Source organism: Maricaulis alexandrii (assembly GCF_005871165.1).
Lineage (GTDB): Bacteria > Pseudomonadota > Alphaproteobacteria > Caulobacterales > Maricaulaceae > Maricaulis > Maricaulis alexandrii.
Genome location: NZ_SWKP01000003.1, coordinates 222,537 through 280,207, shown reverse-complemented (window position 1 = coordinate 280,207; position 57,671 = coordinate 222,537). Strand labels below are relative to the sequence as shown.

The 57,671-nt window shown below is 62.7% G+C and carries 44 protein-coding genes and 1 tRNA gene (2 of these 45 cut by a window edge); 12 read left to right on the top strand and 33 right to left on the bottom strand.

Going from position 1 to position 57,671, the window contains the following annotated elements; translation table 11 throughout:
- The 3 genes in view from FCS99_RS01470 to FCS99_RS01460 are tightly spaced (at most 11 nt apart) and all read left to right on the top strand, a layout consistent with a single transcriptional unit that may run on beyond the window.
- Window positions 1-1,006 carry the 3' portion of a bifunctional GNAT family N-acetyltransferase/carbon-nitrogen hydrolase family protein gene (locus tag FCS99_RS01470; protein ID WP_138509824.1) on the top strand. Its footprint begins 539 nt before the window's first position, so 1,006 of the gene's 1,545 nt are visible here — the last part of the coding sequence; its start codon lies off the left edge, out of view; it ends in the stop codon at window positions 1,004-1,006.
- Window positions 1,007-1,017: 11 nt separating this feature from the next.
- Window positions 1,018-1,494 (top strand): GNAT family N-acetyltransferase, encoded by a 477-nt coding sequence (locus tag FCS99_RS01465; protein WP_171036199.1) that lies wholly within the window; start codon window positions 1,018-1,020, stop codon window positions 1,492-1,494.
- Window positions 1,491-2,981: a RimK family protein gene (locus tag FCS99_RS01460; protein WP_138509820.1), complete on the top strand. Its 1,491-nt coding sequence runs from the start codon at window positions 1,491-1,493 to the stop codon at window positions 2,979-2,981. The genes FCS99_RS01465 and FCS99_RS01460 overlap by 4 nt, the downstream gene beginning before the upstream one ends.
- A gap of 39 nt (window positions 2,982-3,020) precedes the next feature.
- On the opposite strand, the gene FCS99_RS01455 is transcribed toward FCS99_RS01460, so the two are convergent.
- The 3 genes from FCS99_RS01455 to FCS99_RS01445 all read right to left on the bottom strand — a co-directional run bounded on the left by FCS99_RS01455 (window position 3,021) and on the right by FCS99_RS01445 (window position 6,731).
- Window positions 3,021-3,149 carry an entericidin A/B family lipoprotein gene (locus tag FCS99_RS01455; RefSeq protein WP_233352613.1) on the bottom strand — a complete coding sequence of 43 codons (129 nt, stop codon included), beginning with the start codon at window positions 3,147-3,149 and terminating at the stop codon, window positions 3,021-3,023.
- An 82-nt stretch (window positions 3,150-3,231) separates the two neighbouring features.
- A tRNA-Ser gene (locus tag FCS99_RS01450) sits at window positions 3,232-3,319 on the bottom strand.
- Window positions 3,320-3,440: 121 nt separating this feature from the next.
- On the bottom strand, window positions 3,441-6,731 hold the full coding sequence (locus FCS99_RS01445) for a TonB-dependent receptor domain-containing protein (protein WP_138509815.1): 3,291 nt from the start codon (window positions 6,729-6,731) through the stop codon (window positions 3,441-3,443).
- 440 nt (window positions 6,732-7,171) lie between these two features.
- On the opposite strand from FCS99_RS01445, the gene FCS99_RS01440 reads away from it, so the two are divergent.
- From FCS99_RS01440 to FCS99_RS01415, 6 genes are all read left to right on the top strand, one after another.
- On the top strand, window positions 7,172-7,945 hold the full coding sequence (locus FCS99_RS01440) for a septal ring lytic transglycosylase RlpA family protein (protein ID WP_171036198.1): 774 nt from the start codon (window positions 7,172-7,174) through the stop codon (window positions 7,943-7,945).
- A gap of 99 nt (window positions 7,946-8,044) precedes the next feature.
- Entirely contained in the window at window positions 8,045-9,190 is a 1,146-nt protein-coding gene (locus FCS99_RS01435) for a D-alanyl-D-alanine carboxypeptidase family protein (protein WP_138509811.1), read from the top strand.
- A gap of 7 nt (window positions 9,191-9,197) precedes the next feature.
- Window positions 9,198-9,830, top strand: coding sequence for a dTMP kinase (gene tmk / locus FCS99_RS01430; protein ID WP_138509809.1), 633 nt, complete (start codon window positions 9,198-9,200; stop codon window positions 9,828-9,830).
- Window positions 9,827-10,870: a DNA polymerase III subunit delta' gene (locus tag FCS99_RS01425; protein ID WP_138509807.1), complete on the top strand. Its 1,044-nt coding sequence runs from the start codon at window positions 9,827-9,829 to the stop codon at window positions 10,868-10,870. The genes tmk and FCS99_RS01425 overlap by 4 nt, the downstream gene beginning before the upstream one ends.
- A 3-nt stretch (window positions 10,871-10,873) precedes the next feature.
- The gene (locus FCS99_RS01420) at window positions 10,874-11,659 is read left to right on the top strand and encodes a TatD family hydrolase (RefSeq protein ID WP_138509805.1); all 786 of its coding nucleotides are present in this window, start codon (window positions 10,874-10,876) and stop codon (window positions 11,657-11,659) included.
- Entirely contained in the window at window positions 11,656-12,507 is an 852-nt protein-coding gene (locus FCS99_RS01415; RefSeq protein WP_138509803.1) for an MBL fold metallo-hydrolase, read from the top strand. The genes FCS99_RS01420 and FCS99_RS01415 overlap by 4 nt, the downstream gene beginning before the upstream one ends.
- 103 nt (window positions 12,508-12,610) lie before the next feature.
- Here FCS99_RS01415 and FCS99_RS01410 read toward each other — a convergent pair whose 3' ends face one another.
- From FCS99_RS01410 to FCS99_RS01400, 3 genes are read right to left on the bottom strand one after another with little or no spacing between them, the layout of a single operon-like run.
- Window positions 12,611-13,507, bottom strand: a complete 897-nt coding sequence (locus FCS99_RS01410; RefSeq protein ID WP_138509801.1) for a GNAT family protein — start codon at window positions 13,505-13,507, stop codon at window positions 12,611-12,613.
- Between the two features lie 17 nt (window positions 13,508-13,524).
- A complete protein-coding gene (locus FCS99_RS01405; RefSeq protein ID WP_138509799.1) occupies window positions 13,525-14,220 on the bottom strand; it encodes a class I SAM-dependent methyltransferase in 696 nt (231 codons plus the stop codon).
- A 51-nt stretch (window positions 14,221-14,271) separates the two neighbouring features.
- Entirely contained in the window at window positions 14,272-15,447 is a 1,176-nt protein-coding gene (locus FCS99_RS01400; protein WP_171036197.1) for a DegT/DnrJ/EryC1/StrS family aminotransferase, read from the bottom strand.
- Between the two features lie 95 nt (window positions 15,448-15,542).
- Here FCS99_RS01400 and FCS99_RS01395 point away from each other — a divergent pair, with 95 nt between their 5' ends.
- Entirely contained in the window at window positions 15,543-16,472 is a 930-nt protein-coding gene (locus FCS99_RS01395; protein WP_138509795.1) for a hypothetical protein, read from the top strand.
- 70 nt (window positions 16,473-16,542) lie between these two features.
- On the opposite strand, the gene FCS99_RS01390 is transcribed toward FCS99_RS01395, so the two are convergent.
- From FCS99_RS01390 to FCS99_RS01310, 17 genes are all read right to left on the bottom strand, one after another.
- Window positions 16,543-17,718, bottom strand: coding sequence for a hypothetical protein (locus FCS99_RS01390; protein ID WP_138509793.1), 1,176 nt, complete (start codon window positions 17,716-17,718; stop codon window positions 16,543-16,545).
- Between the two features lie 25 nt (window positions 17,719-17,743).
- Window positions 17,744-18,217, bottom strand: a complete 474-nt coding sequence (locus FCS99_RS01385; protein WP_138509791.1) for a hypothetical protein — start codon at window positions 18,215-18,217, stop codon at window positions 17,744-17,746.
- 130 nt (window positions 18,218-18,347) lie between these two features.
- The gene (locus FCS99_RS01380; RefSeq protein WP_138509789.1) at window positions 18,348-19,604 is read right to left on the bottom strand and encodes a tetratricopeptide repeat protein; all 1,257 of its coding nucleotides are present in this window, start codon (window positions 19,602-19,604) and stop codon (window positions 18,348-18,350) included.
- Window positions 19,597-20,820, bottom strand: coding sequence for an SEL1-like repeat protein (locus FCS99_RS01375; protein ID WP_138509787.1), 1,224 nt, complete (start codon window positions 20,818-20,820; stop codon window positions 19,597-19,599). Before FCS99_RS01375 ends, FCS99_RS01380 begins: the two co-directional genes overlap by 8 nt.
- 3 nt (window positions 20,821-20,823) lie before the next feature.
- Window positions 20,824-23,964 carry an FG-GAP-like repeat-containing protein gene (locus tag FCS99_RS01370; RefSeq protein WP_138509785.1) on the bottom strand — a complete coding sequence of 1,047 codons (3,141 nt, stop codon included), beginning with the start codon at window positions 23,962-23,964 and terminating at the stop codon, window positions 20,824-20,826.
- A 47-nt stretch (window positions 23,965-24,011) separates the two neighbouring features.
- Window positions 24,012-24,830 carry a type II secretion system protein GspK gene (locus FCS99_RS01365; RefSeq protein WP_138509783.1) on the bottom strand — a complete coding sequence of 273 codons (819 nt, stop codon included), beginning with the start codon at window positions 24,828-24,830 and terminating at the stop codon, window positions 24,012-24,014.
- Window positions 24,831-26,885 (bottom strand): type II secretion system secretin GspD, encoded by a 2,055-nt coding sequence (gspD, locus tag FCS99_RS01360; RefSeq protein WP_171036196.1) that lies wholly within the window; start codon window positions 26,883-26,885, stop codon window positions 24,831-24,833. It abuts the gene before it with no gap.
- Window positions 26,886-26,910: 25 nt separating this feature from the next.
- A complete protein-coding gene (locus FCS99_RS01355) occupies window positions 26,911-27,327 on the bottom strand; it encodes a hypothetical protein (protein ID WP_138509779.1) in 417 nt (138 codons plus the stop codon).
- Window positions 27,311-27,883, bottom strand: a complete 573-nt coding sequence (locus FCS99_RS01350) for a hypothetical protein (RefSeq protein ID WP_138509777.1) — start codon at window positions 27,881-27,883, stop codon at window positions 27,311-27,313. The genes FCS99_RS01355 and FCS99_RS01350 overlap by 17 nt, the downstream gene beginning before the upstream one ends.
- Window positions 27,880-28,809, bottom strand: a complete 930-nt coding sequence (locus FCS99_RS01345) for a hypothetical protein (protein WP_138509775.1) — start codon at window positions 28,807-28,809, stop codon at window positions 27,880-27,882. Before FCS99_RS01345 ends, FCS99_RS01350 begins: the two co-directional genes overlap by 4 nt.
- Before the next feature lie 14 nt (window positions 28,810-28,823).
- On the bottom strand, window positions 28,824-29,438 hold the full coding sequence (locus FCS99_RS01340; protein WP_138509773.1) for a prepilin-type N-terminal cleavage/methylation domain-containing protein: 615 nt from the start codon (window positions 29,436-29,438) through the stop codon (window positions 28,824-28,826).
- On the bottom strand, window positions 29,435-29,824 hold the full coding sequence (locus tag FCS99_RS01335; protein WP_138509771.1) for a hypothetical protein: 390 nt from the start codon (window positions 29,822-29,824) through the stop codon (window positions 29,435-29,437). Before FCS99_RS01335 ends, FCS99_RS01340 begins: the two co-directional genes overlap by 4 nt.
- Complete coding sequence (locus FCS99_RS01330) at window positions 29,817-30,308, bottom strand: prepilin-type N-terminal cleavage/methylation domain-containing protein (protein ID WP_138509769.1); 492 nt, start codon at window positions 30,306-30,308, stop codon at window positions 29,817-29,819. Before FCS99_RS01330 ends, FCS99_RS01335 begins: the two co-directional genes overlap by 8 nt.
- Complete coding sequence (gene gspG / locus FCS99_RS01325) at window positions 30,277-30,708, bottom strand: type II secretion system major pseudopilin GspG (RefSeq protein ID WP_233352612.1); 432 nt, start codon at window positions 30,706-30,708, stop codon at window positions 30,277-30,279. The genes FCS99_RS01330 and gspG overlap by 32 nt, the downstream gene beginning before the upstream one ends.
- A 1-nt stretch (window position 30,709) precedes the next feature.
- Window positions 30,710-31,939: a type II secretion system F family protein gene (locus FCS99_RS01320; RefSeq protein WP_138509765.1), complete on the bottom strand. Its 1,230-nt coding sequence runs from the start codon at window positions 31,937-31,939 to the stop codon at window positions 30,710-30,712.
- A complete protein-coding gene (locus FCS99_RS01315; protein WP_138509763.1) occupies window positions 31,936-33,537 on the bottom strand; it encodes a GspE/PulE family protein in 1,602 nt (533 codons plus the stop codon). The genes FCS99_RS01320 and FCS99_RS01315 overlap by 4 nt, the downstream gene beginning before the upstream one ends.
- Before the next feature lie 95 nt (window positions 33,538-33,632).
- Window positions 33,633-43,229: an Ig-like domain-containing protein gene (locus FCS99_RS01310; RefSeq protein WP_138509761.1), complete on the bottom strand. Its 9,597-nt coding sequence runs from the start codon at window positions 43,227-43,229 to the stop codon at window positions 33,633-33,635.
- A gap of 433 nt (window positions 43,230-43,662) precedes the next feature.
- On the opposite strand from FCS99_RS01310, the gene mazG reads away from it, so the two are divergent.
- Complete coding sequence (mazG, locus tag FCS99_RS01305) at window positions 43,663-44,478, top strand: nucleoside triphosphate pyrophosphohydrolase (protein ID WP_138509759.1); 816 nt, start codon at window positions 43,663-43,665, stop codon at window positions 44,476-44,478.
- Here the strand turns inward: mazG and hflX are convergent.
- The 10 genes from hflX to dusB form a co-directional block, all read right to left on the bottom strand.
- Window positions 44,472-45,824: a GTPase HflX gene (gene hflX, locus FCS99_RS01300; RefSeq protein ID WP_138509757.1), complete on the bottom strand. Its 1,353-nt coding sequence runs from the start codon at window positions 45,822-45,824 to the stop codon at window positions 44,472-44,474. The two genes, mazG and hflX, sit on opposite strands and share 7 nt — an antisense overlap.
- Window positions 45,821-46,096, bottom strand: coding sequence for an RNA chaperone Hfq (gene hfq, locus FCS99_RS01295; RefSeq protein WP_138509755.1), 276 nt, complete (start codon window positions 46,094-46,096; stop codon window positions 45,821-45,823). The genes hflX and hfq overlap by 4 nt, the downstream gene beginning before the upstream one ends.
- A gap of 105 nt (window positions 46,097-46,201) precedes the next feature.
- Window positions 46,202-47,050: a D-amino-acid transaminase gene (locus FCS99_RS01290; RefSeq protein ID WP_138509753.1), complete on the bottom strand. Its 849-nt coding sequence runs from the start codon at window positions 47,048-47,050 to the stop codon at window positions 46,202-46,204.
- Window positions 47,051-47,060: 10 nt separating this feature from the next.
- A complete protein-coding gene (locus FCS99_RS01285; protein WP_171036195.1) occupies window positions 47,061-48,416 on the bottom strand; it encodes a potassium transporter TrkG in 1,356 nt (451 codons plus the stop codon).
- Window positions 48,417-48,467: 51 nt separating this feature from the next.
- Complete coding sequence (gene trkA, locus FCS99_RS01280; RefSeq protein WP_138509749.1) at window positions 48,468-49,841, bottom strand: Trk system potassium transporter TrkA; 1,374 nt, start codon at window positions 49,839-49,841, stop codon at window positions 48,468-48,470.
- A 21-nt stretch (window positions 49,842-49,862) separates the two neighbouring features.
- Window positions 49,863-51,251 carry a nitrogen assimilation response regulator NtrX gene (ntrX, locus tag FCS99_RS01275; protein ID WP_138509747.1) on the bottom strand — a complete coding sequence of 463 codons (1,389 nt, stop codon included), beginning with the start codon at window positions 51,249-51,251 and terminating at the stop codon, window positions 49,863-49,865.
- A 3-nt stretch (window positions 51,252-51,254) separates the two neighbouring features.
- Window positions 51,255-53,480 carry a sensor histidine kinase NtrY-like gene (locus tag FCS99_RS01270; protein WP_138509745.1) on the bottom strand — a complete coding sequence of 742 codons (2,226 nt, stop codon included), beginning with the start codon at window positions 53,478-53,480 and terminating at the stop codon, window positions 51,255-51,257.
- Between the two features lie 86 nt (window positions 53,481-53,566).
- Window positions 53,567-54,829, bottom strand: coding sequence for a sigma-54-dependent transcriptional regulator (locus tag FCS99_RS01265; protein ID WP_138509743.1), 1,263 nt, complete (start codon window positions 54,827-54,829; stop codon window positions 53,567-53,569).
- Window positions 54,826-55,875, bottom strand: a complete 1,050-nt coding sequence (locus FCS99_RS01260; protein ID WP_138509741.1) for a two-component system sensor histidine kinase NtrB — start codon at window positions 55,873-55,875, stop codon at window positions 54,826-54,828. Before FCS99_RS01260 ends, FCS99_RS01265 begins: the two co-directional genes overlap by 4 nt.
- Window positions 55,872-56,813, bottom strand: a complete 942-nt coding sequence (dusB, locus tag FCS99_RS01255) for a tRNA dihydrouridine synthase DusB (protein WP_407658266.1) — start codon at window positions 56,811-56,813, stop codon at window positions 55,872-55,874. Before dusB ends, FCS99_RS01260 begins: the two co-directional genes overlap by 4 nt.
- 137 nt (window positions 56,814-56,950) lie before the next feature.
- Here dusB and FCS99_RS01250 point away from each other — a divergent pair, with 137 nt between their 5' ends.
- A protein-coding gene (locus FCS99_RS01250; protein ID WP_138509737.1) for a bifunctional 2-C-methyl-D-erythritol 4-phosphate cytidylyltransferase/2-C-methyl-D-erythritol 2,4-cyclodiphosphate synthase crosses the window boundary here: on the top strand, window positions 56,951-57,671 show its 5' portion. 431 nt of this gene lie beyond the right edge of the window; 721 of the gene's 1,152 nt are visible here — the first part of the coding sequence; it begins with the start codon at window positions 56,951-56,953; the stop codon falls past the right edge of the window.

Below are 57,671 nucleotides of genomic sequence, written 5' to 3'. Positions count from 1 at the left end.
ATACGAACCACTGGGTGTCCTGAAGGGCTATATGCCGGATGACCGGGAATCCGGCGGCTATGCCACCCACATGGTGTGGCGAAACCCCTACGCAGTGGAACGCAACCGCGATGACCACCCCACGAAAGGTTCCAAGGAAGTCGTGCGGGTCGCGACGGTGCAGTTCCAGCAGCGCCGTGTCTCGAGTTTCGAGGAGTTCATGTCAAACATCGAATACTTCGTCGATGTGACCTCGGACTATCGATCCGACTTCGTGGTGTTCCCGGAACTCTTCACCCTGGCCCTGCTGTCCCTGGAAGAAACGCCGCTCACCCCGGCGCAGTCGATCGAACGCCTGACCGAATACACGCCGCGCTTTGTCGATGCCATGCGTCAGCTGGCGATCAGCTACAATATCAACATCATTGGGGGCTCACACCCGACCCGCACCGATGATGGCGAGATCCAGAATGTCGCCTATGTCTTCCTGCGCGACGGTTCGGTCCATGCCCAGGAGAAGATCCATCCGACCCCCTCGGAACGCCATTGGTGGAACATCCGGGGCGGCGACGAGATCATCACCATTCCGACCGATTGCGGCCCGATCGGCGTGCTGATCTGCTATGACAGCGAATTCCCCGAACTGGCCCGCAAGCTGGTGGATGCCGGGGCCAAACTGCTCTTTGTGCCCTTCTGCACGGATAACCGGCAGGGCTATATGCGGGTGCGCTATTGCTCCCAGGCCCGGGCGATTGAAAACCAGTGCTATGTCGTGATGGCCGGGAATGTGGGAAATCTGCCGGGTGTGGAAAACATGGATATCCAGTATGCCAAGTCCTGCATCCTGACCCCGTGTGACTTCCCCTTTGCCCGTGACGGGATTGCCGAGGAGTGCACCGAGAATGTCGAGACCGTGTCCATTGCCGACCTCGATCTGACGGATCTGGATTGGGCGCGTCTGGAGGGCACGGTGCGCAATCTGCGCGATCGCCGTTTTGATCTCTATGCCGTCAAATGGGCCAACTGAGCACACCGGTCATGATCCGTCTGGCCGGCCGGGATGATCTGGACAGCATTGACGTGATCGAACGCGAGAGCTTTCCGCTGGACCGGTTCGCGCGCCGCAATCTGCGCCGCATGCTGGCCGGTGGTCGAACCCGTTTCTGGCTGGCCAGCCGCGACGGACAGGCCGCCGGCTACGCGGCGCTGTGCTTCCGCAAAGGGGCGCGCATCGCCCGGCTCTATTCGCTGGCGGTCCGTGACGGATTCCAGGGGTCGGGGCTTGGATCAGCCCTGATCGATACCGTTCTGGGCGCAGCAGGCAAAGCCGGATGCCGGGCCGTGAGACTGGAAGTGCGCGAGTCAAACCTGCCCGCGCGAAAGCTTTATGAGCGGTCGGGATTTCGCTTGCTTTCCCGCCATTGCTCCTATTACGAGGACGGGGAAACGGCCCTGCGATACGAACGATCGGTCACGGCGCAGGACGCGTATAGACAGGAGACCGACCCATTGTGAGCGACTGGCTCATTCTCGTTGAAAATTCGTCCGATCTGGCCCAACACGAAACGCCGCACAAAGTGCTGCGCGTACGGGATTATCTGGCCAATCCGCGCCTGTTTACCGGCCGCCGACCCAATATCATCAATCTGGCGCGATCCTACGCCTACCAGTCGGAAGGCTATTACGCCTCGCTCCTCGCTGAGGCGCGGGGACACCGGATCATTCCCAGCGCCCAGACCATGGTCGAACTGTCGGGCAAGACGCTCTACGCCCAGGCCCTGCCGGAGCTGAATGCCGTTCTGGCCCGGGAGGCTCACGCAGCACTGGAGCCGGGAGCCCGTTTTCTCGTGGCTTTGGGACAAAGTGACATTCCGGCCCTCAAGAAATTCGCCCGTCTGGTTTTTGACTGGTTCCGGGTGCCTGTTTTGGAGATCCGGCTGGAGCCCGACAGCCTGCGGATCAGCCGCATCCGACCGCTGGCACCGAACGCGTTGAAGGGCGAAGCCCGACGCCTGTTTGTCGCTGCGCTGGACAGGCATACCCGGCGCGCCTGGTCCGAAGCCCGCGCAAAGACACCGGCCCGCTGGTCGCTGGCGGTACTGACCGATCCGTCCGAAACCCTGCCGCCGTCTAGCCCGGCCAGTCTGAAACGTCTCGCCCAGGTGGCGGCCCGCATGGGTGTGGAAGTTGCACCCCTGGGGCCGGGCGACCTGGCCAGCGTTGCGGAATACGACGCGCTCTTCATCCGGGCGACCACGGCGATCGACAATTACACTTACCGCTTCGCCCGCCGGGCCGAGCAGGAGGGCATGCCCGTCATTGACGACACCGCCTCCATGATCCGCTGCACCAACAAGGTTTTCCTGAAGGAATTGCTGGAGCAAGGCGGTGTGCCCATGCCGCAATCCGAAGTACTCGATGAATCCCAGCCTCTGGACGGGCTGATGGAGCGTCTGGGGACGCCCGTCGTGCTGAAGGCCCCCGATGGCTCCTTCTCACGCTCGGTCCACAAGGTCGCAACCGAACTGGAGCTGCGGGATCGCGCTCGGGCCTTGTTCAAGGATACGGCGCTGATCATTGCCCAGGAATACATGCCGACCGCCTATGACTGGCGCGTGGGCGTTCTGGATGGTGAGCCGCTGTTCGCCTGTCAGTACAAAATGGCTCGTGGACACTGGCAGATCATCAAGCACGGTGCGGATGGCAAGGTGAAGGAAGGGGGATCGGCCACGTTGGCGGTTGCAGACGCGCCCGCCGAGGTCATCGAAACCGCCGTGCGCGCAGCCCGGCTCATCGGTAGCGGGCTCTACGGAATCGATCTCAAGCAGAATGACCGGGGCGTGTTTGTCATCGAGATCAATGACAACCCCAATCTCGATCAGGATGTTGAAGGCGCCGTGCTGAAGGACGGGCTGTGGGAGGCCTTGATCCGGAGCTTCGAACGCCGGCTGGGGGGTCGGATTGGTGGACTTGGGCAGCAAACGGCCGCGCGGTCCGGTTAGGACGTGCCGCGCGGCCTGTCACGCTTTCGGCAGCAGCGCCTAGTCCGTGCTGTCCTGGACCGTCTCGCCGGCCCGTTCGAGATCCTGGCCGACACCACGGATCGTGTTGCAGGCAGTCAGGGAGAGGGCGGTCAGGGCCACCAGAATTCCTGTAGCGACTCGTTTCACGTTGGCACTCCTCATTGCTAGCGAGCGCCAAGCTTAGCAGGTTGCGTTGTACTGCCAACTGCAATCGGTGATTTGCCGGATGTGGCGGAGGGGGAGGGATTCGAACCCCCGGAACCTCGCGGTTCAACGGTTTTCAAGACCGCCGCAATCGACCACTCTGCCACCCCTCCGGATGACTAGCCAATAGCGGGCAAAGCCCCTGTCGCGCAAGCGGGTGACTGCGCTTGCAGACAGTAAAAGGCCGGACCCGTGCGGGCCCGGCCTTCGCCATTCTTCTGTCGGGGACCTGGCCTAGAAACGGCCGGCAATCGATCCCGTCGAGACATTGATGCCGAAGAAGAAGGTCCGGCCGACAGCGCCAACAGGGTAGGAGATGGAACCGGTGATCGGCTCTTCCTCGAACACATTGTTGATGCCGCCATAGAACATCACCCGGTCATTGACCTGGTAGGAGCCGGAGATGTCGTGACGCCACAGGTCACTCGTCCACGCATTGGTGAATTGGTCGGCTGTCTCGATCTCGATCCGCGGCGTGAAGGACAGGAATTCACCCCAATAGGAGGCCTGCCAGTTCAGGGTCAGGCGATCCGTCATCCAGCGCGCATTCAGCACATAGCTGTCTGCCGGCTGGCCCCCTTCATAGAGAAGATCGTTGACGATGCTCGGATCGGTCGGGTCTTCATAGCGCTCCAGGCGCTCGACATGGTTGCCCAGCACGGAGAGTTCCATGGAACCCCAATCCTGCATGCTCTCCATCAGGTCACCGAAGTCGAACGTGTAGGAGACCTGGTAGTCATAACCTTCGGTCTCGATACCGGCGAAGTTCAGCTGGCCTGTGGTGAAGCTCGACAGACCCAGGAAGGTCGGCGAACCCGTCGTGCGGTCACGTTCGAACTGGCCACAGAACTGGTTCGGGAAACCGGAGCTGTCATAGCAGGCTTCCAGGATTTCCTGCAGGCCCACAGCCGCGATCCCATCCTGGATCTCGATCGTGTAGTAGTCCGCCGTGATCGACAGGCCCGGCAGGAAGCTCGGCTCGAATACGAAGCCCAGCGTCACCGTATCGGCCGTTTCGACATCGAGGTCCGGATTACCCCCGGTAAACCCGCCGACGCGGGCGGTGAGGGGGTCTGTCCAGCCGACCGGAATACCGTCCGCGGCACAATTGGCGACCCGGTTGGCGGTGCCGTTATTGATATTGCCGGCATCACAGGGATCCAGAGGACGGGCGGTGGTCGAGGTGAGCGGTGAGAACAGCTCGTTCACATTCGGGGCCCGCACGGTCTGGGACACGGTCCCGCGCAGGCGCAGATCCGAATACGGCGCCCAGCCACCGCGCAGGTTCCAGCTTTCCGCGCCACCCAGCGTGGAATAGTCGGAATAGCGGTAGGCGCCTTCCAGGGTCAGTTCCTCGAAGAAGGGCACACCGATCAGCAGCGGCGCCGAGAACTCGGCGAAGACGTCGGTGACGTCGAAGCCACCGACAACCGGGTTCACCGGCGCGTTGACCGGGAAGATCAGCGAGCTGGTCGATGCGGCCCCGTTCGGGCTTTCCAGCGGGTCCGGATTGAACTCACTGTCTTCCTCACGGTATTCCGCGCCGAAGGCCAGACCGATCGGGCCATAGGGCAGTTCGAAGAAGTCGGACGTGTCACCGAAGATGACACCGGACAGCATGGTCTGTTCCAGCGTCCGGCTACGGTTCGTGGTCGTGGTGAACCAGTCGATCGCCTCCTGCGTCGGAGCGCCGACACCGAAGATGTTCACCGGAACACAATTCCCCTGACCCGGCGTGAAGGTGTTGTAGCCGGACCAGTAGCCCGCACTGGACAGGAAGGAACCGATCGGCGGCGTCGAGGGATCGATTTCGGACCGGCAAACAATGTCACCACTGCCCGGATCCACCACGGCGTCGGCGGCCGCATACAGGCGGTCGATCAGCAGCTGACCTTCCTGGGTGGAGTCGATGTCGGTGCGACCATAGTTGAGATAGACGTCATAGCTGAACGCGCTATCGCCCAGATCGCCTTCGAAGCCGGTCACGAGCCGCATGGTCTGGCGCTCGGTGATGCTGAGGGCGCGGCCCAGATCGGTCATGTCCCGACCCACGAGAATGTTGACGTCCTCAAGCGTGGTATAGCCCGGATTGTCATTCACGAAGGTCGTGATCGCATTGCGCAGATTGGTCGGGATGTACGGGTTGTCCCACTCGATCACCCAGGAGTCGAAGAAGCCGCCGACAGCCTGCGAGTTGTTCGTGGTGGTTTCCGAGTGCGAGAACTTGGCTTCCAGGTAGAAGCGATGATCCGGCGTGACGTCATAGCGTGTGGTGAAGTTGACGGTGAAGCGCTCATCATTCGGCGTGATCGAGCGCAGGTCTCGGCCGGAGCCGGTTCCGTCACCGCCAAAGGCGTTTTGCGTACCCGCAATCAAGCCATCCTGGAAGACGTCGGCATCGGCACCGGGAGAGCGCACGACGTGACAGCCGGCATATCCGCCGAAGCGCTGCAGCTGGGTACCGTTGATCGTCTCCAGACAGTCATCGATGCCGTTATTGTTGAAGTCGAAAATCGTGCCGTCCGCCCCAAAATTCAGGCCGGAGTTCGGATCGTTCGGATAATCTGCGAGGAAGGTCCAGCCGAACCAGTCAACCCCGATCAGGGCGCCATAGTTGGACAGGTTGAATCGCGGATACTCCATGATGGCGCGCGGCGCAGCGCCGGCGATCCGGTCACAAAGGGCGGTTTCAGCGCCGGCGGGCAGGGAGCCTACGCCGCAATGATCGGAAATCTGGTCTCCCAGCAGAATCTGGTCGATTCCATACTGATCGATGTCGGCCTGCTGAATGAAGAGGACCGGGTTCGGCCAGTCCGATGCTGCTCTGTCACCCCGGGTATGATCCCGGTCACCGGCATAAATGCCTTCAGAGCGTTCGGCGGCGAAGCTGAGAGTGAAATTACCCCGACCTTCGTCGAAATTCTCGCCCCAGGTCGTCTGCAGGGTGAAGTTCTGGGCATCGCCATCATCGGAAATGCCGAACTGGGCGCGCGTGTCGGTGCCTTCGAAATCATCCTTGAGGATGAAGTTGACCACACCCGTCACAGCGTCAGCGCCATAGACCGCCGACGCACCGCCGGAGAGCACTTCCACGCGCTCGACGAGGGCGGACGGAATGGTGTTGACGTCAACGGCGGCTGTCCCGGCCTGACCGGACACATGGCGGCGGCCATCCACCAGGACCAGGGTCCGGTTGGTGCCGAGATTTCTCAGATTGAGCGTGGCCGCGCCCTGGACACCCACACCGGCATTGGCGTTGTCGGCGGTCGTGTTCGAGCCGAGCAGGGCCGGCAAATCGTTGACCACGTCGGCAATCGAAATGTCACCCGACAGGACGACGTCATCGCCCGATACGGACTGGACCGGTTGCGGAGCGACCAGATTGGGGTCCCTGACAATGCGCGAACCGGTGATGACAATCGTGTCTTCGGTGTCGTCATCCTGGGCGAACGCCGGTGCGCCAAAACTGGTGACACCGACGAGAAGGGCCAGCGCACTCGTGCTGGCCGTCAGAATGGTTTTCATATTGTCCCCTCCAAGGTTGACCCGCCGGATTCCCAAAAACCTGACGGCAAGGTTTCAAAACTCTAATGATCCCGAAATGATGTTCGCTCGATCCGAGATGAAATGAGACGGATTTGCGACGAGCGACGGATGCCATCCGCGTGTTGCATCAGTCGCGGGCAGTCTTGCTCGCAGCTGCAGCACGATTTTCGGGTACGCTGGACCACAACATGGTTACGCACCTTTCACCAATCCGGGCTAAGGAAAGGGAGTGACAGGTTAGCATATGCGGACATCACGTGACCGGAATTCGATTCATTTCCCTTATCCCGCTCGCCTTGCTGGTGGTTTCTTGTGCGTCCTCACCGGAGCGGCGCTTCACGACACCGACTTCGAATCACGGGGCCGTCGTTTATGAAACGGGGGCAACGCCCGTATCGGCCTCGGCCCCCGGCGCGCGTGTGGATGCGACGGCCCTCATCGCCCGCTCCAGCGCCCACCAGAAGGTTGGCAATCCCTATTCCGTGGCGGGGCGGACTTACTATCCTGTCCGCGAGGACAGTTATGACCGGGTCGGTATCGGGTCCTGGTACGGACCGAATTTCCATGGCCGCGCCACGGCTAACGGCGAAGTCTTCGACCAGAATCTGATGACGGCGGCGCATACGACCCTGCCCATTCCCTCGATCGCGGAAGTGACCAATCTGGAAAACGGCCGCAGCGTGATCGTGCGCATCAATGATCGCGGGCCATTCGTGGACGACCGCATCATCGACCTCAGCCGGGCTGCTGCCACCGAGCTGGACTATATCGGCCGCGGTCTCGCGCGCGTGCGCGTTCGTTATCTGGGTCCGGCCCTGCCGGGTGACGCACCGCCGCCGCGAACCTGGTATCCGGCCTCGGACGCGGAAACGCCGCCTGCCGCACCGGAACCGGTCACTGAAATGGCCGCCCGCACTGCCGAACCCGCCCCGCAAAGCGCGGCTTGGATTCCCACGGCGACAGAGCGCTTCACCCTTCAGATCGGCGCCTTCAGCGATGCCGACAATGCCCAGCGTTTCGCCAGTCGCGTGGAGGAGGCGGGCCAGGTCTGGATTGAACCGGGGCAAGCCGCCGGCAACACAGTGTACCGTGTCTATTTCGGTCGCTGGCCGGATGAGGGCGGTGCCCATGCGGCACGGGCCAGTTTGGCTGATTGGGGTGTTTATGACGCCCGGGTGATCGACCTCCACTGATTTTCGGATACGCGCTGCGCTGGACGCCATGCTCTTGCCGCGCTTCTATGCTCCTCTCATCGAACCTGACCCACTCGATTCCGGCGGAGGAGCCAAACCGTGCGCAAGCTTTTCGGGACACTCGCCCTGATTTCCACCCTGGTGGTGGCACCGGCCCTGGCACAGGACGGCTACCAGACCGATGCCAGTCATGCCGTGATCATGGACTATGAAACCGGCGAGGTCCTGTTCAGCCAAGATGGCGATGTCGCCATGCCGCCGGCCTCCATGTCGAAAATGATGACCGTGCTGATGGTTCTTGAAGCCATTGAGTCCGGGTCGCTTTCCCTCGATGACGAACTTCCGGTGTCTGAGTATGCCTGGCGCACGGGCGGGGCAGCCTCCGGCTCATCCACCATGTTCCTGGAGGTGAACAGCCGGGCCCGCGTCGAGGACCTTCTGCGCGGGGTGATCATCCAGTCCGGCAATGATGCCTGCATCGTGCTGGCCGAGGCCATTGGCGGCAGTGAGAGCGCCTTTGCCGACATGATGACGGACCGGGCTCATGAGTTGGGCCTGACCAGTGCGAGTTTTGCCAATGCCACCGGCTGGCCGGATCCGGGCCAGATGATCAGTGCCCGCGACTTGGCCGAACTCGCCCGCATCCTGATCCGCGATCACCCCGACTTCTACGGCATCTGGGCGGAGCGCGAATTCACCTATAACGGCATCCGCCAGTACAACCGGAACCCGCTGCTCGGCGTTTTTTCGGGCGCCGATGGCCTGAAGACCGGCCACACGGAAGACAGCGGCTATGGCCTGGTCGGGTCCGCCGAACGGGATGGTGAGCGCCGGATCATCGTTTTCAATGGCATGGACTCCAATGCGGACCGGGCCAATGAAGCCGAACGCATGATGCGCGCCGCCCTCAGCGATTACAGCGTTTATGACCTCTTCGACGCCGGTGACCACGTGGACCACAACGCCCCGGTCTTCATGGGCGAAGCGGACAGTGTGGCACTGCAGGTTGATGCAGATGTGTCCGCCGGCCTGCATCGTCGGGCCCGGCGCGACTTGGTGGTCAGCGTCAATTATGATGGTCCGCTCGTCGCCCCGATCTCGGCGGGCGATGTGGTGGGAACACTGCGCGTCGAGGCCCCTGGCTATGAAACGCAGGAATACCCGCTGGTCGCGGCCGAGGATGTGGCTCGCAAGGGGCTCATGGGCCGGATCGGCGCCGCACTCGCCCACATGATCCGGGGCTGAGCTCACCATGCGCGGACGATTTCTGACTCTTGAAGGCGGCGAGGGCGCCGGCAAGACCACCCTGATCAAGACCCTGAAGGACTGGCTGTCCGGGCAGGGGATTGATGTGGTGGTGACGCGGGAACCGGGCGGCACGCCAGGTGCCGAGGTCCTGCGCGACATCCTCCTCAACGGATCCACCGACCGCTGGTCGCCCGTAACCGAGGCGCTGCTGATGTACGCGGCGCGTGTCGATCATGTGGAGCGCCTGATCGAACCGGCGCTGGCGCGCGGCGCCTGGGTGATCTCAGACCGGTTTTCCGATTCCACACGCGCCTATCAGGGCGTGGCCGGCGGCGTGTCGGCGGACCGTATCCAGAAGATCCACGCGGCGGCCCTGGGCGGCTTCTATCCCGACCTGACCCTGATCCTCGACCTCGACCCCAAGGTCGGGCTCGCCCGCACCGTTGCGCGCGGCGAGGATGCCACACGGTTTGAACGCTTCGACACGAGCTTCCATGACCGGCTGCGCCAGGCCTTTCTCGACATAGCGGCAGAAGACCCTGACCGTTGTCAGGTCCTCGATGCGTTGGACGCTCCGGACCTGGTGGCAGAAAAGGCGATTGCGGCCATTGAAACCCGGCTGGGCGCGCCCGCATGAGTCAGGATCCGGACATCGGTTCGGATGTTCAGCCCGGCTGTTTGCCGCCGCGGGAACGCTATGACCTGTTCGGCCATGAAAACGCCGAAGCCAGTTTTGCGCGAGCCTGGCAGAGTGGCCGCCTCCATCACGCCTGGATGATCACCGGGCCGCGCGGGGTCGGCAAGGCCAGTCTCGCCTGGCGGGCGGCCCGCCGGATCCTCGGCGCCGCTCCGATGGAGGATCATGGCCCGCTGGGCAGTTCCCCCCAGGACCCGGTCTGCAAACTGCTGGAGGCCCAGTCGAATCCGGATCTCCTGCTGCTGCGGCCGCCCTGGGACGACAAGCGCAAGCGCTGGCGGGCCGAAATCACCGTTGAGGAAGCCCGCAAAGCTCCGCATTTCTTCGAGAAAAGCTCCGGCGCCAAGGGTGGCTGGCGGGTCTGTATCGTCGACAGTGCCGACGACATGAACACGAATGCCGCCAATGCCATTCTCAAGACGCTGGAAGAACCGCCACAGCGCGGTGTCTTGTTCCTGGTGACCCATACGCCCGGGCGCTTGCCCGCGACCATACGGTCGCGTTGCCGCCGGCTGGATTTGCGGGCCCCTTCGATCGAGCAGACGGCTGACTGGCTGTCGCGCACCCAGAGCGTCGACGCCGCTGATGCCAAGGCCGCATCCCGTCTGGCTCATGGAGCGCCCGGTCGCGCCCTGGCCCTGAACACGTCCGGCGGGGTTGGCCTGGCCCGTGATGTCACGGCGGCGCTCAACAAGGGAAGCGCCCTCGCGGAACCGGAAATGCGCAGCCTGGCCGACCGGATTAGCGGGAAGGGTGGAGAGGCCCTGCGTGGCCTCTTCTATGAAGCGCTGGCCCAGGGGTTGCGCGATCAGGCCAAGCAGCGCGCAGCCCAAGGCGAGGATGTCACGACCTGGCTCAAGGCCTGGCGTGACCTGGCTGCGCTTGTACGCGATGCCGACGCGCTCTATCTCGACCCGAAGCAGACGGCCCTGTCAGCTCTGGGACTGGCCCGGGGCGCCGCCCGCAAGGAAACCGCCTGACCCATGTTTGTCGACAGTCATGTCAATTTGCACGGCGAGCAGTTCGCCGAGGATCTGGACGCCGTCATCCAGCGCGCCCGGGATGCCGGCGTGAAGCGGATGATCACGATCTGCTGCCAGCTGACGGATTTTCCTGCCGTTTCAGCGATCGCCGAAGCGCATGACGACATCTACTGCACGATCGGGGCGCACCCGCATCATGCCAAGGACAGGCCGGATATTCCGGTCGAGGAATTGGTGGAAATCGCCCAGCATCCCAAAGTCGTCGGCATTGGCGAGACCGGACTCGACTTCCACTACGGATATTCCCCGCGCGAAGACCAGTTTCAGAGCCTGAAAACCCATATCGAGGCGGCGCGGCGTACCGATTTGCCGCTGATCCTGCATACACGGGACGCGGATACAGAGATGGCGGATCTGCTGGAAGAGGAAATGGGGAAGGGGGCCTTCCGCCCGCTTCTGCACTGCTATACGGGCGGGACCGAACTGGCGCGCCGCGGCGCCAAGCTCGGAGCCTATTTTGCTGCGTCTGGCATCATCACTTTCAAAAAAGCCAATGAAGTTCGGGACGTGTTTGAAAACGAAGTCCCGGACGACAAGGTAATCGTCGAAACGGACTGCCCGTACCTCGCGCCGGTCCCGCACCGTGGTCGCCGCTGCGAGCCGGCCTTCCTGCCGGATGTCGCCCAGGGCCTTGCGAGCGTGAAGAACTGGACCCTGGAGGAGTGCGCCCAGCGCACCACGGACAATTTCTTCAAGCTCTTTGATCGCGTGTCCCGTCCGGCATGAGTCGGATCATCCGCATAACCCTGTTGGGAACCGGCTCTTCGGGTGGTGTCCCGCGGGCTAATGGCGATTGGGGCGATTGCGATCCCTCCAATGCGAAGAACCGCCGTCGGCGCTGTTCCATCCTGATTGAAGCGGCCGCATCCCGGGAAGCGCTGAATGACGGCCAGGCCGTGACGCGGATCGTCATCGATACATCCCCGGATTTCCGTGAACAGATGCTCTCAGCGGGCGTTCCGCGACTGGATGGCGTCCTGTTCACGCACGATCATGCCGATCAGACCCATGGTATTGATGACCTTCGAGCCTTTGCCTACCTGCAGCGCGAACGCATCCCGGTCTGGCTGGACGCCGCCACCGAGCGGACGCTGTCACAACGCTTCGGATACACGTTCGAGTCGCCGCCGGGCTCGGGCTATCCGCCCATCCTCGATAAACGGCCCATGCCGGCCAGCGGTGAGCGGCTTCGCTTGACCGGGCCTGGCGGTGCGTTCGACATCATTCCCATTGCGCAACGCCACGGCCGCATCAATTCCCTCGGCTTCCGGATCGGTGATCTGGCTTACTCGCCGGACATCAATGAGTTGCCCGAGACATCTCGGCCGCTGCTGCAAGGCGTGAAGTGCTGGATCGTGGACGCGCTGCGCGAAGAACCGCATCCGACCCATTTCTGTTTGCCGGAAACCCTGGCCGAGATTGACCGGAACGATGTCGCCCTGGGTGTTCTGACGAATATGCACATCACCTTGGACCATGAGCGCGTGTCGCAATCTCTGCCGGACCATGTCCGAGCTGGCTTTGATGGCATGCAGATCGAGCAATGTGAGGGACGCATCCGTCTTTCATCCTGATGCCGCACGTTCCGGTCCGTGCATAATTTCTCATAATATTCATTATGCGCAATCTTGATATCGAACGACCAAGGCTGCATCAGGATCCTGTCAGCCAGCCCCTTCAAACCCGATAAGGCGGAAAATAGCCGGCCTCATCGGACCGGACCCCGGCTTGTGTATTGAGTGCCTGGTAGAGCTTTTGATCTCCGACGACTCCGCACAGTCGCACCATCTTCGAACTATTGGTGAAACCCGATTTGAAGCGACGCAGCCCGTCGCCCGCTTCGCCATCCGGCACACCGCCGAAGCTGACGAAACGGTACGCGTCAAAGATGTCCAGGGCCGTGGCATTCACACCAAAGGCTGCGCCGGTCCTGTAACCTTCCGCAGATGACGCTGCGAGATGGCTGTAAACGCGGTCGCTCGCGCAAACCCAAATATGCCCTGATACGAGCTCCCCATCCCGAAACGCACCCAGTGTCCGAACGCCTTTGATCTTGGCCAGCCCGCGAAAATAGTCCGGGTCGAAGGCATGTGTGCCGCCCAGAGAATGCCGCGCTATGAGATTCTCATAGAGCCGACTCCACGGATCCAGATGGTCCAGCAGGTCAATTTCGCGAACCTCGCACAGTTTGAGCGCGCGCTTGATGTTGCGTTGATGAAGACCGGGATAGTCCACCGGGCCCATCTCGCGATCGACGATAAAGTGCGTTTTGTAAGCGATGTTCAGGTCGAGCTCATCCGCTGTTTCAGGCAAGTCTTCGAACGGGTCCTGGACCCAGGTCAGCGTTACCAGTCCAAGATCGCGCAATTCCTTGCGGAGCTCCGAAATCCGAAACGCGCCTTGAGGACTGGCCAGCGGATAGGCCCCCGCCGCATCGCACGCCTCCCCCACCGGGGTTGGGCGTACGCAGACCGTCATTCGGGCGGTTTCAAGCGCGGCCACCCTGAGCCCGCGGGCCGCAAGTTCGACGTACTTCTTTGTACAATATGGGTTTTTTTCGACACCTTCGGTCATTCCGGGCCTGTTTTCCCTTACCGTTGCATGATGGCATGAAACCGATAGCGGGCAGCGTGATGACCGGGCGGAACCTCGGCAAACGTGCACGTCAGGCCAGCCTCCTCGGCGCACTGTTTGACCGTGTCGCGTTTCCACCATTCACCGATCGGATCAGTCCCCTCCTCGATCCGGCGTTGCCGTTCGGCGCGGCGCTCGGGCGTGTCGTAGAATTGATGTGCAAGATCCGCGTCGGGAATGAAGCCGAACAGGAAAACCGTTCCAGTCTCAGTGACCGGCCATAACGACTGCAACAGCCCCCTCAGGTCATTCCTACCGAAGTGCTGAAGCGCGGCGTACATGAGCACTTTGCTGAATTTTGGCTCGGCCGGGAGTGGCAGCGTGTCGATATGACGGGCATCGCACGCATAATAGGTCAGATTGGGCGCCGCGTGATCTGTTTGGGCGATGTTGATCAGGTCTTCGGACAAGTCGGCACCGACTGCCGTCTGGCACCGCTTCGCCAGCTTCTGCGTGAACACTCCATTGCCGCAACACAGGTCCAGGAGTGTATCGCCCGGTGCAAGGGTCAGCAGGTCGGTGATCTGATTGAAAAGCTCAATGAACTGTTCGTTCGAAATCGGCCGGCCCTGTTCCGTGTGTCCGACTTGGGACAGGTAGTCCCCGCCCCCGCTTTTCCGGATTCGGTCCCGATACTGCGTGTTCCAATCCATTGCAGACCAATACTCCAAACGGGGGTTAACTAACTGGGCACGTGGCGCGCTTTATGGCGCATTGTGTGACTGCATGCGCTCCAGCAACTCACACAGGCGCGAGACATCCGGAACCGTCAGGCTGGCACCACCGGGAAAGACCACAATCCGGCTGCTGACCTGGTCGGTCGCCGGCAAGCGGTGCTCGTGTCCCTCGCCCGTCTTGTAGGGGGCCAATTGATGCGTGCCGGGATAGAAATACCGCCTGACCAGAACATTCTGTTCGTGCAGACGGGCGACCAGCTCATCGCGTGTCATGCCGAACTTGGCCTCATCGACCAGAACCGGAATGTAGTAGTGGTTGGTCTCGGCCTTGGCTCTGGGCCCGACCAGCTCCAGTCCCTTGATGGACCGCAACCCGTCATCATAGGCGTCATAGACATTTTTGGTCTGCGCCAGAATTTCGTCGATCGTTTCAAGATTGGCCAAGCCCATGGCGGCATGCACTTCGGACATTTTGGCATTGGTGCCGATGCAATCGACCTGGTCGTATTCGGTGAATCCGAAATTCCTGAACTTCCTCAACCGGTCCGCCAAGGAATCGTCCGGCGTTGTGACGGCCCCGCCCTCGAAGGTGTGGAAGAGTTTTGTCGCGTGAAAGCTGAATACTTCGGCGCGACCAAAACGTCCCAGCATTTGCCCACCGGAACGGGCGCCAAATGCGTGTGCGGCATCAAAGATCAATGGAATGCCGGCCTTGTCACAAAGGGCTTGCAGGTCCTGGATTTGGGCTGGCCGCCCCCAGATATGGGTGGCGATAATCGCCGACGTCCGATCGGTGATCAACGCACGGCAATGCTCGACTGACAGATCATGTCCGTTCGGGCAGATATCGGCGAAAACCGGCATCACTTTCCGCAGGGTCAGCAAGTGCGCCGTCGAGACAAAGGTGAAGGCTGGCAGGATGACCTCACCGCCCAGCTCCAGCGCATCAATCAACAACCCCATGGCTGCCGTGCCATTACTGGCCAGCACGCAATGCTTCACGCCAAGATAGTCGGCGAGCGCCTGCTCCAATTCCTGGACCATCGGTCCATCATTGGTGAACCAGTGCGCGTCCCATATCTTGTCGAACCGGGACAGGAAGCCCGGCTTGTTGACCGCGACAGGCCGGTTGACATAGAGAGGCTCATCAAACGCTGGCGCGACTTGCGACTTTTCAGCTTCATCCTTGTTTGAATCATGCATGGACATGCACCGCTTTTTCGCCACCAGTCAGCACGCTGGTTGAATATTCAATTTTTGATCAGATTCAGCCAAGTATCTGAGCAGACGAGACCAAAATGAAGCTCGAATTTCTTACCTGCGGCAGTCTCAACGAGTCTTTTCTGTCACAGATCGCGTTCTTTAGAAAATGCCTCGACTTTCTGGGAGGCGATTACGAGCGCGCGCGCTTGGTCGCCTCGTTCGGAGATCATGATCGGAATGAGCTTCCGAGTGAATGGGCCCCCTATTTCGACCGGATTGATGTCAATTTCGCCCATGAGCCCGGCGCGGTGAATCCGTATCACGAGGCCCAGCATGAGCGCCGGTTCGAGCTGCTTGATGACAGCGCCGATGTCAGCGTGCTCATCGATGCCGATGTGGCCCTGCTCGCTCCGATGGATGCACTGTGCGAACAGATCATCGGCTCACAGGCACTGGCCGGCGTGGTCGCGCATTTCCACTTTCCCTGGCCCGATGGCACTGGTGATCCGGTAAGCGACTGGGAAGACCTCTATCAAAGACTGATCGGAAAACCCTTCTCCCCGGAATACCGTTACACACTCAAACCATTGGATACGCCCGCCCAGGCGCCCTTTTACATCAATTACGGGGTCTTCGCCGGTCCGCCGCGCGTACTTCGCCAGTTCGATGCGCGAGAACGCGAATTGCGGGATCGGGTCAGGGCTGAAGTGGGGGACGTCTGGTGCTACCAGGTCGATCTGGCCTTGACGTGTGCCGACCTGAATCTACCCACGCTGTCTTTGCCCATGCGCTACAATTATCCGAACGACCCGGTCGCGGATCGGCTCTATCCTGACGAGCTCAAGCGGGTGGTATTCATGCATTATCTGAGAACGAAGCTGTTCTCCCGCAGCGAAATATTCGCCACTCCGAGCGCATTTGACGCGTTTCTCGATCTGGAACTTGAGGGCTCGAACAAGCTGTTTCAGTCGCACGTCCAAGCGGTCACGAATGGCCGGTATCCCTTCCCGCGCGCCTCGCTTTAGAGCGGAGCCAGCTTCCGAAGTAGGAAAGCCGGGCCCGGATCGAGGCGCGCGGAAGGATAGTTGTCCGGACTTATTCGCTTTCAGCCTGAGCCGAAATCGCCGCTTCAAGGTCGGCCACCCGGGCGTTCAGCTGTGCGATATAGATATGGGCGTGTTCGAGCTCATTGAGCATGCCACCCATTTTCTGGGACACATTGAAGGGACCGTCTTCGGCCGTCGGGCCGACACCCGGCAGGTAGCCATTGCTCCACATGGCGGCCTCGTGCTCGTCGATGGACGCCAGCTCATACTCGTCGGAGAAGACCCGGTCACAACCGATCGAGCAGGACCCGGCGGTGGTCAGTTCACCCCGGATGGTCAGATCGCCGTTGTCGGAAAGCAGGAATTCAGCGCCCGTCGTGTCATCCGTGTCGATGATGAAGCGGGCATTCGCGCCATCTTCGTGAACCAGATACCACTTCCGGGACGTGGTCGAGTTCTCCATCGTGATCCAGGATCCGCCCGTATTGCTCAGGTTCATCATTTCCCGATAGCCCGCCGCGCCGGCTTCCTGAACCAACAAGGTCGTATCGCCATCGGTTCCGCGCACATGAAGTGCCTCTGACGGAGCGTCCGTCCCGATCCCGACATTATTGTTGGCCGCGATGAACAGCGAGTCCGTATCAGCGCCCGGCTTTATCCGGAACGGCAGCTGAGAGCCGTTGGTCACGTCGCGAATGAAGAAGTTGGCTTCGTTCGAGACCAGGTCGAAGGTCTGGGCGGTAAAGCCCGAAGACCCGTCCTGTTCGAGGCGCAAGGTCGGGCTGTCGCCGTCGCGGACATGAAGTTCGACGACCGGATTGGAGAGACCAATGCCGACATCCCCCTGGGCGTCGACGCGCAGGGCATTGTTCGGTGCCCCGGCATCCACACGGAAGACCGTGTTACCGGACGTCGCATCATCGATCGCGAAATAGCTGTCATCGCCATTATTCCGGCCGTTGGCGGTCAGGCGCCAATCATTCGCCGGGAAGCTGGCCGAGTTACTGGTATCATTGAAATAGATACGCAGATTATTCTCTTTCAGAATGATCGTGTCAGCGCCGAAACTTTCGCCATTCACACAATCCACCCCGACACAGAGGCTGCCTTGCACAATCACATCGGTCACGAAGACCTGGTCGGCGTTCAATGATGCTGGCGCTGCGACCATCGCCGATACTGCCAGCGCACCTGTCATCGCTGTGCGGGAAAGAAACTTCTTCATTGTGGCCCCCTTAGTCAGCCCCGATCTAGCCTTCTTGCTCGGCTTGGTCGAATTCCATGATGCGACCGTTCACGACCCGGAACGCACCGCTATATGTGTAACCCAGATAGGCCGTGGTCCCTGCACTCGGGTCACGGCCATTGTATGCCGCCTGCTGCGGCGAGGCATCGCGGCGCCTTTCGGGCGTCGCGGCAGTCATTTCGAAATTGTAGATACCGTCCAAGACGTCACCATGATCAGCCAAGCGGAAACTCGGCGGCACGCGCGCGGACGTCACTGAGCCATGATAGCCATCAGGGCCAGTGACACTCAGCGTGAAATTGGACAGGGCCGGGTCCGCATCGAAGCGAAGCCGGCTACCGGCCGCCTGTTCCTGGATCCGGTATTCCCGCTCTGTTCGCTCAGACTGAGCGTGAGCCGGTGCAGCGGCAACGCCCAGTGCCAAGCCCAGAATGGCCAGACCCGCGACACGCGAAGCAATGCTACTTGTGGCTTTCATTCCGAATCCTGTTGCACTTTGCAGCGAAGATAACGCCGTCTTCCGGGAATTGCACTCGAAATGTGAAGAATTTCCTTGGAAAACGAATGCCTTCAAGGCCGAACAGTATTTGAGGCCGCGCACGCCCGCCTCACTCGGTCGTCAAATAGGCCTGAACGCGCGCTTGCGATTCCGCAACTACAACGGGCGGAAGCTGCAGGGCGAGTTCGTCCCGGATACCCGGCGCAAGCGGCGAGCCGGCATGGGCGGCTAGGCTCAGCCAGACATAGGCTTCTGCGAAATCCTGCGGGACTCCCAAGCCATTGGCGTGAATCAGGCCCAACAGGAGCCGCGCACTCGAGAGCCCCTGCCCGGCCAGGGTTTCCAGCTTAGCGATGCCTGACGGAATGTCCTGTCGAACGCCATACCCATGCAATTCCCGCCAGGCCATACGGTAGAGGGACACCGGGTCCCCATTATTCGCCGCGATGCGCTCAGACGGTTGCGGCGCGCGGGTCCAGTCATCCGGCACGATCCGCTGGTCGAAGGGAATACCGATTTCCTGAAGCCGGGACTGGAGCGACAAGCCGCCGACCCGGCGGCCCTCCGCCAGCAACTCGCGGGAGCGGGCTTCATCCACAGCAACACCGAAACCGTTTTCATACATGACAGACAGATTGTTCAGACCTGCTTGCAGCCCCTGATCAGCCGCCGACTGGAAGAGAACGAAGGCCCGGTCATAATCCCGCTCAACGTCCTCCCCCCGGACGAACATGAGGCCCAGATTGTTCTGCGCCCGGGGGTCCCCCTCCGCGGCCGCCTGTTCAAACAGGGCCATCGCCATTGCAGGGTCACGGTCCACGCCACTGCCTTCCAAGTAGAGCACACCCAGACTGGTCACGGCCGGAACATAACCCTGCTCCGCCGCACGCTCGTACCAGGTCACGGCCTGCGCCGGATCCCCCTCACCTCCGAGACCGGTTTCCAGCGCGACGGCAAAGTCGGATTGATAGCGGGGTTCCCCGGATTGAGCGGCCTGCGCGAACAGAAGCATGGCCCGTTCCCGATCCTGCTCCACTCCCAGTCCCTCGGCATGGGCCCGGGCCAGGGCATTCAAGGCCATCGGATTACCGGTGGAAGCCGCCGCTCGGTTGAGTCTTGCCGCCTGCGTAAAGTCCTGCGGCACGCCCCAGCCCCGTTCATACAAGCGCGCCAGCAAGGCCTGAGCCAGGGCATTGTTGTTTCTCGCCGGTTCGATCAGAAGGTCGCGCGCCTCGCTGTAGCGCTCTGCCTCGATCAGGGTTTCAGCCCGTTCCGCAACGGCGTCATTGCGGTTTTGCGCCTGCGCGAGCGGTGCGGTCAGGATCAGCAGGACCAGGACCGGCCAAACGTGCCAGACTTTAGTCATTTTGCGCCTGCTCCTCGCGCCAGCGGGTTGCCCGGGATTGCGCCTCGGCCAACTCTTCCGGGCTGAGGAATTGCGCGATCACATTCCGTTCGGCCGCTGCGCCTTCCTGACCGGCGGCCGCGGCGAGATTCGCCCAGACATGAGCCTGGACATAATCCTGCTCGACGCCTTGTCCCGCCGCATACCGGCCCGCCATTTCCAATTGGGCGAACGGAACGCCCGCCTCGGCCGCCTGCTGGTAATAGTCCAGCGCCCGCGCAGCATTCTGCGGTACGACTTCGCCTTCATCATAGAATCGGCCCAGAGCAGCCAGAGCCTGAGCCTGTCCCGACCGGGCCTCGGTTTCCAGCCAGGTCAAGGCCTGGGGATTGCCGGCGACGGCGCTGGCCGACACCCAGCTGGCCGCCTCGGCAGCGTCACGGGCGGACACATCGCCTGAAATGACGAGATTGCCGAGCAGCGCGCCGGCCCCCGGAGCTCCGGCATCATAGGCATTGAGATACCAACGGATGGCCTCGTTCAGATCGGCCTCGGTCCCCTGCCCGGTCTGGTACATCATGCCCAGAACCGGTTGTGCCCGGACCAGACCGGCATCGGCAGCCTGATGGTACCAGGCAAAGGCCTGCGCAGGGTCGCGCGCAACTCCCAGCCCTTGCATGTAGGCATATCCCAGATTGGTCTGCGCCCGTGGATCCCCCGCCTCGGCAGCCTCTTCCAGCAGCGCAATACCCCGACGTGTATCGCGCTCAACGGCGGTGCCGGTGAGATAGTAGGAGCCCAGTACGGCCTGGGCATCGGTACTGCCGCGCTGCGCCGCCCGGTCGAACCATTCCACGCCGTCTTCCAGCGTCTCCGCCTCGCCCGCCTTTTCCAGATAGATTTCAATCAGTGGCTCAATGGCGTCTTCGTGGGCGTTGCCCGCGGCCATCTCCAGCCAAGCCAGCGCCTCATCGCGGTCGACGGCCACGCCGAACCCTTGCCGGTACATCATGCCAAGCCGGAATTGAGCCAGCGGATTGCCCGCCTCGGCCGGCTCTTCCAACAGGCCCGCGACGCGTCCGTACTCGCCCCGCGCATAGGCGGCTTCCGCCTCCTGCATTTGCGCGGCGACCTGATCGGAACTGGGTGCGCCAGACGTCCGGAAAACCGCAACACCACCGATGACCAGAACAATCAGGCCGATCCCGGCTGCAGCTCCGAGAAGTTCTCGTTTCAACGCTTATTCCCCTGTTTCAATATCTGCATGCCCGGCATCGCGCGAGGATCGAACCACGTGGTAGGTCGCACCGGCCGTCAGGTCTTCTGTAATGACGGATTCACCGCCATCAGCCCAACGGATGGTCAAGCTGGCGGCACCGGTCGCCTCGCCCAGCCCGAAATGGGCAATCGGCGCGTCAAACGACATGAAACCACCGCCGATCTGCAATTCCCGGACTTGCAGAGTGTCACCCTGTCGAAGCTCGATCCGGGCCCCGATGCCATCGCGGTTGCCAACATGATCTTCCAGACTCACCGAGAGTGCGTTCTGGCCGGATTGATTGTTGATGAAGGCCATGGCCGGTCCGTTCACCGGAACCGTGAAAACATCGAGATCGCCATCATGATCAATGTCCACGATCGTGGATGCGGCCGTGATCAGATAATCATCCAGGCCCCATTGCGCAGTTTCTTCCTCGAAATCGCCGCCGCCCTGATTGCGCAGGAAGATATTGGACGGCGTGACTTCATTGGGAACCCAGGTGCCATTGACGATATAGATATCCTGCCAGCCATCATTGTCGAAATCGCCGGTCGAGACGTCCCAGCTCCAGCCGCCGACTTCCAGGCCATGCGCTCCGGCGGTTTCCTGGAAACGACCGCCTCCGAGTGGTTCCAACAGGACATTGCGCGCCAGGACCTGCGGAATGGCGGCATCCTGCTCGTCCCGGGTCATCGGGCGGCTCGGCATGAAGTGGATGTCGCAATAGGCCCGGGCCCGCTCCTGACCAACCGGGATAAGCTCGCAAAGGGCCGGATTGTGGTTCTGGATCGCCAGATCCTTCAGCAACATGCCCCGGCATTCAGAGCGATAGGGTTCATCCAGTGACGCGCACCGGCTGGCATTGGACGGGTCCAGACTGTTGCCAGACCGGTACCAGCGCTTGATATCCATGTTGATCTGGCAGGTTTCGCGCGCCGCATCCTGCTGGATGCCGTCGCAATACTGCTCGATGGGCTGCATGTGCAGCCGGCTGGAAATGCCGGATGCGCGACCGGCGATCTGGGCGGCATAGATGGAATACTCACCGGAATTGGTCAGGTCGGCCGTCGTTAGCGACATGGTCGTGGTCGTGGTCTCCGGGATCAGACCGGATTGCCGGGTGATGGCCTCAAAACCGCCCTGCCCGTCACCGATGTAGAAATAATCCGGCACCTCGAAATCATTCCCGACCAGAAGATCGACAGCTCCGTCCGTGTTGAAGTCACTGAACAGGATGGACAGTGTCTCACCCGGAATGCCGGTCAGGTCGATGAAACTGTCCCCCGTCAAACCGGATTCCGTGTTGAACACGATGCGGTTCCGGGACTCCTCGCCCGGCACGCGTCGATACCAGCCCGCTGCCCAGTTCCCGAGAGCGAGATCCAGATCGCCATCCCGGTCGACATCGCCGAAACTGGCCGACAGGGCGAGAATGGCATCCTCGCGGTTACTCACGCGCTGCAAGCCAGCGGGATCGAAACGGCCGCCGCGATTGGGCAGGATGTAGAGGCCCTGACGATAGGTGGTCAGGAAGAGATCCCGCCAGCCATCATTGTCGATATCCACGAGGGCCGCATTGAACACCGGCAAGTCGGCGACAGGACCGAGGTCCAGGGCCACTTCCGAGAACCGGCCGTTACCGTCATTGGCGTAAACGTACAGGCCCCGCTCGGAGGACGCATAGATCAGGTCCAGATCCCCATCCCCATCGATGTCGCCCGACGAAATGCTCCGGCCTTCCCAGAAGGGCGGCCACATGTCGTCGAAGGAAAACTCGATCGGGTGCGTGATACCCAGCTCGACCGCCTCGACCCGCGTGAACGCGCTTTCACCCAACCCGAGTGACGCTTGGTAGGGAATCCGTTCGACTGACAGGCCGGGACCGTCCTCCGCCATCCTGCCCGGGGCCTGCGGCTGGCCGCCCTGGCTATCCGGCAGGATGTCGGCACGGCTTTCAGCGGTTTCGGCCAGGGCCACATCCTCCGTCAGGATGCGCAGAGCCCGTTCGGTCTGGAAGCGATGCCAGCCATCGGCCATCAAACCCGCGGTGAAGCCGAGGACCATGACCGTTCCGCCCAGCAGGAAACCGGCGCGCCACCCGATCGAGGTCGACACCACGAAGAAGGAATAGATCGAGAAACTGCCCAGGCAGAAGACGAGGGTCATGATCATGCCATGGCTCGCCCCGCCATTGAGCAAGGCGCCAGACAGGACGACATCAAACCCGATCGGGACTGGAAAGAAGGTGCCGACGATCGCCGCAATGGCGGCCTGGACCGGTCCGAAATCCCAGGATGCAATGGCACCGGCCGGCAGGAAGCTGGCCGCCAGCGCGCCCAGGAAACCGGCGAGCAGCATCAGGGGCAGTGTGGTACGGACGATAAACCAGAGATTCCGGCCGAAATCACGCAGGAATTCTACAAAGGATTGCGGCAAGCCGGCATCCGCCACCTCTTCGTCGCCATCGGCCGCCAGCATGGGCGGGATCGGCGTGAGACTGGTCTTCTTCACCGAATGAAGCAACTTCTCCTGCGGGATGAAACGGCAGATCAGCGGTACCGCGATCAGGATCACGAGCAGACTCAGCGCGACCTTGGTCACGGCGATGTAGAAGGGCAATAGGGAGAAGGCCATCGTCATCACGACGATATTCAAGGTGGGAGATGCCACCATGGCCGAGAGCGTCGTCTCGGCTCTGGATCCACCCTGATAGAGGCCCTTCGCGATCGGGGCCGCACAATTCACGCAAACGCCCAAGGGCGCGCCCAGGAACATGCCATAGAGCGAATTGGCGAAAGGTCCCGCAAAGTGCCGTCGCCTCAGATACCCCAGCAAGGTCAGGAAGGCAGCGCCGAACAGGACCCCGAACGTCATCCCTTTCTTGTTCGTATCAATCCAGTTCACCGTGGACACCGAGACACGCTCGACAGGCCCCATGTCCGGCGAGAGGGGAATCAGGGCTTCGAAGCTCAGCGGGTCTTCCAGCTGGATTGCGCCACCCATCATCGCTTTTTCATCCAGGGAGGGGTAGCGCGACTGGGTCCAGAAGAAAGTCGCCAGCACGGCGACAAGAATGGCCGAAAACAGGAGACGTCTCGACGTTCCCCGTTTGATGATCATATCGGCTTGCAAAACTCTCTCCCCCATTCCGGAACCCGGACTGATTGTTAATGCCACGCGTCTGGTTGTGTATCCAGAGCGGTTGTGGGTGCTTGTCCACACGCGTCTGAATATGGCCGGTCCACACCAAAGCTGACCCATTCAAAGGGTCGGTCCTGTTCAGCCGCGAAAAGAGCCAGCCCCGTCATGCTTTCCGTGCGACCGCCGGGCCCGGCCATGCGTGCCCGAAACGCGGTCCGCATCCCGTCGATGGTCAGGGCCTGTGCCCCTTGCAAATCATCGAATTCCGGCAATCGCGTGCCACCGAGCGCGGTCACGAAGGGACGCACACACGCCAGACGCCGCGGCGTGACGCCGGTGACCCGGCTCAGCTCTTCAACGCTGGAAAAGGCCCGGTTCATGGTCCGGCGCTCACCGTCACCGCCTTCAAATCCAAAGGCCCGCGGCTGATCGTCGGGATCGCGCCAATCCAGAATGAGATCGGCCAGTCGCCGCGCTTCCGCCTCCGGTTCTCCCAGCCGAACCCACAGCGCGATCCAGTCTACATCATTGGCCAGATTGATATCCAGCATGTCCTGTGACGGGGACAGGTCGACGGTCACGCGCTGCCCTGCGACCGAAATCGTTCGGGGAAACTCCGACAGCGCAGTGCGTCCGATCAGGGCCGTGTCGAACGCCGCCACATCGAGCGCCGAGCGCAGGATTTCACGGGTTCGGGTATCATCCACCTCCGAACGCGCGGCCCGGACCTGGGCCTGAACGAGAACCGCAACAGCCAGGAGAATGGTCGCCAATAGCAGGCTCAGCCAGAGAACGAGGAGCAGCGCTGAACCCCGTGAGCGGGATATCCGGGCCACCCCGGACATTTACTCGAACAGGTCCTGCTGGCGGGCTTCCAGGGCTTCCAGTTCCCGGCGCAGATGCGTCAGCGCGGCCGCGGCGTCGTCATCATTGTTGATGATGCGCGGCGTCAGGAAGATCACCAATTCGCTGCGCTCACTGGACATCTGGCGATTGCGGAAGGCATTGCCCAGACCCGGAACCCGGCTGATCAGCGGAATGGCGGTTTCATTGTCGGTCCGCGTTTCCCGGATCAGGCCGCCCAGAGCGATTGTATTCGCGCTCCGCACCGCCACGGTGCTCGTGAATTCCAGCTTCTGGATGGTCGGAGAATCGATGCCGGACGTCGTCGTCGGACGCACGGACGAGACTTCCTGGTTCACATCCAGCACCACCAGGCCGCTGGCATTGATCCGCGGGGTCACTTCCAGGATGACGCCGGTTTCGCGCAGCTCGATGGACGAGACCAGCGGCGCATTCGCCTCGACCACGGATGTGGCGGTCTGGGTCACGATCGGTACTTCATCCCCGACCTGAAGATGCGCCGTCTGATTGTTCTGGACCATGATCGACGGAGCCGACAGAACCGTGACATCGGTGATTGAATTCAGCGCGCTGAGCGTCGCCTGAAAATCGGTACCGGTGAAGGCGTAGTTGAAGCCCGGATAGACCGGCGTGTTCGTGCCATTCTCATTGTCGACAAAGCTGGTCAGGGAATCACCCTCTCCGCCTTGGCTCTCGAAGAACCAGCGCACACCGAAGTCCAGACCGTCGACAAGACGCACTTCCGCAATCGTGGCCTCGATCAGGACCTGGGGCGGCATGACATCCATGCGCTCCACCAGCTCGATGATCTCGCGATACTCCTGATCGGTTGCGCGGATGATGAGGGCGTTGTTGAGCAGGTCCGGGATGATCGCCAGACGGCTCTCTTCCTCGCCCGTATCTCCGCCGGCCTCGTCATCCCCTGCAAAGCGCGGATCGGCGCCCGCACCGCTGCCCGTCGCACTGCCGGCGAAGGCCGCCGATATCTGTGAGGCCAGCGTCGCGGCGGGCGCATTGCGGGCCACATAATAGCGCAAGCGCCGCGTATCCCCGCCGGCCGGCCGGTCAAAGCGTTCCACGAAGTCGCGAACCTGGTTGAAATGTCCGCGGTCCCGGGTTGTGACGAAGAGAAGATTGAGACGCGACAGCGCAATCGTCTGGGCCGCATTGCGCGAGACGCCGAGCCCCTGGAGGACGGTATCAACCTCCGTCTTGGCCGTCTGCGCGTTGACGTAACGCAGTTCGAACATGCCGAAGACGCGATTGGTCAGGAAGGGGCGGTCGAAGGTCCGCACGGCGCTTTCAGCCGCCTGAACCTCACTGCCCGGCCCGGCCAGAACGATCACGCCGGCTTCATCCAGAGGAATGGCTTCCAACTGGTCGCTGAGGAAAGGATCGATCAAGAGCAGGATCGAGGACGGGTCGGTGTTCACGACCGGCACGATCCGGCCACCATAGCCCAACTGGCCGGACTGGTTGGGCATGTTGGGCCGGGCCGTCTCCGCCCGCGTCAGCAGATAGCCGGTTTCCCGCTCGATCAGGGCGAGGCCGGATTCCGACAGCACGGCCTCCAACGCCGACAGCGCCACAGGAACCGGAGCCGGCTCCTGAGAGGTCAGCGTGATGCGCCCACCGACCCCGTCAGACACCATGACGGTCTCTCCCAGGGCTTCCTCGATAATGGTCCGGACGGCTTCGACCACGGGGGCATCAACGAAATTGAGGCGCAGGGTCCGGCTGCCATCCGCCTGGCGGCCGCTCGTCTGGCCCAGCCGCGGCGCCGTCGATTGTTCGAAATAGACGAGCCGATCGCCCTCTTCCGCCTCTTCCATACCGGACGCGCCGTTTACATTGTCCGACGCCTGACCAACGGCGGGGCCGGTCACCTGATCCGGAGCGGGTTGCCGGGCGCTGCCCGTAGCCGGATAGCGATCGGCGTGGATCCGGCTGGCGTCCGGCAGAAGGGTCTCACATCCGGTCAGCGCCAAAGCGCCGGCCGTCATGACCAGTGAAACCATGAAACTGCGAATGGCCATTTGCGGAATCCCCGTCATTCCCTGTTCAGCGCCGCAATTCGAGCACGACCTGATCCCCGTCCTGAGCGAATACTACTCTGTCTGCAAGGATTTGCACCAATTCAAACCCGTTCAGTTCATCCCCCAGCTCCAGTGTATGGCTTTCGTCCTGGCCGGCGATGAGCGCCCATTGGGCCTCACCGGTTTCCACAAGGCCGATCAGTTCGTAATCCGCGAAGGGATCCTGTTCCGGTTCGACGACACGTTCGGGCCGGTCCCGGCGCTCCAACCGGCCAGCCAGATCTGGCACCCAGTCTCCGGCCGCGGGCGAGATGATCGCGGCTCCGGTTATCTCGACGGACGGCCCCCACCCCTGCGAGCCGCGCGGCCAGACAGCCGCCAGGACCAGGCCGCTCATTGCCAGGACAAGCGTCAGGAACAGGAGATTAAAGCGCCGGATCATCAAGACCTCCTGCACTGACCAACCGGAACTCGATGTCCAGCAAAACATGGCCGGCTGGGTTCCGTGCAATCACGTCGAACCGGGAGACTGCGAGGTCTGCATATTCCGGCGCTGACAGCAGCGTCAGCAGCGTATCCGCTGCACCTTCAAGACGCAGGAGATAGCGCGCTTCCACCCAGACCTCATCGAGCTCAACCTCTTCCAATGGGCCGGCCCGTACCAGATTTATCTCTGCAGTTTCGATCGCTTGCGTGAACGCCTCCATGCGGGCTTCGAATTCCGTTCTCGAGCGCTGTGCGTTCCGGATCGTCGCGAGCTCTTCCGCGCTGGGCTGAACCTCGTCCACCCGGTCGCGCAAGACCGCTTCTTGCGCCGCGATGCGCCCCACCAATCCGTCTTGCCGACCCTGCGCGGCGGACAGGAGTGATTGGGTCGTGACAAGTTTCGAGGCGAGCAAGACCAGGGGGAGGAGCACCAGAGCGAGCATCCCTCCGATCACAGACCAGGCCAAAGCCCGGGACGGGAGTCCAACCAAGCCGGCGAGGCGAAGTCTCATGGCTGCGCCCCCTCGATCGGGACACGGCGACTGCCCGTTTCCAGACGATCACCCTCGCCCCGGCTTATCACCAGATCGAGCTGCCCTGTCCCATCCAGTCTGATGCGCTGCAATCGATCACTTCCGGCGAGCTCCTCGGGAAGTCCGGACAGGGTCTGCAGGATTTCGCCGAGATAGACGGGCCGCCCATCGATTGCTCGCCGGGCTTCCACCGCATCCAGCTCTGCAGCCCGGTCGCGCAGGTTGCGCACCGCCAGAACCTGTTGCGCCTGGACTTCCGCTTCCGAATCCGCATGGTCCTGCCAGCGATCTTGCCAGGCCAACAAGGCGATTATGGTCAGGACATAAATCGCCAGGGGTTTGAGCCAGTTGGCCAGCCCGCTCATGCCGTGCCGCGCCAGGACAAAACGACTACGCCCCTCCAGCGAAAGGGCACCGGCGATCTCCAAGCCCGTCCGATCCGGTTGCTGCGCCGCCAATTCTCCGAGCTGCGCGGCCCGCACGACGGCAATGTCCACGGACAGGCGGCCATCCTGTACTTCGCTGTCGGCCTCGTAGGCGAAACACCCCTGCGCTTCGGCCAGCGGCATGAAACGGTCCTGACGCAGCTCCAGCGCTGTGCGCCCCCGGCGGGCGACCATTGGTGACAGCAAGACGCGGGTGCGGAATTGCTGGGTGTCGGGCAGAACCAGGACATGACGGGGCTGTGCCCGGCAGGCGTCATTGTTGGCAGGCACGAGACGGGTCTCGCCAAGCCAGGACGTCTGGCGAATGCCGACAGGCTCAAGCGAGGCGTCGTCCGTCACGCGGAACACACCGGCCTGGTCATGCCAGCCCAGCACGCGGAGCGGCTGAGGCAAGGTCGGTCGGATGCGGCCCAGCGACCAGCGCCAGACGTCGCCTGCCGCCTCAAACAGTCCGGACAAATCGCTCTGCCAGCTCAATAATCCGCCCCCAAACATATCCCCTGACCGGAATCATACTCACAGTCGATAGGGGCCTGGCCCCCGACCAGTGTTTCAATCCTGCGTACCTGCCCGTCCTCATCCGTCATGTCCAGAACGAGCAGGCGCGGCATCCAGCTTTTATCCCAGCGCTCCGACCAGACCGGCGCGGCGCCATCCTCCGGATCGCCATAATAGTGAAAACGCCATTGCGAACTGGAAAGCGGAAAGGTCGAGCTGTGAGCGGGACCGCCGGGCAAGGGCGACAATGAGACCCGGACGCCCTCTGCCTCCAGGCTCAGGGAAACCTGGAACAGACGTTCATTGCCATCAGGCCGGGCGAGAAAGCTTACTGACCCCGCATCGCCGGAAAAACGACTGCCCTCGAGCCCTTCCGGCGCAGACTGCGCCTGCCAGAGGAGTTCACGCATGACCCGTTCAAGACCTGCATGGTCAGCGCGGCGCTCGGCCATCTCCTGGCTGCGGTTTTCGACCTGGCTTGCGATCCGGACCACGGGCAGCATCAGGGCCACGACCGTCGCGAGAATGGCGCTGGCCATCAGGACTTCCAGCAGGGTGAAACCAGCTTCCTTGTCCGCGGGCGGGGTCATGGCTGGCCTCCGCTTTCCTGCAGGTGCGATCCGGCTTCCAGATAGACGAAGTCGAGCTGGTAATGGACGCCCAAAGCATGACGCCGGATCAGGCGCGCCTGTGTCAGAACAGCGCCGGTTTCCGGGTCAACGGGGCGGTCATAGGGCGACAGGTCGATCTGCCAGTCCGGATAGGCGTCCGATATCTGGCTTACGCGCATTCCGGCCCGCAGCCGCGCGGCAATATTGCGGGCTTCAAAAGCATCCTGGCGCGCCAGATCGGCTCGGTTGCCGCCGCGGGTCGAGAGGCCCAACCCGCCCATCGCCGCCACGATGACGGCGGCGGCAATCGCCCCGGCCACCAGGACTTCAGTCAGGGCATATCCGCCCTCGCCGCGCCTATTCATGCCGGATTTCGCCACTGACCGGGTCCAGGGCCAGCAGCGCCTCTTCATCGCCCCGCACCAGGCGGAGCCGGAATTGCGAGAGCGGGATGGCCTGGTGCGGAATCCGGGCCGATGAGCGGGCCACCCAGGCGGTCCCGGACCCAATAACCAATTCGGCGCGCAGACCGCTTGGCCAACGCCCATCCTCGACCGTCCGGCCGGCCCCCACAATCCGATACCCGCCGTCCACCAGATCAAGACGGAAGTCCGTGCCGCCACGCACGGCGGAGGCTCGCGCCTGGCGCAGATCGCCGACCAGTTCGGCCGAGACGCGATCAAGGACATCGCCCTGCACGGACCGGATCACGGCCATGCCGGTAAAGCTCGCCAGCACGCCCATGATGGTCAGCACGACCAGGAGTTCGAACAGGGAAAAACCGCTGGATGCAGGATCGGGTACGTCCCCGCCCCGACTAGCTGCGGGAGAGATCACGGTCTTCGCCATCACCCCCCTCTTCCCCGTCACGGCCAAGCGTTGTCAGCGTGAATCGCTCGGTTTCCGCATCAAGCGCATAGCCATAGGGGCGGTCCCAGGGATCCATCAGGCCGGATGCATTGCTGAAATACGGACCCTGCCAGGCCGGGCTGTCGGCGGGCGGCTCGACCAGCGCCTGCAATCCTTCTTCCTGGGCATCCGGATAGCGGCCCATATCAAGATAATAAAGTTCCAGCGAGGTCGCGATCGAAGCCATCTGGGCCTCTGCGACATCCACCTTGGAGCGGCCGACATAGCTGATCACCCGCGGCGCAACGAAGGCAGCCAACAGCGCGATCAGGACCATTACGACCAGGATTTCAAACAGGGTGATCCCGGCGTCCCGCGCCTGTGTGTCATCGGTTTTCATGTCAGTAAATCGCTTCATTGAGACTGAGCACCCCGAGAATGACGGAGACCAGGACCCCGCCAATACACAGGGCCAGTATGATGATCATTGCCGGGCCGATCAATTCCACCAGCGCTTTCAGCCGGTTCCGAACTTCCCGGTCATACAGAGCCGCAGCCCGCAGCAGCATCGTATCCAGATGACCACTCTTTTCGCCCAGCGCGACCAAGCGCAGGGCGTCTTCGGGCAAAGCCTGGCAGGTCTCCAGTGCCCGCGAAAACACCGATCCAGCCCTCACCTGTTCCGCGGCGCGGGCATGACGACGGCGCAAACCCGGCGAGGAAATGGCTTCCCTCGCCACAGCCTCAGCCCGGGCCAGCGGCCGGCCGGAGGACAAAAGCAGCCCAAGGGCTTGGCAATAACGGACAGTATCGACCCGCAGGCGAATCCAGCCCAGCACCGGCAGCTGCGCCATCAATCGGTCAGCCTGGTCCGGCATGGCGCGCGCGGCCGTCTGGACCAGAACCGCCAGCCCGACGATGGCGACGGGCAGCCAGATACCCCAGATGCGCAGGAAGGCACCGGCCTCGATGACAAACTGCGTCAGCGCTGGTGGTGGAGTGGCCGCATTGTCGAAGACGTTCTCGAAGGTCGGCAGGATGAAATGGGCCATGAAGAGGAGCGTGCCCATGAAGACCACGACCAGAATGCCCGGATAGACCATTTGCGCGGTCATCTCATTGCGCAATTCAAGGTCCCGCTCCAATTGATCAGCGAGGTCCGTGTAGTTTCGCGCCAGCAGGCCTGATTCCTCGCCCGCTTCGGCGAGTGCATAGAGGGCTCTGGGCAGGCCAGCTGGATCCTCCCGGACGGCGGAGCTGAGACTGTCGCCTCGACGCACGCGGGCTTCCAACCGCGCAATCACACCTTTCAGGGCCGGTCGCTTTTCGCGCTCTCCCAGACTGGCCAGGACATCCTTGAGCGGGAGTTCCGCAGCGGCCAGATCGGCAATGCCCCGGACCAGATCGACAGTTTCCCTCAAGGACAGGCTTTGACGGCGCGACCGAAGCTGGAACAGTCTGGACGATTTGACGATCTGGAGGTCGACCGGCGTCGCGCCGAGCGCGTGCACTTGCCGGATCGCATCTGCGCGATCCAGGGCTGCCAGTTCACCGCGCACGATCCGTCCATCGTCCTCCTCAGCGGTGTAGCGCCAAATCCGGCTCTGGGTGGCGTCGCTTGCGCCGTTCATGACGCGGTCCAACCCACCGTGCGCCGGACTTCGGCCTCGGTCGTGTCACCGGACGTGATCCGGTCCTGCCCTTCCAGCAGCATGGGACGATATCCCTGCCCGATCAGGCTCTCCCGGAAATCGGCTTCGTTCAAACCGGTCTGGATGGATTTGCGGACGGCATCCTCCACCGCAAAGCCTTCGGCAATGGCCAGGCGCCCCTGATAACCTTCGCCGCCACAGCTTTCGCAACCCTGTCCGCCGCAATTCCGGCAAAGCCGACGCACCAGGCGCTGGGCAAAAACCGCCGAAAGGGTCGAGGCGACCAGATAGTCCTCAATGCCCATATCCATCAGGCGAACCACGGCGGACGGCGCGTCATTGGTGTGGATGGTCGACAGGACCAAATGCCCGGTCATCGCAGCCTGGATGGCCGTTCGCGCGGTCTCGGCATCCCGGATTTCGCCAACCATCACCACATCCGGGTCATGGCGCAGGAAAGACCGCAAGGCGCTGGCAAACGTCACACCAATGGCGGGATTGGTCTGGGATTGGGCAATGCCGGGCAGCCGGTATTCGATCGGGTCCTCGATGGTCAGGATTTTCCGGTGCCCGTCCGCCAGTTGGCGCAGGAAGGCGTAAAGGGTCGTGGTCTTGCCGCTCCCGGTCGGCCCCGTGACCAGGACAAGTCCATGCGGTTTGGCAATCGCGGTTCGGGCCACGCCCAGGACCTGCTCGGGAAAGCCCAGATGATCGAGGTCGCGCAAGCTGGCATCCGGGTCCAGCAGGCGCACGACCAGACTTTCGCCATGCTGTGACGGAATGACGGAGACGCGCAGATCCACGCTGCGGCCCGCCACAGGGATCGAGATCCGGCCATCCTGCGGCCGTCGCCGTTCGGAGATATCGAGATCGGCGAGAACTTTCACCCGGGAAATGAAGGCCAAGGCCTGTGGCAGGGCAAGTCGTTCGCGCGGTTTCAGCACGCCGTCGATCCGCAAGCGGACTTCGGCATCCCGGCTGCCCGGTTCGATATGGATGTCCGACGCGCCCGCTTCCACGGCGCTGGTTATGGTGGAATTGACCAGACGGATGATGGGTTCGGCACTGGCGATGTCCCGCAAACGGTCGGTATCGGCGGAGACGTCGATCTTTCCTGTCGCCGACGCAGCGGACGCCTTGCCGGCCTGCTCCCCCAGAGCCTGATCGAGGAGTTGGGCGAAGCGGCTTGCCGTGACGATGACGGGGTGGACTTCAGCCTCAAGAGCGAAGGCGACACCCGACAGGCCCTCCGTGCGAGCGGGGTCGACCACGGCCACTCGAATGCCGTGCTCATCCCTCGCCACCGGCAGGACCCGTTCCCGGCGGATGAAGTCGGCATTCAAGACATCGGGTAGGTGTTCAAACCCGTCACCGAGACCTCCGGTCCAAAGATCCAGGCCTTGCGTTCGGGCAAAGCGCTCCGCCAGGGCGGTTTCGGAAATCAGCCCCAGCTGGGTGAGGATGTGATCCAGGGGCTCGCGGGTCCGGCGCAGGACCTCGGCGGCATGACCGGCATCCGCCGGTGACAGGACACCGTCGCTTTCCAGATCGTGAAGGCGAGCCAGATCATTGGGCATGGAAGCAATCTAACCGAGTTCGCGGAATGTGCACGCCCGGCCTGACGATGAAACGGGCCGGTGTGCAGTGACACCGGCCCGTCTGTTTATCGTCTTCAGTGCAGGCTCAGTGGCAGGCGGACCCGGATCATGGCGCTGTTCGCTTCGAACTCGCCCTCACCCAGACCCAGAATTGAGACTTCACCGGAGATCAGTCCGCCATTGCCCAGTTCGGCATTGATGCCGAGACGGGCATCGCCGCGCATGAAGCCCAGCGACTGCAGCTGGCCACTCAGATTGAACACGTCAGCATCATCATAGTCATAGACCACGTTGAGGTGGACATAGGGCTCGATGTAAGCCCCGCCCTCGCGTTCGAACCGGTAAGCGATTTCCGGCCCCACATTCAGGCGCCCGATCGTGAGATCCTGGCTCGGAATGTAGATGCCCAGCGTATCCGTGTAGGCGTCCTGGGTTTCGGAGAAATAGGCCAAGCCGATCTCCGGGGAGATACGCCAATTGCCGCGGGTGATATCGCCGATCAAATGGGCTTCCAGCAGCCAGCGGTCGGTCTCGAACGCATCGGTGTAGAGCCCGATCGGGTTCACCGTATTGTCCGATCGGCCCCAAGCGGCACGGGCATCGAAATAGGCGGCCTCTCCCAGACGGGCGACCATGTAGGGCCCGACCATCCAGCCATCACCCTCGACGCGGCTGCGCCATTCGCCGGTTGTGGTGGCGGCATGGTCGAACTGGACCAGCACACCAACCAGCATGTTCTCAGACGCCATGGCATCGACGCCGAGATAGTAGAGGCCGAAATCGGTATCCGAATTCAGTCCGGCGCGATTGTCATTGATGCTGGAGAAACTGGCCTGCATCCAGACGTCAAGGCTCTGCAGACCGGTCTGACCGGCCAACGAGAAGCGATCATGCCCCGGCGTCTGTGGCGCATTGGCTTCCGCGGCCTGGCGGATCGCGCTCAGGCTGGTGGACAGATCCGCATTGAAGCGGCCGTCGCGGAAGTCGGCGGCAAAGCGCGTCGGAGTGGCGCCAGCCCGGTCGCCCCGCATGCGGCTGGAAACGTCCGGACCATTGGTCAGGATCAGATCCGCCCGGGCGGCCATGAAGGACCGGATCGCGGACAGGGTGATCGCCCGGATGAACTCCTCATTGCGGCGGTTGGCAAAGGTACAGGTGATGTCTTCCTCGGCATCGAGGTCGATCGTCACGGTTCCCGTATCCAGGTCCACGACCGAACCGCCATCCGTGTCGCCGACACAGCTGATGGAGGCCAGGTCCCAGCCTTCCGACGCGAGCTGGGTGAGGTCATAGCTGCCCCGCTCGATCGTCAACGTGCTGGAAGACGCGGTGCCGCCCGAGGTGGCCAGGCTCAGCCCGTCCAGACCGTCCAGCGTGGACGTGTAATTGAACTGGCCGTCACCGGCTTCCATCGGGGCCGTGGTCGCCACAATCGTCAGATTGCCCTCACGCGGCTCCAGCGTCACGGTCACCGGAATGTTGATCGTCGAAAGGGTCGGCGCGCTGGCATAATCCTTGTTCGGCACGCCACCGGATGTCTCCGTGATGGTGATCGTCGCCGTATAGGTGCCCGGCTCCAGATCCAGCACCGCATCGGTGAACTCGATCGTGAACTCCAGCGAACCTTCTGCCGGAATCGACCCCGAAGTCGGGTCGATCAGCAGCCAGTCGACATCCGTCGTGGCCGTGAAGAAGAAGTCTTCGCCACCGACATTGTCGAGGCTGAACGCCACGGTTTCGGTCGTCGGATCATCCGTACCGACCGGCAGCTCGATCTCGACCTCCGGAATGGTGGTCTCGTCAATGTCCGGATCAGCGAGCGTCTGGAAGTCACAGCTGACCGCATCCGTCGGCCCGAGCGTCACCGCAACGCTGCCTGAGGCGACATCGATGCTGGTCGTGCCACCCGTGCAGACAATGTCCTGCAGAGTGAACCCTTCCAGCTCCGCCACGGCAAAGCTGTAACTGCCTTCCGACAGGTCATCGAAGAATTCGGAACCGGTCTGGGCGGAGGTATCCACCGTGAAAGCCCCGAGATCACCGGTGAAGGCAAAGCTGCCATCAATGGCACCATCAATGGTCTCGACAACCTCGATGGAACCCCGCCGCATCTCGACCGAGAAGACATCGGTGAAGGTGGCATCCGGTGAGGTATTGCCGGCGGCGTCAACCGCGCCACTGACCGTCACATCAACATCGCTGGCCCCGACACCTTCATCGCTGACCGTGAAGGTCGCCGTGAAAGTGGTGTCGCCGTTGGACCAGGCACCGGAATCGAAGGTCAGCGTGTCGGCAATGCCGGGATCAAAGCTGAATTCCGGCGTTTCGGCCGTATCCATGGCTTCCGAGAAGCCGATGGCGATCGTGACACTGGTGCCCACATCGGTCAGACGCAGATCCAGGTCCGACATGTTCAGCGTGTTGGCAGTCGGAGCGCTGATATCGGCGTCCACGCTGAACTGCGTGGCAACCGCATTGCCATTGCCGGCTGCGTCCGTGGCGACATCGCCCGCCACATCGACCGTGACCGCACCATCGGCGGCCGGGGTGATCGTGGCCGTGTAGGTGTCACCGGAGCCGGCCAGGTCGGACGCTGCGCCATTGCCCACCGTGATATCGGCCAGGGCAAAGCCCGTCACATCTTCGGAGAAGGTGAACGTGGCCGTGAAAGCGCCCGTCTGGACATCGCTCGGACCGGTGATCGCGACGGTCGGTGCGGTCAGGTCCGCATCCACCGAGAACTGGGTCGCCACCGTATTGCCATTGCCGGCCGCGTCGGCGGCGACATCAGCCGCCACATCCACGGTCACAGCGCCATCCGAAGAGGGTGTGATGGTGGCCGTATAGGTGTCACCAGAGCCCGCGAAGGCCGAGGCCGCACCATTGCCAACCGAAATATCGGCCAGGGCAAATCCGGTCACATCCTCGGAGAAAGTGAAGGTCGCCGTGAAGGCGAAATTCAGCGCCGCTGTCGGGCCGGAAATGGTGACGTCCGGCGCGGTGACATCGGCATCAACCGAGAACTGGGTCGCTGCCGTATTGCCATTGCCCGCATCATCGATCGCCGCATCCGCCGCCACATCGACCGTCACCGTACCATCCGCCGCCGGCGTGATGGTCGCCGTATACGTGTCACCCGAGCCGGCGAGCGAAGACGCCGAACCATTGCCGACTGAAATGTCCGCGACGGCAAAGCCTGTCACATCCTCGGAGAAGGTGAAGGTGGCCGTGAAGGCTCCGGTTTGTGTCGCCGACGGCCCCGTGATGGTCAGGGTCGGTGCGGTCACATCGGTTTCGACGGAGAACTGGGTCGCCGCCGTATTGCCATTCCCGGCCGCATCACTGGCCGCATCGGCCGCGACATCAACCGTGACCGTTCCGTCCGCGGACGGCGTGATGGTGGCGGTATAGGTATCGCCCGAACCGGCCAGCGAAGACGCAGAACCATTGCCCACGGTGATATTCGCCAGCGCGAAGCCTGTCACATCCTCGGAGAAAGTGAAGGTGGCCGTGAAAGCACCCGTCTGCGTCGCAGAGGGACCGGTGATCGCCAGGGTCGGTGCCGTGACATCGGCTTCGACCGAGTACTGGACCGCAGCCGTGTTGAGATTGCCTGCTGCATCAGACGCCACATCAGCGGCGACATCCACGGTCACCGTGCCATCGGCAGCCGGCGTGATCGTCGCGGTGTAGGTGTCACCCGAACCCGACAGGGACGACGCGGAGCCATTCCCCACCGTGATATTGGCCAGGGCAAAACCCGTAACATCTTCTGAGAAGGTGAAAGTGGCCGTGAAGGCACCGGTCTGCGCCGCAGACGGCCCCGTGATCGTCAGGGTCGGGGCGGAAATGTCCGCCTCGACCGAAAACTGGGTGGCAGCCGTATTGCCATTGCCCGCCGCATCCGACGCCGCATCGGCCGCAACATCCACGGTCACCGTGCCATCGGCAGCCGGCGTGATCGTGGCGGTGTAGGTGTCACCCGAACCGGCCAGAGACGACGCGGAGCCATTCCCCACTGTGATGTTTCCGAGGGCAAAACCCGTCACGTCTTCTGAGAAGGTGAAAGTGGCCGTGAAGGCACCGGTTTGCGTCGCGGACGGACCGGTGATGGCCAGGGTCGGTGCGGTGACGTCAGCCCCGACAGAGAATTGCGTCGCCGCCGTATTGCCATTGCCCGCCGCGTCCGTGGCCGCATCGGCCGCGACATCCACGGTCACCGTGCCGTCCGCGGACGGTGTGATGGTGGCGGTATACGTATCGCCCGAACCGGCCAGCGAAGACGCCGAACCATTGCCGACCGAGATATTGCCCAAGGCAAAACCCGTCACATCTTCGGAGAAGGTGAAGGTGGCCGTGAAGGCGCCGGTCTGTGTGGCCGACGGTCCGGTGATGGCCACGGTCGGCACTGTGACATCGGCCTCGACGGAGAACTGGGACGCGGCCGTATTGCCGTTATTGCCGGAATCCACCGCAGCATCGGCCGCGACATCCACGGTCACCGTACCATCGGCTGACGGTGTGATCGTCGCCGTATAGGTATCGCCGGAGCCGGACAGGCCTGAGACGGAACCATTGCCCACCGTGATATTGCCCACGGCAAAGCCGGTGACAGCCTCGGAGAAGGTGAAGGTCGCCGTAAAGGCGCCGGTCTGAGTGGCAGAGGGACCACTGATGATCAGCGTCGGTGCAGTGAGGTCGGCTTCGACCGAGTATTGCGTTGCCGCCGTGTTGCCGTTTCCGGCCACATCCGTGGCGACATCCGCCGCCACATCCACGGTGACTGTACCCGTCGCGCTCGGCGTGATCGTGACGCTATAGCTGTCACCGGATCCCGAGAAGACCGAGGCGGCACCATTGCCCACCGTGACATTGGTCAAGTCGAAACCGGTCACATCTTCGGAGAAGTCGAAATCGACCGTGAAGGTTCCGTTCTGGACATCGGTCGGGCCGGAAATGGTCGTTGTCGGTGCCGTCAGATCGGCCGTTACGGAGAACTGGCTGGCCGCCGTGTTGTCATTCCCCGCAGCGTCCGTTGCCACGCCAGCGGCGACATCCAGGGTCACCGGGCCATCGCCCGACGGCGTCACGGTGACGGTATAGGTGTCACCGGAACCGGAGAAGCCGGTCAGGCCGGAATTGCTCGACACGACTTCACCAATGGCGAATCCCGTCACAGCTTCCGAGAAGGTGATGGTCGCCGTGAAGGCCCCGTTCTGGGGAGTTGTCGGACCGGAAATTGTCGCGGTCGGAGCCGTCACATCAGCCTCGACGGAGAATTGCGTCGCCGCCGTATTGCCGTTTCCGGACCCGTCTGTCGCCACGTCCGCCGCAACATCGAGCGTCACACTGCCATCCGCCGAGGGCGTGACGGTCACGGTGTAGACTTGGGCGGTGACGGTCGAGAAATTCGTCAGGGTCGCATTGCCGGCGGAAATGTCGCCGATCGCGAAACCGCTCACATCCTCGGAGAAGGTCACGGTCGCCGTGAAAGCGCCGGTCTGTGTTGCGGACGGACCTGTTATGGCGACGGTCGGAACCGTTACATCCGCTTCCACAGAGAATTGCGAAGCGGCCGTATTGCCATTGCCCGCACCGTCGGTCGCGACATCGGCTGCCACGTCAACCGTCACCGTTCCGTCCGCGGACGGCGTAATGGTCGCCGTGTAGGTGTCGCCCGAACCGGCCAGAGAAGACGCCGAGCCATTTCCGACCGAGATATTGCCCAGTGCAAAGCCGGTGACGTCTTCAGAGAAGGTGAAGGTCGCCGTGAACGCACCATTCTGCGACGCGCTCGGCCCGGTGATTGTGACGGTCGGCGCCGTCTGATCCAGGCTCGCCGTGTCCGTTTCCGGACCGGTGGAATTGGTCGAGGCATCTTCCAGGGTCACGGACAGGGTCAATGTGCCATCGCCCAGACCCGACACATCAATGCCACTGATCGTCTGACCGGCACTTGAAATCGTACCGGTGTCGGTGACGGCGGTACCGCCGCCTGAGCTGGAGATCGAGTAGTCGTAAGTCGTACCGACTTCAGCACCGGAGAAGGTGAAGCTCGTCGAACTGGCCTCGGCGCTCCCGATCGGATCATCATCAAACGCGACCGTGAAGGCCGCCGGAGCCGTAACGTCCAGCCCCTCGCCTTCCACCGCAAAGGTGAAGGGGGCCTCATCCAGATCATCATTGGCGATAGAGATCGTCGCCGTGCGCGATCCCGTGCCGCTCGGGTCAAAGGTGATTTCGAATGTCGTCGTCCCGCCGGAGGCCGCAACCGTGGTCGCGGGCTGCGCGGTCACCGTGAAATCGGCGGCATTGGTTCCGCTGACACTGACCGCGTCACTCCCGAGGGTCATCAACCCGTCACCGCTATTGGTGATCGTGAAGGTCTGCGCTTCGGAGCCTGAATCCTCGTCATAGCTGCCGAACAGGGTGCCATCCGTCGCCACCGGAGTCGTATCACCGTCCGGGATGTCATTCCCTTCGCCGGTCACCGCGATTTCCGGTGCCGTGGCAAAGCCCGTCACCGCGAATTCATAGCGTTGCTCGTCGGGGTCGTCCGTGCCGAATGCGATCGTCGTGGCCGCCACGGTCCCGGTGGAACTGGGCGTATAGGACACGACGAAGCTGGACGTCGTTCCGGCCGCAATACTGGTGCTCGGCTGGCTGGTGATCGAGAAATCGGAGGAACCGAACACATCCACGGTCGTCGACCCGACACTCTGGCCGGACACTTCGATGGGTGCCGGCGACAGGGTCAGTGTGGTGGTGCCGGAATTCTGGATGATGAAAGTCTGCGTGACCGTATCTCCGACATTCAGCGAACCGAAATCGGTGCCATCGGCGGATGCCGGAACCGTGTCCCCATCCGCGATATCGATGCTGTTGCCGGTCAGGTTGACTTCAACACCGCCCGTGCCTGTCGCCGCGATGGCGAAATTGTACGGATTTTCATCGGCGTCATCGCTGGCCACATTCACCGTGGCCGCCCGCGCGCCCACCGTCGTGGGGGTATAAGTGATGGAAAAAGTGGTCGTCGCCGACGGTGCCAGCGTGGTCGCCGGCTGACTGGTCACGGCGAATTGGCTTTCCGTCTGGTCGAGACTGACGGCATTGGCGCCCAGGGTCAGCGTGCCGTCACCGTCATTGGTGATGGTGAAGGTGCGGACCTGGCTGGAACCCAGATCAATCGACCCGAAATCCGTGTGGTCGGTGGTCGTGGCCGTCACATCGCCGTCGGCAATGTCGATTGAATTGCCGGAAATGGTGATTTCCGGTCCCGCCGCGCCGGTCCCGCGAATGACAAAGGTGTACGGGTCCTCGTCCGCATCATCCGACGCGATGGAGACCGTCGCATTGTGTTCCGCACTGGTTGACGGGTCGTAGGAGATCTGGAGGTCGAACGTGGCTCCCGGTGCCAGGGTCGACGGTTGGCTGACCACGGTGAATTCGGATGCATCCGTTCCGCTCAGCGTGATCGGGGTTCCGCCCGTGAAAGTCAGCGTGCCGGTTCCGGAATTGGTGATGACGAAAGTCCGGACTTTCGTACTGCCCGACGTCCCGACACTCCCGAAATTCGTGCCGTTATTCAGATCCGGCACAGTCGTGCCATCGGCTATGGCGACTCCCAGACCCGTCACATCGATTTCCGGCGTCGCGGCGACCGCCGTCAAGCTGATCGTGTTGGATAGCGGGTTGCCGTTCGAACCGTCATCGACCACCGAGTCCCCCGGCAGGAAAATCGACAGGGCCCCCGTCGCCTGGGGCGTGGCGTCGAACGTGTACGCAAACTCTCCCGCCACCGGGGCCAAATTGCTCAGCACCACATTGGCGACGCTGAAATCGCTGAGATCGAGGCCGGTTACGGCTTTGGAGAAACGCAGCGTGACTTCAAAAGCCTCACCCACTCCCGGCGAGGTCGCGTCCGTGCTCAGCGTGTTGGTCAGCGCCACGACGTTGACCTGGAAGCTGTCGGACGCCCCGCCTTCGGTAAACGCCGCCGCGCCGCCGCCATCATCAGCAAAGCCCGCCAAATCACTTGTTGTGCTGGTAACGGTGCCGCCGGAGGCCCCGCTCGGGACTGTCAGCGTCACCGAGAAGGTGCAGCTTTCCCCATCGGCCAGATTGCCGCCCGTCAGGGTCAAGGTGCTGGTTCCCGACAGGGACGAGCCGGTGCCGCAAGGGGCTGACGGCAGATCACCGGTGATGGCGAGGCCGGACAGGGCTGCGTCAAAATCGTCCGTGAAAGTGGCCGAGCTCAGATCCGAGCCCTCAGCCGGGACGATCTGGTATTCCACATCAATCGTGGAGCCCGGGGAAACAGAGGCCTCGGAGAAGGTCTTGCTGAATACCAGCGGCGCGCCGCCGCCCTCCGTGCCCGGCACCTGCAGGGTTGCGCCGACAGCCGAGCCGGTGACGGGGTTGCCGTCCAGCGAATAACTCCAGGAGTTGAATCCGAAATTGTAATTCCCGCTGGCCGCCCCACCGGGGACTGTCGCATCAACATCAAACGTACAGGATGCACCGGCCGCCAAGGCCATTCCCGTGACGGTAAGTGTTCCATTGCTGTTGGTCAGCACGGCACCCGATCCCGTTCCACAAGGCTCGGCGGGCGTCGAAGCCAGACTCATCGTCAATCCGGAGAGAGTATCGCTGGCAGTCATGCTGAGGGCGCCTGACGACAGGGACGCCGACAGATTGTCATTCGTGACTGTGAATCTGAATGAGAAACCATCACCGGCATCAACCGGATTGGTCAGAACCTGCAACGTCATCGATGCGAGAGTCAGGATTTCGACCGACGCGCTGTCCGTATCCGTGTTGGCGTTGCCCGCAAGGTCGTCGGCCACACCCGCCGGGACATCAATGGTCACGGTGCCGGGGCCCGACGGCGTAATGGTGACATTGAAATTGGCCGCATCACTGCCGCCCGCTTCACCGACCACCGGATCAAAACTGGTCACGGCCCCGTTGGTCACAGAAATATCGCCGGACACGAAATTCTGGACGGTCTCACCCCACTGAATGGAGATATCGAACGGCTCATCGGGAAGATCGCTACCCGGTGTATAGATCACCGGCGTCGGCCCAACCGTGTCGGCCACGACCGTAAAACTGGCATCATTCAGGGCCTGGCTGTGCGGGGTTTCCACCATGCTGCCATCGATCGCGGTGGCCGTCGCATCAGACACGTCAACCGTATAGGTGCCGGTCGCGATATCGTCTGGCAGCGTAAAGGTGAAAGTCGCAAAACAGCCAAAGCCCTGATTGTTGATGTTGAACGGCGCCAGATTGTAGACGTCAATCTCTGGCCCAGGCTGCTCTGAAAAACCGCGCGTCGCATCTGTGCAGTAAGGGCTGAAGGTGACCGTATCGACAGTGATACCACTATCCGCCGTCGAAAAATCCACGGAATAGGCGATGTCCGCGAAACTATAGGTGGCGTCCGAATCCCAGATATTCACCGAGAGGCTGAGCTGATCACCCGCCAGCAGCTGCCCTCCGTCGACGTCTGAGATCGCCGACGTTGTTGAAAACGACTGGGCAAAGCCTTGACCAGTTGTCGCTGCGGCCAGCCCCGAGCCCAGCACAAGGGCCGGCAGAAGCGTCTTGCTAACATGGGTCAGCAGGTTTGCGGCACCGCTCACGAGCGACGAAATCTTCAAGACGTTCATTATTCCCCCCAGGGCGCCCGAATGAGCACCCAGATCAGCCAGTCATCCAGTCTCGCAACGGCGGATGCCCACACCCCGTTCGAATCGAATTCATCCCAGAATTCGGTTTCAGATCAGACACTACATGCAATTGCGTTCCCGAAGAAGCATCGATTTACGCATACTTAACGTTTTCACCAGTTTGCTGCACCGCACAATGACGATTTATTGTCAGACAAATAGACGCCTTAGCGCTTGGCATCATGCTTCCCGCGATTCGCGCTCTGAGATATAGTCTCACAGTTTCAAGCCATTAGGCTTACCCCTTCATGTTTCCTGCGTCGCGGCATGAAGTATAATCAGTCCCCACCTCTGGCCACTGTTTCATGGTTTAGGTATGGCGGACGCCTCCCGATGCGAACACAATCGCCCCCAAACGAAACAGGATGCCGTCATGCCGGATACCGCCCTCGCCCCGATCGATCAGCTCCGGCAAATCATGGCGCAATTACGCAATCCGGACGGCGGCTGCCCCTGGGACCTCGAACAGGATTTCAGCACGATCGCGCCCTACACGATCGAGGAGGCTTATGAAGTCGCCGACGCCATCGAGCGGGGGCACTTCGGGGAATTGAAGGATGAGCTGGGCGACCTGCTTCTCCAGGTCGTATTCCACAGCCAGATGGCAGAAGAAGAAAACCTTTTCGATTTCAACGATGTCTGCCAGGCCATCAATGACAAGATGATCCGCCGGCACCCGCATGTTTTCGGCGACGCGACAACACGGGACAGCGAAACCCAGACCGCCGAATGGGAGGCCATCAAGGCGACCGAGCGACAGCAATCGGACAAGGGCGATGGCGTGCTCGATGATGTTCCGGTCGCCCTGCCCGCCCTCAAACGTGCCCAAAAACTCCAGAAGCGCGCTGCCCGGGTCGGTTTCGACTGGCCTGACGCGGAACAGGTCTTTGCCAAGATCGAGGAGGAAATCGGTGAAGTGCGCGAGGCGATGAGCCGCAAGAATGCCGATGACATTGCCGAGGAGATTGGCGATTTAATGTTTGTTTGCACAAACTTGGGACGAAAACTGAAAGTAGATGTTGAAACGGCTACACGGACGGCCAACGCCAAGTTCGAACGCCGCTTCCGCCATATTGAGGCGCGTCTCCGCGAACAGGGCCGCACGCCGGACGACGCCAGCCTCGAGGAAATGGAAACCCTCTGGGATGAAGCCAAGGCCGCCGACAAGGCCGCGAAAGCCGCTCAGTAATCGTCCTCGGCGGGCGGTTCGGCGATGCCCTGCGGAACCGCGACTTCCGGAAACTGGGCCCGGAAACGTCCCGCCTGAACGGGCGGCAAACGGACTTCAACGGTGCTGTCCCCGGTCTCGGGGTCAATCTGCGTATCAATGATGTCGCCATTCTCGTGAAGCCAGGCGAGCGCCCGGGCCTGGGCCGGCGCGATCGAAATCACCAGCTTCTCATCATCACGGGCCAGGGCTTTCTCGATTGCCGCAAGCAGCGCGTCCACGCCATCGCCCGTGACCGCCGAGATCGGCAGCTTGACCGCCCGCTCCGCCTTGAGATTGGCGATCTGGGCCGTGTAGGCCAGATCTTCGGCGGAATCGACGTCGAGACAGTCCGCCTTGTTCCAAGCTTCGATCATCGCCTGCTCGTGCCGCGGGCCGGCCTCGATCGCGTCGAGGACGTTTTCGACATCCTCGATACGGCCGTCCCGGTCGGGGTCGGAGGCATCAATGACATGAACCAGAAGGTCGGCCTCCCGCACCTCTTCGAGCGTGGCCCGGAAAGCGGCAATCAGTTCGGTCGGTAGATCGGTGATGAAACCCACCGTGTCCGACAGAAGCAGCGTTGTTCCATTGTCTAGCTCCAACGCCCTAACCGTGGGATCCAGCGTCGCAAACGGCATGTCCTGGGCGAACACACCCGCACCGGTCAGCCGGTTGAACAGGGTCGATTTGCCGGCATTGGTGTAGCCGACGAGGGCCACCGTCGGATACGGAACATCCTGGCGCTGGGCCCGGTGCAGACCACGGGTGCGCCGCACCTCGTCCAGCTGACGCCGCAGCTTGGCCATCTTCTCGTTCAGCAGGCGGCGGTCGGTCTCGATCTGGGTTTCACCCGGACCGGCCAGAAAGCCCCGCCCGCCGCGCTGGCGTTCCAGGTGGGTCCAGGTCCGCACCAGACGAGAACGCTCATAAGCCAGACGCGCCAGCTCGACCTGCAAAACGCCTTCCTTGGTCCGCGCGCGCTGGCCGAAGATTTCCAGGATCAGTCCGGTCCGGTCAATGACCTTCACATTCCAGGATTTTTCCAGATTTCGCTGCTGGATCGGCGACAGGGCCGTATCGATGACGGCGACATCCGCCTTGCCCTCGACGATGCGCTCCTTGAGCTCGGCCAGCTTGCCTCGCCCGAAATACCGGCCCGCATCGATCTTGCGCGTGGACACGATAAAGGCCTCGGCCACTTCAAGGTCGAGGGCTTCGGCCAGACCCGTGGCTTCCTCAAGCCGTGCGTCAGCACGGTTCAGGCCGTCACGACCGGTCGGATGAATGACAAGGGCGCGGGAAACCGGCGCCTCGCGCTCAATCAATCGGTGGCGCTCTCAGCTACCGTGCTCTCTTCATCGGACTTTTCACCCTCGAACAGCTGCACCGGCGCGGCCGGCATGATGGTCGAGATCGCGTGTTTGTAGACCAGCTGGGACAAACCATCCCGGCGAAGAAGAACACAGAAGTTATCGAACCAGGTCACAACGCCCTGAAGCTTGACGCCGTTAACCAGGAAAATGGTCAAGGGAGTCTTCGTCTTACGCACTGAGTTCAGGAATGCGTCCTGCAGATTTTGTTTTTTGTCGTGGGACATAATGGCTCCAGATGCGCCGTTGCAAATGCGATTCGGTAAACAGGGTATACAGGCCAGGCTACGCCCTGCAACCATCTCATCTTGCTGGCAGACTCTGAATTTGGCTCAGTGAGCCTCCAGATAGGCTTGGCGCAAGTGCGCGGCCAGAGAGCCCGGTGCCCCGTTTCCGACCGGGCGATCATCGATCCGCACCACCGGCGTCACGAAGGTCGTGGCCGAGGTAATGAAGGCTTCCCGCGCGGACTGGGCTTCTTCGAGGCTGAAGCCGCGCTCTTCAACCGCATAGCCCTCCGCCTTGGCCAGGCGCATCACGGTGGCCCGGGTGATGCCGTGCAGGATGGAATGATCTGCCGGGCGGGTCACCAGGACACCGTCTTGCGTCAGGATCCAGGCATTGCTCGAAGCGCCTTCCGTGACCAGACCCGCCTGGTCGACCAGCCAGGCCTCGAACGCCCCCGCTTCCCGCGCGGCCTGTTTCGCCAACACATTGGGAAGCAGATTGACCGTCTTGATGTCACACCGCCCCCATCTCTGGTCCGGAACACTGATGATCCCGATCCCCGTTTCCGCGCGCTTGCCCGCAGCGTCAAAATCGATCCGCTTGCAGGTCAGGACCAGGGTGGGCGGTGTCCCGGCAGGCGGAAAGGCGTGGTCCCGGCGCGCGGCACCGCGCGAGATCTCCAGATAGACCAACCCGTCGCGGACCCGGTTGCGGCGCAGGAGTTCGCGGATCACCAGGCGCAAGGCGGCCAGTGACAGGGGCAGATCGATCTTCAGCTCTCCCAGGGACCGCTGAAGCCGGGCAAAATGCCCCGCAGCATCCAGCAGCGTGCCCGAGCGGACGCTCCACACCTCATAGATCGCATCCCCGAACAAGAAGCCACGGTCATCTATGGAGACGGATGCATCAGCGTGACGGAGGAAACGGCCATTGACGTAGGAGAAGCGTGACACGGCGAAAGTCTCAATTGCGGATGAACAGGGCCCAGATCGCGGCCACGGCGGCCAGCACTTCCAGACGCCCCAGGACCATGGCGGAAATAAGGATGGGCTTCGCGCTGTCTGCAATATCCCGCCAGCCATCACCGGCCCGGACTTCGTTCAGCAACGGGCCGATATTGGCCAGCGCCGAGGCGTTCGCCAGAAAGGCCGTCTCGAAATCCATGCCGGTCAGGCTCAACAGCAAGGCTCCCAGGCCCAGACAGGCCAGGAAACCCAGAACATAGGCCCAGATCCCGATCAGGGCGGAATCCCGCGCCGGACGTCCGCGGAAGGAGACCGGAACGATACTGGACGGGTCGGCCAGCACAGCCAGTTCCGACCCCATGCGTCGCCAGAGAAGCAGAATGCGCGACACTTTGATCCCGCCGGAGGTCGATGCCGCCGCCCCGCCGATCAGGGCCACGAAGACAGCCGCGATGGGGACCGGGGACAGTGTACCCGCCACGGAATAGCCCGCCGTGGTCACCATGAAGAGCGCGTCGAGCACATGGGTATGCGCCATGTCCGGTGCGGCCACGACATAGAGCCCGGCCAAGCCCACCGTCAGGATGCCGATCCCGACCATGTCCGGATCCTTCAGCACACCCCGATCGCGCAGCACATCCCAGAACAACGCAATATTGAGACTGCCGGCGAGGCTCCCGACAGCCACGCACAAAGTCGCCAACGCCCCGAAATTCGGCAGGAGGCCACCATCAGCGGGCATGTAGCCACTGGTCGACACCGCCCCCATGGCCAGCACCGTGGCATTGAACAATTCAGTGCCGGAAAAAAGCAGACCCAGCCAGATGAAAGCCGTGATCACCGCATAGATGATGGCCACACGCCGGGCCGACAGGGAGAGGTGGGAAAAGACATTGTCCGGACGGATGGTCAGCAAAGGCGAACGGCGGATGGCCGGCACGTCCCGGTCCAGAGCCGCAAACACCGCAATCGCGAGCAAGAGCGTCCCGTAACCGCCAAACCAGGCCATGATGGCGCGCCAGAACACCAGGGAGCGAGGCAATTGATCCGCTGGCAACAGGGTCGCGCCGGTTGTTGTCACGGCCGAATAGGCTTCGAACAGGGAGTCGATCGGATCGAAATAGCCCGATATCCAGAAAGGCAGTGCCGCCACAGCCGGTGTGGTGACCCAGGCCAGCAAGGCCAGGCCGAGCGCATCCAGCGCACTGGCCCGGAAGCGGATCCCCTGCGTCGCTGCCAGAACCAGCAGGCCTGGCACCAGAGCCAGACCGGCCGAGATCAGGAAGAAGGGGGCCAGGTGCGGCTCCCCGACCGCGACAGCGGCCAGTGAGGCCAGCAGCGAAATCAGCGCCACCAACACCCACAGAGCACCCAAGGGCCGGAGGAGAGCGGCCAGCGACATGGTCTAGAAATACTCGAGGCTGACGCGGAAGAGATGCTCGACCTTGGGAATGAGTGCCGTGTTGCAGAACAGGAGAACCCGGTCATTTTCCCGGATCCGGCCTTGATCGCAGGGCAGGATCACCTTGTCGCCGCGCACCACAGCCCCAAGCGCGACGCCGTCGGGAAGTTCCAGCTCTTCCAGTGTCTTGCCCACCAAGGGTGAAGTCGACAGGGCGACGCCTTCCAGCGCTTCCGCCTCACCACCGCCCAGGCTTTGCAGACCGGTGATCCGGCCGCGGCGGATATGCTGGAGGATGGTGGAGACCGTCGTGGCGCGAGGGTCGATCAGGACATCGATGCCCAGCGGTTCGCGCATGCCTTCGAACGTGCGGTCATTGATCAGGCTGAGGGCACGCTCGGCCCCTTCCCGCTTGGCCATCACGGCGGACAGCATGTTCACCTTGTCATCATTGGTGACGCAGATGACGAGTTCCGCATCGGCCACCCCGGCCTCGCGCAACATGCGGGAATCCAGCCCGTCTCCGTGCAGGACAACGGTTTTCTTGAGCTTTTCTGCGGCTCTCTCGGCGCGCGACTTGCTCGCTTCCACCAGGCGGACCTTCACGCCCCCGGCACGCTCCAGGGCACGGGCGACATAGACGCCGATATTCCCGGCCCCGACCACGACCACGCGGCGGATCTGGTCGGCATTGCGCCCAAAGATGTCAAGCACCCGCCGAACCTGCGCACTTTCCGTGACGACATAGACATCATCGCCGGCCAGAAGCGGATCATGGCGCTTGGGAATGAACAAGGTCCGCTCGCGCTGGACGCCGACCACGGCCACCCGAAGATCCGGGAAGAGTTCCATGACCTGTTCGGTCGTCGAACCCGCCACCGGCGAACTGTCTTCCAAGCGCAGGCCCAGCAATTGGACACGGCCGCCGGAGAAGACCGCCGTCGAGAATGCCCCCGGCGTTTCCACCCGCTGCAGGATGGCGCGCCCGACCTCCAGCTCCGGCGAGATCACCACGTCCACGGGCATATTCCCGGTCGAGAAGAGGTCGCCCCAAGCCGGGTCTAGATAATTCTGAGCCCGCACGCGGGCGATCCGCATGGGCGTGGAGAACAGGGAATGGGCGACCTGGCAAGCCACCATATTGGTTTCGTCGGAATAGGTGACGGCGACCAGAAGGTCCGCCTCGCGGGCCCCCGCCTTTTCCAGCACGTCCGGATGCGAGGCATGACCGACCACACCGCGCACATCCAGATCGTTCACGACATTGTCGATCAGCTCGGTGGACCAGTCCACGACGGTCACCGCATTGCCTTCGCGGGCGAGTGCCCGGGCGATACCGACACCGACCTGACCGGCGCCGCAGACTATGGCTTTCATTCGCTTTCCGTCCGTTCCGAGCTAGGCCGCGCCTTCGCGACCCGTATTCCCGACACCGAGCGATTTCAACTTGCGATGCAGCGCCGAGCGCTCCATGCCGATAAAGGCAGCCGTCCGCGAGATATTCCCGCCGAAACGGTCGATCTGCGCTTTGAGATACTCACGCTCGAAGTTCTCCCGGGCCTCGCGCAAAGACAAGGCAATCATTTTCTCGGCGTCAAACCCGGCTTCCTGGTTTTCCCGTGTCACCACTTCCGACGGCAGCGAATCCAGCGTGATGGGTTCACCCGAGGCTCCGGTGGCAAGGATCAGGAGGCGTTCGATATTATTGCGCAATTGGCGGACATTGCCCGGCCAGCTGTGCGCCTGAAGGGCAGCCATGACATCATCACCGAAGCCGCGGCGTGGCAGGCCGGCTGAAGCGGTCAACCGTTCCACGAAGTGCTGTACCAGGGAGGGAATATCCTCCCGCCGTTCGGCCAGGGCCGGCACGGTCACCGGCACGACAGCCAGGCGATGATAGAGATCCTCGCGGAACGTGCCCTCCTGAATCCGGATATTGAGATCCTGGGCCGTGGACGAAATCACCCGCACATTGACCTGGACGTCCTTGGCCCCACCGATCCGGCGGAAACGCTGTTCCACCAGGAGCCGCAAAAGCTTGGACTGGGTTTCTCGCGGCATGTCGGCGATCTCGTCGAGATAGAGCGTCCCGCCATGCGCCCGCTCCAGCAGGCCAACATGTTTCACCGTGCCGTCATCATTCTCCCGGCCGAACAATTCCTCTTCCACACCTTCCGGAGACATGCCCGGCGCGCTCACCGCAATGAAGTCGGCAGAAGCGCGGGGGGAAGCCTCGTGGATCAGGCGTGCCACGGTTTCCTTGCCAGCCCCCGAAGGCCCCCGGATCAGGACCCGGCTATTGGTCGGCGCCACGCGTTCGATCAACTGGCGCACCTGGACGATCCCAGTACTCTCGCCGATCAGCGAGCTCTGCACCTCTGTGCGGGCGCGCAATTGCGCATTTTCGCTGCGCAGACGGCTGGTCTCCAGAGCCCGCTTGACGGTGAGCAGGAGCTTGTCGCTCTTGAAAGGCTTCTCCAGGAAGTCATAGGCCCCCTTGCGAATGGCCGCGACGGCGGTCTCGATCGTGCCATGCCCGGAAATCACGATGACCGGCAGGTCCGGGTCCAGCGCGCGGAATTCGTCCAGCAATTCGATCCCGTCCAGACGCGACCCCTGCAGCCAGACATCGAGAATGATGAGCGAAGGCTTGCGCGCCTGGATCGCATCGAGGGCGGCATCGGCATCGCCCGCCTCGCGCGGTTCATACCCGTCATCCTCGAGCAAACCCCCGATCAATTCGCGGATGTCGGCCTCATCATCGACAATGAGAATATCCCTAGCCATTCATCATGCCTCCTGCGTGGACTCGGTCCGGTCCGTGGCGGTGTCGGCCAACGGGAAGACCAGGCGTACGACTGCCCCTTCCCCGTTCTCCGGCACATCCAGTTCCAGACGTCCCTTGTGGTCTTCCATCACGCGCTTGACGATCGCCAGGCCGAGACCCGTCCCTTTCTCGCGCGTTGTCATATAGGGCTCGGTCAGCCGTTCCCGGTTGGGAACCGGCCAGCCCAGCCCATTGTCCTGAACCTCGATCACGGCATGGCCGTCGCGGGCCCACAGGCCGACCGCGACCTGGCCGGGCTGCTCATCCTTGTCCATGCGGGCACTGACGCTCTCGCAGGCATTCTTGAGGATGTTCGCCAGGGCCTGGCTCGACAGGCGCGCATCGCACAGGGCGAAGACCGGATCACCCGGCTGATCGAAAGGAATATCGATATTCGGCGACGCCACCCGCTGGGTGAAGACGGCGGATTTGACCAGATCGGTCATTTCCGTGCGTTCCACTTTCGGCTGCGGCATGCGGGCAAAAGAGGAGAACTCATCGACCATGCGACCGATATCACTGACTTGCCGGACGATGGTTTCGACGCAGCGGTCGAAGGTTTCAACATCGCTCTCGATATCATCGCGGTATTTGCGCCGGATGCGCTCGGCCGACAATTGGATCGGCGTCAGCGGATTCTTGATTTCATGGGCGATACGGCGCGCCACTTCCCGCCAGGCCGCATTGCGCTGCGCTGTGACAAGACGCGTCACATCATCAAAAGTGATGACGAGCCCGGCCTCTTCGTCCATCGAGGCGCGAACGGTGAGGTGGCGGACCTGTTCGTCATCGGTGTGCAGGTCAACCTGGCCTTCGGCGACCGACCCCGGACGGCGGCGGGCCTGCTGGACGATCTCGACCAGGGCCGGAGTCACTTCTCCGATATCAACACCGATCAGGTCGTCCGTACCCGGGCTGAGCAGGGAAATCGCCGACCGGTTGATCAGCGTGATGTGGTCCTCGCCGTCCAGACCGATCACGCCGGCCCGCACCCCGGCCAGAATGGCTTCCATGAAAGCTCGTCGCTTTTCCGACTCCGCGTGGGATTCGATCAGCTCGCGGCGCTGCGACCGCAATTGCCGTGTCATCCGGTTGAAGGCCCGGGCCAAGGCGGAGATTTCGTCATCATCACGCCCCATCTGGACGCGCGCATCCAGATCGCCCCGCCGAACGCGTTCCGCCGCAGCCACCAGACGGGAGACCGGAGTGGCGACCCGCGTGGCGGCTGTAAGTGCCAGCCAGATCGATCCGATCAGCAAGAGAATGCCGACCTCGAAATAGAGGAAGTAAAAGGTCTGGCGTATGCGACCTTCCTGTTGCGAGGCATCCCGCAATTCCCGCCGCGCCACGCCCATCTGTCGGAAGAGCGCGATATCCATCGGATGGGAAATGAAGAGATAGGCATCCGGATAGGCTTCGATCCGGTAGAGCAAACGCATGACATCCGCGGCATCGGCCGAGGTGTCCGGCGTGGTCACGGCCACATCGCCCTCACCGGCCAGCTCGTACAGGCGCGGGGATGGCGCGACATATTCCTCATTCTGACGAAACTGCGTCCGGGCCAGCAGCGTCCCGCGCCCGTCGACCAGATAGGCTGCCACAAAACCCCGCTGGGCGGCCTGGTTGGACAAATAGCGCACATACTGGATCCGGCTTGATGTGAAGGCGTCAACCGCTTCCGGCTGGCTCAGATCATAGGCCATGGCCCGCAACTGGTCGGAGGCAAACTCGGCTTCGCGATTGTAGAAGCCCAGCGCCACGGTCTCCATCTGGTCGACCATGGTCGAGACGCGATTGCCGAACCAGTAATCGACGCCGCGGCTGATCACCGCCCCCAGAAACAGGGCGGACAGGATGGCAGGTGTGGCGGCAGCGATCGAGAATAGGGCCACAAAACGCAAGTGCAGGCGCGGTGCCGGTTCGCCGAAGCGGCGGGCCCGGAAACGGCGCACGAAACGCAGGGTCACCACGCCGGCAAGGCCGGTGATCAGAACGGCATTTCCGACCAGGATACCGACTGCATAGCGGCTGCGGGATCCGGTCAGGCCGCCTTCATTGAGCAGGATGAAAGCCGAAGCCGCCAGCAAGCCGAGCGAGACGAAGAAGCCAATACCGAACAGGGCCGCGGATTGCGGGGAAATGTTCCGGATCAGGGTTCTGGTCGAGGATTGCGGCAAGGACGCTCTCATGCGTGGGTCAATCACGCATCTTTACGCTCCCGTTGCACAAAATCAACACGCGTTACGCATCAGCCACAGACCAGCGCACCGGCTCCCTAGTCCTCACCCGGTTCGTCCAGCTCTGCCAGGCGCCGGGCCAGCGTATTGCGATTGAGTCCCAGCAGCTCGGCCGCCTTGGAGCGGTTGCCATTGCAGCGGTCCAGTGCCTGGGAGAACAAGGCCCGTTCCACGGAATCAACCGCGACCTGCCGCGCATCCGGACTGGACAGGGCCAGGGCCGCCAGCGCGTTGGCATGAACGGAGATTTCCTCCGCGGCATCGCCACTGTCGGTCTTCAAGGAATCCACCACATCCGCCAGCGAGGCCACCCGTCCCCGCGTCGCGAGGGACAGGCGCGAGAGGACGGAGCGCAATTCCACGACATTGCCGGTCCACGGGGAGTTGGTGAGATAGTCGACCGCTTCCTTGGACAGGCGCACCACGGCTTGCTGGTCGCGGCGGGCAAATTGCGACAGGAACGCCTCGCACAGGGCCGGAATATCGCTGCGGCGTTCGCGCAGTGGCGGCACGGTGATGATGCATTCGCTCAGACGGGCGGCCAGACGCGTGTCGAGCGGGCTGGAGGGTGCCTGCGAGGCCGTGGCGATGACCCGGCCTCCGCCGCCATCCAGGGCATCGCGGGCGGCACGCTGCTGGTCCGCACTCCACTCTTCGAGCCGCAGCCAGACCACTTGTTTGGCCGCCTGGGTCGAGCCGAAGATTTCCGAAGCGGTGTTGGAGGGGGTCACCACGACGGCGTCGTCCGAAGCGATACCGCGGGCCCGCAGCAGGGCCTCGGCGGCCTGGCGCTTGCCGACGCCAGGCTCGCCCGTGATCATGACATGAGCCTGGCTCGTCGCGGCCCGCGCAATCGCCTTGAAGGCCGACTGCATGGCGACCGACTGACCGATGAATCCGGTCGGCTCATCCGTGGTCCGGGCGCGCTGGGAGGTTTTCACATCGCCCAGGGCCGCTTCGACGGCGGCCACCATGTCATCTAGGTCGAAGGGTTTGGGCAGGTATTCGAACACGCCGCCCTTGGCCGCATTGATCGCGGTGGAGGCCGTCGCCTGCGCACTCATCACGATGACCGGCATTTGCGGACGCAGCCGGGAGACCAGACCGAGATTCTCCAGGAAATTCGTCCCGTCGAGCAGGACGTCAGCCAGCAGAAGGTCGCCTTCCCCATTGCGGATCCAACCCAGCGCCGTATCGGGCGAAGCGGTCGCCCGGACCTGGTATCCCGCCGAGCCGAGCGCACGTGACAGGATCAGCTTCAGGCTTTCATCGTCCTCAAGGAGCAGGATGCGAGCGCTCACGGCAATACCTCTCTGGCAATCGGCAGACGCAAATGAAACACGGTCTGTCCCGGCTGGCTTTCATAGTCGAGTTGACCATCATGCAGGGCGGCCACGCGGGCGGCAAAGGCCAGGCCCAGCCCCTCACCCGCCGGCTTGGTGGTCACGAAGGGCGTGAAGATGCCCGAACCGAGCGTATCCGGGATGCCCGGTCCATTGTCCCGCACACTCAGGACCAGCGGTGTGGAATTGGCACCGGTCCGGCTTTTCGGTCCGGTATCAAAACGCGTCTCGACCCGGATCCGGGCATCAGCCTGACCGCGCACGGCATCCAGCGCATTGCGCAACAGGTTCAGAACGACCTGCAGCAGCAAATCCCGGTCCCCGAAGACATTGGGCAGGGACGGGTCAAAGCCCTCCCTCAGGATATCCGCCGCATCCCGGTCGGCGCGTGTCAGCGATTCCATCGCCGCCACGGCAAGATGATTGAGATTGATCGGGCTCTGCTCGCCCAGCCGGATATCGCCGACCCGGCTCCAATGGTCTGCCAGCCGCGTGATCCGGTCGACATCCTGGATGATGACATGCGCCAGTTCGGCGGCCGCATCGATATCCGTCTCGCGCTTGATCAGCTGGGCGGCCCCGCGAACGCTGGCCAGCGGATTCTTGAGTTCGTGCGCCAGCATGCGGCCGAAACCCAGGGCCGGCGCCTCGGAGGCCCGGGCCCCGCTTTCCCGGTGCGGCAGGACGGAGAGCGTGACACTGCCCTTCTCATCGGACCAGCGCGCATGAAGGTCGAAGGGACCGCCCTGCCCCAGGACCAGGCCAAGCCCGACCACGGTCCGGCGGGCCGTGCAGGCCTGTTCCACGATCTCGGCCAGATGCGAGCAAAGCGGTGAATGCGTGCCGAACCGGCCCTTGCGCATCACACGCTGGGACAGGCCGAGCCATTCCTCTGCCTGGGTATTGGCCCAGATGAAGCCGCCATCCTGGGCGAATTGCAAAAGCGGAATCGCCGCCATTTCGGCGGCCAGATCCGCCGTTTCCGTGACCGGAGCCTCGCTCATGCGACCGCCCGGCCTTCCGGCGCCATCAGGCGGCCCAGCGTTTCGTGAATGTCCGCCGGCTGGTCCGAGCGGCACAGCACTGCGCGGATCGCCTGGCACCAGTCCGGATCGGCCTCGCGGGCCTCGATGTCCATGAAGGAGGCGAAATGCTTGCGCATCATCCGGATGCCCAGATGATCGCCATAGTGATCGAGGGACAGGTCGAACTGGGCGCCCAGCGCCGTAACCTTGGCCGCCCATTCCGTGGTTTTGGGCTGGCCCATCAGGGCCGCGCCGATCTCGCCGACCAGCCAGGGTCGCCCCTGCGCCGCCCGTCCGATCATCACGGCATCGGCGCCCGATTGCTCCAGCGCGTCGCGGGCATGCTCCAGGGTATGAATGTCGCCATTGACGATCACGGGGATCGAAACGGCTTCCTTCACCGGCCGAACGGCCGCCCAGTCCGCCTCGCCCTTGTAGAATTGCTGGCGGGTCCGGCCATGCACGGTGACCAGCCGGACACCGGCATCCTCTGCCCGCCGGGCCAGTTCCGGCGCGTTCAGACTGTCATGATCCCAGCCTAGGCGCATTTTCAGGGTCACGGGAATGTCGACGGCCGCGACTGTGGCCTCGATCAGCGTGAGCGCGTGATCCAGATCCCGCATCAGCGCCGAGCCCGACAGCCCCTTGGTCACCTGGCGCGCCGGACACCCCATATTGATGTCGACGATATCCGCGCCCGCATCGGCGGCGATCTTCGCGCCCTCGCTCATCCAGTGTGCCTCACGGCCGGCCAGCTGGATCACACAGGGCGCCAGGGAAGCATCCAGGGCCGCCTTGCGCACCATGTCGACCCGGCCGCGCGCCAAGGCATCACTGGCCACCATTTCCGACACGACCATGCCGGCTCCGAAGGCCTGAGCCTGGCAGCGGAAGGGCAAATCGGTGACGCCGGACATCGGCGCCAGAATGGCCGGATTTGCAATCCTGTGGTTCCCAATGGCAAAGGGCATGCGGCTGGACTAATCCTGAACGGGTTGAAAGCCGAAATAAGCTAGCGGTTATGCTGCGTTGCGGCAATGGACGAGGATTTGGGATGAAGATCGGAGCCATCATTGTCGCGGCCGGCCGTGGTGAGCGCGCTGGCGGCGGAATTCCCAAACAGTTCCGAAAGCTTGCCGGACGGAGTGTTCTGGCGCGCAGCTATCAGGCGCTCGCCGCCCATCCCGCCCTCACTGCAATTGTGCTCGTCACCCATCCGCACGATACCGCCCGGCTCGACGCGGTGGATGAGGAGTTGGGCCTTGTCACCCGGCGAGTTGTTGGCGGGGCCACGCGGTCCGACTCGGTCCGGGCCGGGCTGGCAGCCCTCTCCGATGCCGGTGTGGACGCGGTCATGATCCATGACGCCGCCCGCCCTTTCCTCTCGCACGCCCTCATCGACCGGCTGGCGGATGCCCTCGCGACCCACAGCGCCGTGATCCCGGTCATGCCGGTAACCGACGCACTGATGCGGCTCGACGCGTCCGGCGAGATCCTGGAGGCGGTGGACCGGGAGACGCTGGGCGCCGCCCAGACACCCCAGGCCTTTCATCTCGACACAATCTGCCAGGCACACGACCAGGCCGCCGGCCAGGCTTTTGCCGATGATGCCGCCGTGATCCGTGCGGCCGGTGGCACGGTCTTTTCCGTGCCCGGCGAGAGCGGTAATTACAAACTCACCCGTCCCGAGGACTTCCAGCGCGCCGAGGCCGAACTCATGTCCACAGCCATCACCGTGACCGGACAGGGCTTCGATGTTCACCGGCTCGAGCCGG

Bases quoted from the DNA above. Each gene is read 5' to 3' on its own strand.
- FCS99_RS01465 (WP_171036199.1), top strand. From the start codon at position 1,018: ATGATCCGTCTGGCCGGCCGGGATGATCTGGACAGCATTGACGTGATC.
- FCS99_RS01445 (WP_138509815.1), bottom strand. From the start codon at position 6,731: ATGAAAACCATTCTGACGGCCAGCACGAGTGCGCTGGCCCTTCTCGTC.
- tmk (WP_138509809.1), top strand. From the start codon at position 9,198: ATGCGCGGACGATTTCTGACTCTTGAAGGCGGCGAGGGCGCCGGCAAG.
- FCS99_RS01425 (WP_138509807.1), top strand. From the start codon at position 9,827: ATGAGTCAGGATCCGGACATCGGTTCGGATGTTCAGCCCGGCTGTTTG.
- FCS99_RS01420 (WP_138509805.1), top strand. From the start codon at position 10,874: ATGTTTGTCGACAGTCATGTCAATTTGCACGGCGAGCAGTTCGCCGAG.
- FCS99_RS01415 (WP_138509803.1), top strand. From the start codon at position 11,656: ATGAGTCGGATCATCCGCATAACCCTGTTGGGAACCGGCTCTTCGGGT.
- FCS99_RS01410 (WP_138509801.1), bottom strand. From the start codon at position 13,507: ATGACCGAAGGTGTCGAAAAAAACCCATATTGTACAAAGAAGTACGTC.
- FCS99_RS01405 (WP_138509799.1), bottom strand. From the start codon at position 14,220: ATGGATTGGAACACGCAGTATCGGGACCGAATCCGGAAAAGCGGGGGC.
- FCS99_RS01400 (WP_171036197.1), bottom strand. From the start codon at position 15,447: ATGCATGATTCAAACAAGGATGAAGCTGAAAAGTCGCAAGTCGCGCCA.
- FCS99_RS01395 (WP_138509795.1), top strand. From the start codon at position 15,543: ATGAAGCTCGAATTTCTTACCTGCGGCAGTCTCAACGAGTCTTTTCTG.
- FCS99_RS01390 (WP_138509793.1), bottom strand. From the start codon at position 17,718: ATGAAGAAGTTTCTTTCCCGCACAGCGATGACAGGTGCGCTGGCAGTA.
- FCS99_RS01385 (WP_138509791.1), bottom strand. From the start codon at position 18,217: ATGAAAGCCACAAGTAGCATTGCTTCGCGTGTCGCGGGTCTGGCCATT.
- FCS99_RS01380 (WP_138509789.1), bottom strand. From the start codon at position 19,604: ATGACTAAAGTCTGGCACGTTTGGCCGGTCCTGGTCCTGCTGATCCTG.
- FCS99_RS01370 (WP_138509785.1), bottom strand. From the start codon at position 23,964: ATGATCATCAAACGGGGAACGTCGAGACGTCTCCTGTTTTCGGCCATT.
- FCS99_RS01365 (WP_138509783.1), bottom strand. From the start codon at position 24,830: ATGTCCGGGGTGGCCCGGATATCCCGCTCACGGGGTTCAGCGCTGCTC.
- gspD (WP_171036196.1), bottom strand. From the start codon at position 26,885: ATGGCCATTCGCAGTTTCATGGTTTCACTGGTCATGACGGCCGGCGCT.
- FCS99_RS01355 (WP_138509779.1), bottom strand. From the start codon at position 27,327: ATGATCCGGCGCTTTAATCTCCTGTTCCTGACGCTTGTCCTGGCAATG.
- FCS99_RS01350 (WP_138509777.1), bottom strand. From the start codon at position 27,883: ATGAGACTTCGCCTCGCCGGCTTGGTTGGACTCCCGTCCCGGGCTTTG.
- FCS99_RS01340 (WP_138509773.1), bottom strand. From the start codon at position 29,438: ATGACCCCGCCCGCGGACAAGGAAGCTGGTTTCACCCTGCTGGAAGTC.
- FCS99_RS01335 (WP_138509771.1), bottom strand. From the start codon at position 29,824: ATGAATAGGCGCGGCGAGGGCGGATATGCCCTGACTGAAGTCCTGGTG.
- FCS99_RS01330 (WP_138509769.1), bottom strand. From the start codon at position 30,308: ATGGCGAAGACCGTGATCTCTCCCGCAGCTAGTCGGGGCGGGGACGTA.
- gspG (WP_233352612.1), bottom strand. From the start codon at position 30,708: ATGAAAACCGATGACACACAGGCGCGGGACGCCGGGATCACCCTGTTT.
- FCS99_RS01320 (WP_138509765.1), bottom strand. From the start codon at position 31,939: ATGAACGGCGCAAGCGACGCCACCCAGAGCCGGATTTGGCGCTACACC.
- FCS99_RS01315 (WP_138509763.1), bottom strand. From the start codon at position 33,537: ATGCCCAATGATCTGGCTCGCCTTCACGATCTGGAAAGCGACGGTGTC.
- FCS99_RS01310 (WP_138509761.1), bottom strand. From the start codon at position 43,229: ATGAACGTCTTGAAGATTTCGTCGCTCGTGAGCGGTGCCGCAAACCTG.
- mazG (WP_138509759.1), top strand. From the start codon at position 43,663: ATGCCGGATACCGCCCTCGCCCCGATCGATCAGCTCCGGCAAATCATG.
- hfq (WP_138509755.1), bottom strand. From the start codon at position 46,096: ATGTCCCACGACAAAAAACAAAATCTGCAGGACGCATTCCTGAACTCA.
- trkA (WP_138509749.1), bottom strand. From the start codon at position 49,841: ATGAAAGCCATAGTCTGCGGCGCCGGTCAGGTCGGTGTCGGTATCGCC.
- ntrX (WP_138509747.1), bottom strand. From the start codon at position 51,251: ATGGCTAGGGATATTCTCATTGTCGATGATGAGGCCGACATCCGCGAA.
- FCS99_RS01270 (WP_138509745.1), bottom strand. From the start codon at position 53,480: ATGAGAGCGTCCTTGCCGCAATCCTCGACCAGAACCCTGATCCGGAAC.
- FCS99_RS01260 (WP_138509741.1), bottom strand. From the start codon at position 55,875: ATGAGCGAGGCTCCGGTCACGGAAACGGCGGATCTGGCCGCCGAAATG.
- dusB (WP_407658266.1), bottom strand. From the start codon at position 56,813: ATGTCCGGCGTCACCGATTTGCCCTTCCGCTGCCAGGCTCAGGCCTTC.